The following is a 57671-nucleotide window of genomic DNA, read 5'->3' on the forward strand; positions in this document are numbered from 1 at the left end:
GGCTTCATCGGCGCTCATCAGCACCAGGGCGGCGGCGCCGTCGTTGATGCCCGAGGCGTTGGCCGCCGTCACCGTGCCGTCCTTGACGAAGGCGGGCTTCAGCTTCTGCATGGCTTCGAGGGTGGCGCCGTGGCGGATGTATTCGTCCTGATCGACCACCACGTCGCCTTTGCGAGTGGAGATGGTCACGGGCGCGATTTCATCGACGAACTTGCCCGCCTTCTGCGCGGCCTCGGCCTTGTTCTGGGAGGCGACGGCGAAATCGTCCTGAGCCGCGCGGTCGATCGACCATTTGGCGGCGATATTCTCGGCCGTCTGGCCCATGTGATAGCCGTGGAAGGCGTCGGTCAGGCCGTCCAAGATCATCGTGTCCTTCAGCGCCAGATCGCCCATCTTCTGACCGGTGCGAATCTGCTGGGCGTGAGGCGACTGGCTCATGCTTTCCTGACCGCCGGCGACGACGATCTTGGCGTCGCCCTGCACGATCTGCTGATAGGCCAGGGCCACGGCCCGCAGGCCGGAGCCGCACAGCTGGTTCAGGCTCCAGGCCGGAGTTTCATTGGCCAGGCCGGCGCCGATGGAGGCCTGACGCGCCGGGCCCTGGCCCGCGCCCGCCTGCAGCACCTGGCCCAGGATCACCTCGTCCACATCAGCGGCGGCCACGCCTGCGCGCTCCAGCGCCGCCTTGATGGCGACCTCGCCCAGCCTGGAGGCCGGCAGCGTCGACAGGGCGCCGAGGAAGGAGCCGACCGGCGTGCGGGCGGCGGAGACGATGACGACTTCGGTCATTTTTATTCACTCCCGGGAGAAATCTTGGCCGGGTTGTGCCGCATTCGGCTGCAGCCGTCACCTGTTGCGACGCAGCAATCAGCAAAACGTCATCGCCGCGCCGCAGCAAGAGGCGGGAACGATGGCCGCCGCCGTGCTTTGAGACAGGAAGGAGACGTCACTGTGCTGAAGGCCCTGTCATGCTGAAACTTCTGGCCCGCCGCATCTGCACCCCCGACGAACTCGACATGATCGAGCATTATGAAACGCGGGCCGAGCGGCTGGCCGATCTGTGGGTGCACGCGGTGGGACTGGCGCTGGCGGCGGCGGGCGGCGTGGTGCTGGCGATCTTGGCCAGCGTCTATGCAGGCGTCGGGGCGGCGGTTTCGACGGCGATCTACGCCCTGTGTCTGGTGGCCATGCTGACGGCCTCGACCGTCTACAACCTGACCCATCCGTGCGCGGCGCGGCCGGTGCTGCGCCGGCTGGACGAGGCCGCCATCTTCCTGATGATCGCGGGCAGCTACACCCCGTTCACGGCGGTGCGGTTCGAGGGCGGCTGGTCCGTCGGTTTCACCGCCGCCGTCTGGACGATGGCGTTGGTCGGCGCAGCGGTGAAGATGCTGGCGCCGCGCCTGTCCGACGCCTTCTGGAGCGTGATCTATGTCCTGTTCGGCTGGGTGGCGGTGTTCGCGCTCAAGCCGATGATCGAGACGGTGCATCCGCTGGCGCTGGGCCTGCTGGTCGCGGGCGGGCTGATCTATACCGCCGGCGTCTTCGTCTTCATCAGCCAGAAGGTGAAGTTCCGCCGCGCCATCTGGCATGGCTTCGTCGTCACCGGCGCGGGCGTCCACTGGGCCGCCATCCTGATCGGCGTGGTGCTGGTCAACGGCTGAGCCGACAAGGAAAGAGGGGACTCGCCTTCGCCGCCGCAATGCGGGATGCTTGGGCGTTGCAACATCGCGAGAATAAGCGTGGCCGACAAGAAAACCGAGGGCGGAAAAACCCGTGACGGCATGGTCGTCATCAAGAAGTATGCAAACCGGCGGCTCTATAACACCGCCACCAGCGCCTATGTGACGCTGGACGATCTGGCGCGGATGGTGCGCGAAGGCGTGGAATTCACCGTCTATGACGCCAAGACCAACGACGATCTGACGCGCCAGATCCTGACCCAGATCATCTTCGAGGAAGAGAGCCGGGGCGAGGCCCTGCTGCCGGTGCAGTTCCTGCGTCAGCTGATCGGCTTCTACGGCAACTCCATGCAAGGCGTGCTGCCGTCCTATCTGGAGATGTCGCTCGACAGCTTCACCCGTCAGCAGGAGCAGCTGCGCGGCCAGTTCACCCGGGCCTTCGCCGCCGCGCCCGGCGGCAATCTGATGGAAGAGGCCGTGCGCCAGAACATGGCCATGTTCGAACGCGCCATGCGGATGTTCCCCGGCTTCGCCCACGCTCGCCCCGAAGGCGATGCAGACGCGTCGCCCGCGGCCGCCGAGCCTAAGGCGGAACCGGCCAAGGACGACGCGGCGCTGGACGAGATGCGCCGCCAGATGGACGAGATGCGGGCTCAGATCGACCGCCTCGCCCAGTCCAAGGGCTGAACCGGCATGACGGACGAGATCCGTCCGATCGGCGCTGCGGGTCCGATGAACGACCCCGTGGTCGATGAGCGGGGTGAGAACGACCGTCGCCGTCGCGAGCGGCGTCGCGCCCGCGCCCTGGTCCCGACCGAGGCCGAGGCGTCGGGCGGGGCGGACGATCCTGCCGCCTCCCCGGCAAAGCCTGCCGTCACCCCGCCCCCGCCGCCCGCCGCCTTCGCCGCCCAGGTGCTGGGCCAGTCAGGGCAGAAGCGCGGGCTGAAGGGCGGCGTTCCGGTGCTGGATGCGGCGCGAACCACCTATCTGGGCCGGGAATATTCAGGACGGCACGACCGGCGCCCCTCGCCGGGTCGGGCGCGCAAGACCGAAATCTGACGGCGACTGGCGCCTGAATTGCGAGGACGCAGGCTCAACCGTCTTCGGATCGCGCCATGCCCGCCGTTCTCAGCCTCGCCGCCCGCCTGTTCGACGCCACCGTGGTGGCGGTGATCTTTCTGGCGTTCAGCTAGAAGTCTCAGAACTCGCTGATCGCGCCCGGTCGACGCGAGCGGGACTTCAGCCACATCACGCCCAACAGGTCCGAGAAGGACGCCCGCAGCCGGCCCCAGTTGGTGTATTTCGACCGGCCCGTCTCGCGGTGGCGGTGATCGACCTCGAGGTAGCGGTTCTCATACCCCTCCCGGATCATCAGCGCCGGCAGATAGCGGTGGATGTGATCAAAGTAGGGCAGGCGCAGGAAGACGTCGCGACGGAAGGCCTTGAGCCCGCAACCGGTGTCGTCGGCGTCGTCGCCCAGCAGTTTCCTGCGGATGCGGTTGGCCCACACAGACGCCTGACGCTTGGCGTTGCTGTCCTGACGCTTGGCGCGCACGCCGCCGACCAGGGCGACGCTGGGCGGGGCGGCGAGCAGGGCGTCAGCCAGACGCGGCGCATCGGCGGGCGGGTTCTGGCCGTCGCCGTCCAGCGTCACCACGATCGGCGCCCGCGCGGCCAGGACGCCGGTGCGCACCGCCCGGCTCTGTCCGGCGTTGGTTCCGTGCGACAGCACCCGCAGGGCGGGCAGTTCGGCCATCGCCGCCTGCAGTTCGGCCAGGGTCGAATCCCGGCTGGCGTCATTGACGAAGATCATCTCATAGGACCGCCCGGCGAAGGCCTCGGCGATTTCGCGCGCCAGAGGCACGGCGGCGCCGGATTCATCATGCACGGGCACGACGACGGAAATGTCGGGCGAGGAAGCGGAGCGGTCGGTCATCGACGCTCTTTAGCGCAGGCGACGCGCCAGCGAAACGGCGCGTCCACAACCGCTTGGCAGGCGAAGCTTCCGGGCGCCGCGTCCGGCGTGATACGAGTGCGCCATGAACCGCCCGAACCTGGATCATTACATCGCCGGCTGGCGCGGCCCTGTCCTTGCGGCCCTGCTGGCCCTGATCGCCGGCCTGCCCGGCCTGCTGCTGCTGCCGCCGCTGGACCGGGACGAGAGCCGCTTCGCCCAGGCGACGGCCCAGATGCTGGAGGGCGGCGACTATGTCGACATCCGCTTCCAGGACGACCCGCGCTGGAAGAAACCCATCGGCATCTATTGGATGCAGGCCGCCGCCGTCGCCGCGACCTCGGACGTCGAGGACCGCAACATCCAGCCCTATCGCCTGCCGTCGCTGCTGGGCGCCATGCTGGCCGCCTGGGCCGTGGCCTGGGCGGGCGCGGCGCTGTTCGGCCAGAGGGCGGGCTTCCTGGCGGGCGTGATGCTCGGCGCGACCTTCCTGTTGTCGACGGAGGCGGGCATCGCCAAGACCGACGCCATGCTGGCGGGGCTGACCACCCTGTCGATGGCGGCGCTGGCGCGCATCTATATGGCGACGCGGGCGGGCGAGAAGGCGACCCGGCTGCACAAGCTGCTGTTCTGGGCCGGGATCGGTCTGTCCATCCTGATCAAGGGACCGATCGGCCTGCTGGTCGTGGCGCTGGCCATCATCGCCCTGTCGATCTGGGATCGAAACGTCAAATGGCTGGGCCAGTTGGGCTGGGGCTGGGGCCTGCCGCTGACGGCCCTGCTGGTCGGGCCGTGGGCCATCGCCATCACGATCGCCACCGACGGCGGCTTCTGGCGCGAGGCCATCGGCGGCGATCTGGCGCCCAAGATCGCAGGCGCGCATGAAAGCCACGGCGGGTTCCCCGGCATGTATGTGCTGCTGTCGCCGCTGCTGCTGTTCCCCGTCACCCTGATGCTGCCCGCCGCCCTGTCGACCGGCTGGCATCGCCGCGCCGAGCCCGCCATCCGCTTCGCCGTCTGCTGGCTGGTCCCGGCCTGGCTGATGTTCGAACTGGCCCCGACCAAGCTGTGGCACTACACCCTGCCCACCTTCGGCGCGATCGCCCTGCTGGCCGCCGCCGCCCTGACCCAGCCGATCGGCAAGGTCTCGCGCGTGACCGGCGCCTTACTGGGTCTTTTCGCAGCGGTCGTCATCTGCCTGATCACCGTTTACGGCCTGACCGAGTTCGGCCGCTCGACGGCCCAGACCTGGGCCACCGTGACCATCGTCTTCGCCGTCATGGCCGCTGCGGTCGGAGGCTTCCTGCTGGTCAACCGCGCGGCGATCACCGGGGTGCTGATCGCCGTCGTCTTCGGCATCCTGGCCCATGCGGGCCTGGCCGGGACCATCCGCCAGCTGCGCCCGCTGTCGATCGCGCCGCGTCTGGTGCAGACGCTGGACTCGGCCGAGTTGAACCCCGCCCAGGGCCGCTATCCTGGGCCGGTCGCCATCACCACCTTCCATGAGCCCAGCTTCGTCTTCCTGACCGGCAAGGACACCCAGCTGACCGACGGCGCCGGCGCCGCCCGCGCCCTGGCAGAAGGCCGCCCCGCTATTGTCGAGGCCCGCGACGACGAAGCCTTCCGCGGCGCCCTGGCCGATCTGGGCGCCGCCGGGCGCGCCGTCGGCGTGGTCAGCGGCCACAACTACTCCTCGGGCGACGACGTGCGCCTGACCGTCTACGCGCCGGCTGGATCAGGCGACAGGAGCGCGCGCTGATGGGTCGTTTCATCCAGATCGTCGAGGTCGGCCCGCGCGACGGCCTTCAGAACGAGAAGACGGTGCTGGAACCCGCCGTGCGCGCCGACTTCGTCCAGCGGCTGGAAGCGGCCGGGGCGAAACGCATCGAGGCGGTCAGCTTCGTCCACCCTAAATACGTGCCCCAGATGGCGGGCGCCGAAGAGGTCATGGCCGCCCTGCCCCGCGTTGAGGGCCGCAGCCGCATCGGTCTGGTTCTGAACGGCAAGGGCTACGACCGCGCTCTCGGCACGGCGGTGGACGAGGTCAATGTCGCCATGTCCGCCACCGATGGCTTCGGCCTGAAGAACCAGGGCCTCAGCGTCGACCAGCAGGTGCAGATGCTGTCCGCCATCGTCGCGGGCCGCGCCAATGCGGACGGTTCGCCGGGCGCGACGCCGAAGCTGTCGGCCACCCTGTCCTGCGTCTGGGGCTGTCCGTTTGACGGCGAGGTTTCGGTCCAGCAGGTCAGCGACCTGGTCGCCCGCATCGCCGCGCTCGGCGTCGAGGAGATCGCCCTGGCCGACACCATCGGCGTCGGCGACCCCTGGAGCGTGACGAAGAAGGTCGAAGCCGCCCGCAAGGCCGCGCCGGACGCGACCCTGCGCCTGCATTTCCACGACACCCGCAACACCGGCCTGGCCAACGCCTATGCCGGCGTCGAGGCCGGCGTCGACGTGCTGGACGCCTCGGTCGGCGGCATCGGCGGCTGCCCGTTTGCACCGGGCGCGACCGGCAACATCGCCACCGAAGATCTGGTCTACATGCTGGAGCGTGGAGGCTACTCGACCGGCTACGACCTGGACGCCCTGATCGGAACGGCCCGCTGGATCGGCGCCCAGATCGGAAAACCGAACCCTAGCGCGCTGAGCAGGTCGGGCGGATGGCCAGCGGGACGCTGAGGCGGCTGGTTGCTCTGCAAAGCCCAACCCGCCTATAGGTTCTAGTATCTCGGACTCGGAGCCTCCTCGTTTGACCTCCTCCCAAGGCCGCGGCGGCCCTCTGGCCCGGTTCGCCGAGCGGGCGGACCGCTTCTTCCGACGCCTCTATCGCATGCCCGGCGACATGAAGGCGATGGAGGCCAAGATCGATCGCATCGAAGCCACGCTCGCCATTCACGCGCGCGAAACCCGTCTGCTGCTGGCGGCCCTGTCGGCGCCCGAACGCGAGCTATGGCGCGAAACCTTGAAGGCCACCGGCAAAGGCCCGGCGACTCAGGCGTTTCCGACAGGCGCCCTCTGTCGGCAGTCCGACTTCAGCCAGCCGTACTTCGGCTATTGGTCCGAACGTCTGGGGGAGTCGCTGCGGTATCACCGGAAGCTCTGGGAGTTCGTCTTCATCTGCCAGGCGCTCTGGGAGCGCGGCGTCGTCGTCGAGGGCCGACGCGGGCTCGGCTTCGGGGTCGGCGTCGAGCCGCTGGCGGCTTTTTTCGCCTCGCAGGGATGCCGCATTCTTGCGACGGACCTTCCCGCCGAAGAAGCGGTCGAGTCCGGATGGATCGAAACCAACCAGCACGCCGCCGGCAAGGCCGCACTGCGAAGGCCCGACGTCTGCCCTGACGATGTGTTCGACCACAACGTCGAGTTCCAGCCCTGCGATATGAATAACCCGCCGGCAGACTTCGTCGATTTCGACTTCTGCTGGTCGGCCTGCGCCCTGGAGCACCTGGGCTCTATCGAGCTGGGCCTGGCCTTTATCGAACGCTCGCTGGATTGCCTCAGGCCGGGCGGCTGGGCGGTGCACACCACCGAGTACAATTTGAGTTCAGACTCTGAAACGGTCGACAACGAAGCCACGGTGCTGTTTCGCCGACGCGATATCGAGGCGCTGCTTCAACGCGTCCGGGCCAAGGGCCACAACGCCTTGGTCGTCAACTACGATGCTGGCGACGGTCCGATCGACCATTTCATCGACCTGCCGCCCTACCGTCCCGAGCCGCATTTGAAGATGGCGCTGTCGGGATTCTCGGCGACGTCCGTCGGCATACTGATCCAGCGTGGATCATGAGGCGGAGGGCGACTCGCCTCGTATCAGCCCCGACACCCAACGCCGGATCGAACGCTTGACCTCTACCCGCCTCGCGCCGGCGATTTGGCGCTGATAAGACTTCAAGAGGCGGCGATATTTGCGGTCTGCGGGGTCCAATCCGATCGCCATTTGGACCGAGGCGATCGCTTCCTCGCGTTCGCTAACGCTCCACAGCACAGAGCTTTCCCAAGCCCTCAGGTGCGCCATGTGGGGCCACGCCTTCACCACCTCCCGCGCCCAGGGCAGGGCGGCGTGCGGCTGATCAGCCGCCACCAGAATATTCACGTAGTGGATCAGATAGTTCGGGTCGTTCTGGGTCATGGCGACCACCCGTTCTATCTCGGCGACGGCGGTGCGATGCTCGCCTGCCTTGGAAAGGATCAGCGCCAGGGTCGAGCCCGCCAGAGGATTGCCCGGTGCGCGTTCCACGGAAAGTCGGGCCAGCGAGACCGCGAGCGACTGCCGGTAATCGGGCTGCGCCTGAGCCAGATTGGCGATGTACAAGCCGCTGCGGCGACGCGCCTGGCGCGCCTTCCGATTGAAGGCTCCTACGTCCAACTCTCCAGACAGCGTCTGCAAAACCAAAGACTGCAAGAGTCCAACTTCACCCAGATAGGTCGTCGCCGGATGGGAAACATAGGGGAGACGAACAGGCCGGATCTCAATGTCGCGCTGGATCAGCGCCCCTTGAAGACCGTCGTGGCCCACCGGATCAAAAACAACCACCGGGCTGACGGAACACGTCAGTTGCCCGTCGATTTCCGGCAGCCACCGGATCCGTCGGCTGTCTTGGATCCAGCGCTGCTCGAAGGGGACCTTATTCGGGTCAATCGAATACTGCGGAGAGATGGCCAGCGCGGCGTTCGCGCCAGCGGCGTCGGCAAACCGAAGCGCCGCATAGCCGCCCATGCTGGAGCCATAGGTCATGACCCGTTCAGCGCCGGCCGTCGCCTGCCGCACTGCCTGCATGGCCGCCGCCATCTCGGGGTACTGATACCAGTCCTCCCGGACGCCCATCACATGGATGGCCGAGACGCCCGCGTTGCGAAGGAACTCCTCGCCGAAGCCAGGGCGATCGAAACCGTGGCCGATCCCGTAGTTGTCGAACGTGACCACCCAGCGGCTGAGGTCCGAAGCAGGAACACTGCGGACGACGACATTGTCGCTGCGGAAAAGGTCAGACATTCGAGCTCCTTGCCGACCTCATTAGACTGATTTTTGGCAAGAAGATAAAAATACGGCGCGTCGCCGAGGCGACGCGCCGACATCCTCAAAGATTGAGCAGCGCCGGGTCGCCGCCCTGGGCGGCGATGTTGATGCTGATGGCCTTTTCGGCGGCGTAGCGGATCAAGCTGTTGGGGCCGCCGGCCTTGGGGCCGGTGCCGGACAGGCCTTCGCCGCCGAAGGGCTGGACGCCGACCACCGCGCCGATGATCGAGCGGTTGACGTAGACGTTGCCCGCCGGGACCAGCTCCATCACCTCACGGGCGAAGGCGTCGATGCGGCTGTGGACGCCCAGCGTCAGGCCGAAGCCGCGCGCCGCCAGCTTGCCGGCGACCGTCTCCAGATCCTTCGGGTCATAGCGATAGACGTGCAGGATCGGGCCGAAGACTTCGCGCTCCAGGAAGTCCGGGGTCGGGATCTCGGCGATGACCGGGGCGAACAGGTCGCCCTTGTCGGCGCCGGCCGGCAGTTCGGCGCGGGCGATGATCTTGGCTTCCCTGGACAGGCGCTCGACGTGGGCTTCCAGATTGGCGCGGCTTTCGGCGTCGATCACCGGGCCGACGTCGGTCTTCGCGTCGGTCGGGTCGCCCAGCACCTGGGCCGCCAGAGCGCCCTTCAGGCCCTCGATCAGGGCGTCGGCCGAATCCTTGGGCGCATAGAGGACGCGGAGGGCCGAACAACGCTGACCGGCCGAGCCGAAGGCCGACAGGATGACGTCGTCGATGATCTGCTCCTTCAGCGCCGTGGTGTCGACGAACATGCCGTTCAGGCCACCCGTCTCGGCGATGAAGGGGATGATGGCGCCCGGACGCGCGGCCAGGCCGCGGTTGATGGCGTTGGCGGTGTCGGTGCCGCCGGTGAAGGCCACGCCGTCGATGCCCGGATGGTTGGTCAGGGCCACGCCGACCGTCTCGCCGCGACCGGGGACCAGGGCCAGCAGGTCGGGGTTCAGACCGGCCTTGTGATAGAGGCGCACGGCTTCGGCGGCGATCAGCGGCGTCTGCTCGGCGGGCTTGGCCACCACGGCGTTGCCGGCGGCCAGCGCGGCGGCGATCTGGCCGGTGAAGATGGCCAGCGGGAAGTTCCACGGGCTGATGGCGGCGAAGACGCCGCGGCCGTGCAGGACCAGTTCGTTCGTCTCGCCGGTCGGGCCCTTCAGGGTCTGGCGACCGCCGAAGTCGCGCTCGGCCAGCAGGGCGTAGTAGCGGCAGAAGTCGGCGGCCTCGCGCACCTCGGCCACGCCGTCGTTCAGCGTCTTGCCCGCTTCACGCGACAGCAGGGCGACCAGACGGTCCAGATCAGCTTCCAGGGCGTCGGCCATCGCGCGCAGCACCGGGGCCCGGCCCGCGCCGCCCAGACGGTCCCAGGCGACCTGAGCATTGGCCGCGGCGTTGACGGCCGCGTCGACGTCCTCGGTCGAGGCTTCGGAGACATGGCCCAGCACGCGGCTGCGGTCATAGGGGTTGGTGACGTCCTGCGGGTTCACGCCGGCGCGCAGCTTGCCGCCGATGATCGGACCGGCGGTCAGCTTCTCGCTGTCGACGCGCTCCAGAGCCGCCGCATGAAGCTCGCGGTCGGAAGCCTGCGAATAGTCGCGGCCGAGGGAGTTCTTGCGGTCACCGTAGATGTTCATGGGCACAGGGATCTTCGGATGGCGATCGGGCTGGGCCTCGACCGAGGTGATGGGATCGGCGGCCACATCGGCCGCAGGCACGCGCTCGTCCAGCAGGGCGTGGACGAAGGAGGAGTTGGCGCCGTTTTCCAGCAGGCGGCGCACCAGATAGGGCAGCAGTTCTTCGTGGCCGCCGACGGGGGCGTAGGCGCGCACGACGACATCGCCCCACTCGACCTTGGCGCCGTCGTAGAGGGCCTCGCCCATGCCGTGCAGGCGCTGGAACTCGATGGTCACGCCGCGATCGGCGGCCATGCGGTGCACGGCGGCCAGGGTGTGGGCGTTGTGGGTGGCGAACTGCGAGAAGATATAAGGCGAGGCCTCGATCAGCGCCTTGGCGCAGACCAGGTAGTTCAGGTCGGTCGCGGGCTTGGTCGTGAACACCGGATAGTCGGTGCGGCCGTTGACCTGGGCCAGCTTGATCTCGGTGTCCCAATAGGCGCCCTTGACCAGGCGCACCATCAGGCGGCGGCCCGAGGACTTGGCCAGTTCGGCCAGCTTGGCCACCGTCTCGGTCGTGCGCTTCTGATAGGCCTGGACGGCCAGGCCCAGGCCCTGCCAGTCGCCCAGCGCCGGTTCGCGCGCCAGCCGCTCCAGCAGCTTCAGCGACAGGGCCAGACGGTCGGCCTCTTCGGCGTCGATGGTGTAGTTGATGTCGTATTTGGCGGCGATCAGCGCCAGACGCAGGATGCGGGGATACAGTTCCTCCCATACCCGGTCTTCCTGCACCGCCTGATAGCGCGGCGAGAGGGCCGACAGCTTGACCGAGACGCCGTGGCCGCGCTCGGGGCCGTCGCCCTTGGCGGTCTTGCCCACGGCCTCGATGGCGTCGGCGTAGATCTTCTCATAGCGTTCGGCGTCGGCGGCGGTGCGGGCGCCCTCGCCCAGCATGTCGAAGCTGCACAGCCAGTTTTCGCGGTCCGAACGCTTCAGGGCCGCCTCGATGGTGCGGCCGACGACGAACTGCTCGCCCATGATCTTGACGGCCGTGGCGACGGCCTGACGGATGACCGGTTCGCCCAGCCGCCCGGCGATACGCTTCAGGAAGCCCGGCAGGTCGCTGCGCGCCTCCTCGTCGACGTCGACCAGCTTGCCGGTCAGCATCAGGCCCCAGGTCGAGGCGTTGACGAACAGGCTGTCCGACTGGCCCAGGTGCGAGGCCCAGTCGGCCGAGCCGATCTTCTCGGCGATCAGGCGGTCGCGGGTGTCGGCGTCGGGGGTGCGCAGCAGGGCCTCGGCCAGACACATCAGGGCCAGGCCCTCGCGGGTGCCCAGGCTGAATTCCTGCAGGAAGCTTTCGACCACGCCCTGGCGCTTCTGGCTCTTGCGGGCGCTTTCGACCAGTCCGACGGCGTCGGCCAGAACGGCCGCACGACCGTCAGGCGTCAAGGGCTGAGCGGCCAGCAGTGCGGCCACCACCGCGCGTTCGTCCCGGTACTTGTTCCGGTCCAGCTCATCCCAATGGCGAAGATCGGTCGGCGTCATGAAATCCATCCTGTGAATTTCTGGATATAAGTTCAGTGCGCCCGAATGTGCACCGCATGATCACCCATAACTCCGCGTAAGTTTCGGGTTTGCAGCGCCGCGTCGGGGAAAGCCGCGATCGAACAGGGTTGCCGCGCCCCGCGATCGCTTGCCGAGAGGAACTCTCTCCGCCCAGCGCATTATCATGCCGTCTCGCCTTCGTCATGCGGAGCGTCTAGAAGTTTCTCCTTCGCGAACGGCTTAAGGCCCCATCGACTTCATGCGCATTGTTCTGGTCACCGACGCCTGGGAGCCTCAGGTCAACGGCGTCGTCCGCACCTTGACCCGCACCGTGGCCGAGTGCCGCGCCATGGGTCATGAGGTGGAGGTCATCGAACCCAGCCAGTTCAAGACCATCCCCTGCCCGACCTATCCTGAGATTCGGCTCGCCCTGGGCGCCGAGGAAGAGATTCGCGAACGCCTGCGCGCCTTCGAGCCCGAAGCCGTCCACATCGCCACCGAAGGGCCGCTGGGCATCGCCACGCGCCGCATCTGCGTGGAGTGGAAGCTGCCGTTCACGACCAGCTATCACACCAAATTCCCGGAATACGTCTCCGCCCGATTCCCGATCCCGGTGCAGGTCGGCTACGCCTATATGAAGTGGTTCCACAAGCCGTCGGGACGGCTGATGGTGGCCACCCCGACCCTGCGCGACGAACTGGTCGAGCACGGCTTCAAGAACGTCTCGCCGTGGACGCGCGGCGTCGACACCGAACTGTTCCGCCCCGACCTTGAGCCGATCTACAAGGAGATGGGCGGCGAGAACTGGCCCCGCCCCTTCTTCCTGAACGTCGGCCGGGTGGCGGTCGAAAAGAACATCGAGACCTTCCTCGAACTGGATCTGCCGGGCACCAAGATCATCGTCGGCGACGGCCCGGCCCGCGCCGAGCTGGAAGAGAAATACCCCGACGCGAAATTCCTCGGCGCCCGCTTCGGCGAGGAGCTGGCCCGCTGCTTCGCCGACGCCGATGTCTTCGTCTTCCCCAGTTGGACCGACACCTTCGGCCTGGTGATCCTGGAGGCCATGGGCACGGGCACGCCGGTCGCCGCCTATCCGGCCCACGGCCCGATCGACATCATTCCCGGTTCGGGCGCAGGCTTCATCGACGACGACCTGAAGACCGCCTGCCTGAAATGCCTGGAGCTCGACCGCCAGGACGTGCGCGCCTATGCGGAGAAGTTCAGCTGGCGCGCCTCGGCCGAGCAGTTCATCGAGAACCTGCAGCCCTATCCCGAGCCCGCGCGCGGCCGCTTCTGGCGCCGCCTGCGCCGGGTGGCGCGCTTGAGACGGCGCGCGGCGGCGTAGAGGCGGGCTAGTAACGCTGGACGCGGACCGCGCGGCTGTTGCCCGTGGTCAGCATATAGCTGCCCAGCGCCGCCCGGCGCACCCTGACGGCCTGGCCGGGCCTGTTCTGAAAACGGACGGGATCGAAGTCCACCTGGCCCCATTGGGAGCCGTCGCCCAGGTGGAACCGCCACTTGCCGTCGGCCTGCTGAACGGCCCGATCGAGCGTGGTTTCGATCGACTCGACGCGATCGTCGTCTGAGGCGCCGAACAGCGCGCCCATGGCCGGCGCGGCAAAGCCGAACAGCTGACGCCTCAACTCCGTGACCTTGCCGCGATCGACCACGACGAGGTCCCCGGCTGTCTGCGCCGCCGCCAGCCGATCCGTCACGGCGTCATAGCAATCGACGCGCGCCAGCCGGTCCTCGATCCGGCGACAGTCCAGCAGGGGGGTCAGCCGGTCCGATCCAGGCTGGATCTGAGCCTCAGCGGGCCCCCACGCCCCCCAGACCAGCATTATCGCAACGGCTGAAAAAATAGCCGTTTCCTGGCGCCTTGGCCGCAGATTTCTGAAAAAGTTTGGCACGAAACCCTCCCTAACCGACCCAATCAAATCTGACATTAATGCGGCTGATCTGTGCTCAATTAGAGACACAGCAGACCTCGTTATATCCGCCATCGCCTTTGACATAGCGAAGACTGACGCAACGCGCCTAACATTTGGTCGAGATTGATCCGTTATCAATGCTCGTGACGTCGATGTCGAAGACCTGACCGATAAAGTCCTTGGAAACCCCACAGGACAGGGCAGACAAAAGGAGGCTTCCTTTGAGTACCTTCATTAATCGCAAGCATTTGCTTGCATCAACGATCATCACAGGCATGACGATCGCGGCCTTCGCGGGCCCGGTCGCCGCGCAATCGACCCAGGAAGAAGCGTCCCGTGTGGGCGACATCATCGTCACCGGTTCGCGCATTCCTCAGCCCAACCTGACCACGACCAGCCCCGTGACCCAGGTCACCGGCGAGGACATCGACGTCCAGGGCGTCACTCGGGTCGAAGACCTGGTGAATCAGCTGCCTCAAGCCTTCGCGGCGCAGAACTCGACCGTCGCGAACGGCGCCTCGGGCACCGCCAGCGTGGATCTGCGCGCCCTCGGGCCTGACCGGACGCTGGTCCTGATCGACGGGCGCCGTATGGGCTACGGCTCGCCGAACGACACGGCCGCCGACCTGAACCAGATTCCCGGCCAGTTGGTCGAGCGTGTCGAAGTCCTGACGGGCGGCGCCGCCGCCGTCTACGGTTCAGACGCCATCGCCGGCGTCGTGAACTTCATCATGCGCAAGAACTTCCAAGGTCTACAGATCGACGCGCAGTACGGCTTCAATCAGCACAACAACGACTATGACGGCCCCGGCAACCTGCGCCGCGTCATCGAGGGCCGCGCCGCCGGCAACCCGTCGCAGTTCCGACTGCCCGACGACAATGTGATGGACGGCTTCAGCCGCGAGATCACCATCGCCATGGGCGTCAACGCCCCGGATGACCGCGGCAACCTGACCGCCTACGCCGGTTGGCGGAAGAACAACAAGATTCTGGGCCGCGATCGCGACTATTCGTCCTGTTCGCTGGGCGGTGAAGCCGGCGACGACTTCACCTGCGGCGGCTCGTCGACCAACGCCACGGGCCGTTTCCTGTCGCTGGAGAACGGCGCGAACCTGACCGTGGCCGACGGCGGCGGCTTCCGCAACTATACGGGCAACGACGCCTACAACTTCGGGCCGCTGAACCACTTCCAGCGCCCCGATGAACGCTACACCCTGGGAGCCTTCGGCAACTATCAGGTCAACGACAAGATCGAGGCCTTCACCAGCCTGGCGTTCAGTGACTACAGCACGGTCGCCCAGATCGCCCCGTCGGGCATCTTCTTCGGCGGCGGCACCTCGGCCAACGGCGGCTACAACATCAGCTGCGACAACCCCCTGCTCAGCGCCGCTCAGGCGGCCGGTCTCGGGTGCGCCGCCGGCGTTGAAAGCGTCGAGGTTCTGGTGGGCCGACGCAACGTCGAAGGCGGCGGCCGTCAGGACGACATCAGCTCGCAGAACTATCGCGGGGTGGTGGGCATCCGCGGCGCCCTGGACGACGCGTGGAGCTACGACATCGCGGCGACCTATTCGAAGGTCCAGCTGAGCCGTATCTACCGCAACGAGTTCTCCAACATCCGCATCGGCCGCGCCCTGGATGTCGCCATCGACCCCGCCACGGGTCAGGCCGCCTGCGTCTCGGCCATCGATCCGGACGGCCCGACCGGCCCGCTGGCGCCGGTCGACGCCGCCTGCATCCCCTACAACCTCTATTCGCCGGGCGGCGTGACGCAGGAAGCCCTGGACTACATCCAGGTCGCCGGCCTTCAGCGCGGCAAGACCGAGCAGCAGGTTCTGACGGCCGCCATGACCGGCGACCTGACCAAGTACGGCTGGGCCAGTCCCTGGGCCGAACAGGGTCTGCAGGTGGCCTTCGGGGCCGAGTACCGTCGCGACAAGCTCGACGCCGCTTCGGACGTGGCCTTCCAGACCGGCGACCTGGCTGGTCAGGGCGGGCCGACCCCGAACGTCTCCGGCTCGGTTCAGGTCTACGACCTGTTCGGCGAGTTCCGGATGCCGCTGATCGAGGGCCAGCCCCTGGCCGAGCAGGTGTCCATCAACGGTTCTTATCGTCGGTCGACCTACGACAAGTTCAACTCGGACGCCTATGGTCTGGGCCTCGACTGGGCGCCGGTGCAGGATATCCGCTTCCGCGCCAGCTTCGCCCGCACCACCCGCGCGCCGAACGTGGTCGAACTGTTCCGACCGGAAGGCCTGAACCTGTTCGACGCCGACGGCGATCCTTGCGGCCCCAACCCGACGGCCAGCCTGGCGCAGTGCGTCGCCACCGGCGTGCCTGCGGCCCAGTACGGTCTGGCCACGGACGACGGCGGCCTGCTGGAAAGCCCGGCCGGTCAGTACAACTTCCTGCAGGCCGGCAACCCCGACCTGGCGCCGGAGACCGCCGACACCTTCACCATCGGCACGGTGTTCACGCCGTCCTTCGCCCCCGGGCTGAACATCTCGGTCGACTACTACTCGATCAAGCTGAAGGACCGGATCGACATCATCGATCCTCTGGTCACGCTGGAACGCTGCTATGAGAACGACGACGCGACCGCTTGCGCCCGCATCGTCCGCAGCGACATCGGCACCTTGTGGACCACCGGCGGCTATGTCGAAGCGTTCAACACCAACATCGGCGGGCTGGAAACCTCCGGCGTCGATGTGAACATCAACTACGGCTTGGAGCTGGAGCGGTTCAACCTCAGCGAATACGGCAAGCTGGCCTTCAACTTCGTCGGTTCGTGGTTGGAGAAGCTGGAGACCGATCCGGGCGAAGGCGTCACCCCGTATGACTGCGTCGGCTTCTTCGGCAATGAATGCGGCACGCCCAAGAACGAATGGCGTCACCGCGCTCGCGTCACCTGGCAGACGCCTTGGAGCAGCGACCTCTCGCTGACCTGGCGCTACTACGGCGAAGTCGACAATCTGGGCGGGACCGATCGTCTGGACGGCTCGTTCGACGCCCAGAACTACCTCGACCTGGCCGGCACCTGGCAGGTTCGCGAGAACCTGCGCCTGCGCGCCGGCGTCAATAACATCCTCGATCGCGATCCGCCGCTGTCCTACAGCGTCGGCACGACGGGCAACAACAACACCTATCCGCAAACCTACGACGCGATGGGTCGTTACATCTTCGTGGGCCTGACCGCCGACTTCTAAGCGGTCGCCTGCAAATGAAAGGCCCGGCGAGTCTCCTCGCCGGGCCTATTTTTTGGATGGAGCGCTCTTTAGTTCGGGCGGGACATCGAGGTCATCGCCGTGGCCTTGGCGCGCTCGGCCGTCAGCTGGTCGGCGGGCAGCGGCACCAGACCGCGGTCCTGCAGATAGCCGCCGCGGCCGGCAGACCCTTCGGACATGAACTCCTGGACGAACTGCTCCAGACCCGGCGTCACGCCGATGTGGGCCTTCTTGACGTAGATGTAGAGGCTGCGGGCCAGCGGATAGGAGCCGTCGGCGATAGTGGCGACCGAGGGGGCCACGCCGTCGATGGTTTCGGCCTTCACCGTATCCATGTTCTGCTCCAGGAAGGAGAAGCCGAACACGCCCAGCGAACCCGGAGTGCGGGTCAGGGTCTGGACGATGGCGTTGTCGTTCTCGCCCGAGTCGATCCAGGAACCGTCTTCACGCAGGGTGTGGGCGATAGTCTCGAAGCGGGTCTTGTCCTGCTTCTCGATGGCGGCGACGGCCGGGATCAGCTTGGCGCCCGGGGCCATGCCCAGCTCCAGGAAGGCGTCGCGCGTGCCCGAGGTCGGCGGCGGGCCGTAGACCTGGATGCGGGTGGCCGGCAGGGCCTTGTTGACGTCGTTCCAGGTCTTGGCGGCGTTGGCGCCCAGCTGACCGTCGGCGCCCGGCGTTTCCTTGGCCAGGGCTTCATAGAGGTCGTTCAGCTCCAGGTTGAAGCTCTGGCCGGTACGGGCGGTGGCGACGACGATGCCGTCATAGCCGATCTTGAGCTCGACGATGTCGGTGACGCCGTTCTCGACGCAGCGGTCGAACTCGCTGGCCTTCATCGGACGAGAGGCGTTCGCGATGTCAGGGGTCGACGGGCCGATGCCGGCGCAGAACGCCTGAATGCCGCCGCCGGTGCCCAGCGATTCCACGCGGGGCGCGGAGCCGCCGCCGCCGCTGCGGGCGAAGTTTTCCGCCACGCGGGTCGAGAAGGGGAAGACGGTCGAGGAGCCAGCGGCCCAGATGCCCGTGCGGGCTTTCTGCGAGCCAGGGGCGGCGCCCTCATTGTTTCCGCAGGCCGCCAGGGCCAGCAGGGCGGCCGCGCAGGCCGTGAACTTCAGTGTGCGGATCATGGCCGGACCTTCTCCAAGTCGTCAGTACACAACGCTTAAAGCAGGGAAGTGTGACGGTCCGGCCAGACCTTTTGTGACAGTTCAGAGCAAACGGCGACGCATGGCCTGCGACAGGACGTCGATCAGGGTCACGGCGATGATGACCACGATGACCACGGCCGAAACGTCGCGGAAGGCGAAGCCGTTCATGCGGTCGAACAGCACCTGACCGATGCCGCCGGCGCCGATCAGGCCCAGGACGGTGGCCGAACGGCTGTTCGATTCAAAGCGGTAAAGGGCGAAGGAGGTCCACAGCGGCGCCACCTGGGGGATGACGCCCCAGACGATCTCATGCAGCTTGGACGCGCCGGTGGCGCGCACGCCCTCGACCGGGCCCTTGTCGATCGACTCGACCGCTTCCGAGAACAGCTTGGCCAGGACGCCCGCCGTGTTCAGAGCGATCGCCAGGACGCCGGCCAGCGGCCCCAGGCCCACGGCGACGACGAACAGCAGGCCCATCACCAGGTCGGGGACGGAGCGCAGCATGTTCATGATCCAGCGCACCGGCTGGACCACCCACACCGGAGCGATGTTGCGCGCAGCCGCCAGGCCCATCGGCACGCCCAGGAAGATGGCCAGGAAGGTGCCCCACAGGGCGATCTGGATCGTCTCCCACATCTTGCCGACGAACAGGCGCCAGTCGGCGAAGTTCGGACGCAGCAGGTCCGCGCCGAAGCTCTGGATGTTGGCTGAGTTGGTGATCAGGCGCGACAGATTGCCCAGATCAACAGCTTCCATGCTGATCAGCAGCAGGACGGCCAGACCGCCCCAGATCAACAGGTCGAGCGCCCAGGCGCCGGCCGATTTGGCGGGCGCCTTGGGGATGCCGGCGGCGGCGCCGGTCAGCGGAGCGTGGGTCAAGGCTGAACCTCGCGCAGGCGACGCAGGCGTTGCAGTTCGGCCTCGGCGGCCGAAGCGGCGGCCGTGTCGCCCTTGGCCTTGGCGTCGGTCAGCGCCTGGTCCGCGATCATCTCGCGCACCGGGTTCAGATAGGATTCGTCGGCCGGATTGAAGCCCGAGTAGTTCAGGTCCTTCAGAATCTTGCGCTGGCGCTCGGCCTCGGTGCCCTCGCCCCGACCATAGGTCAGGAAGAAGCCGCGGATCTTTTCCTTGATCGCCGGATCCAGGTCCTCGCGGATGACGATGCCCGCCTCGGGGATCGGCGGCGAGCGCCAGATTTCCTCAATCTGAGCGGCGATCTGCGGGTTGGAGCGACCGATGAAAACCGTGTTGATGGTGTTCGACGTCGCTACCTGCACCAGGCCGTTGGCCACGGCGAAGGAGTTGGCCTGATGGTTGGCCGTGCGCACGGTCTTGAAGCACTCGTTCGGGACGACGTTGTGCGGATTGAACAGGAAGGTCATGGGCGCCAGGGTGCCCGAGGTCGACAGGGCGTCGCCGATGCCGAAGTCGTATTTCTTGCCGCAGGCCAGGACGTCGTCCAGCGTGATGCCCGAGCCCTTCTTCACGATCAGGGTCGACTGGTAGGAATCGCGACCTTCCGGGTCCACGATGCGGGCCACGACCTCGCCGTTCGACCGCTCGATAGCCTCGATGGCGGTCTTGGCCGGGAACCAGGCGGCCTGGATCTGATTGCCGCGCATCGCCTCGACCAGCACGGTGTAGTTGGAGGCGAAGTAGGGCTTCACCGGCACGCCGACGGCCTTGGTCATGTCGTCCAGCAGCGGCTGCCACAGCGGACCGGAGGACGCCTGGCCCTCGGCCGGAAGGATGGCGAAGCTGATCTCGGACGGCGCGCCCTTGGCGGCGCCGGCCTTGTCGCCCTGGCCGCAGGCGGCGAGGCTGACGGCCAGGGCCGCGCCGGCGGCCAGGCCCAGCATCCGGCGGGTCAATTTGGAATGGGTCATGCCTTGGCTTCCCAGAACGCGTCCTCGTACTCGGGACCGTAGATTTCAATCAGGCGCTTGGTGTCCAGGCCGGTCGACGGCCCGTCATAGACCACCTTGCCCTTCTGCAGGGCGACGACGCGGTCGCAGTAGCGGATGGCGTAGTCGACCTGGTGCAGGGTGACGATGACGCCCAGGCCGTCGCGCTTGTTCAGCTCGACCAGCAGCTCCATCACCTTGCGGGCCGACACCGGGTCCAGCGAGGCCACGGGTTCGTCGGCCAGAATGGCCTTGGCGCCCTGAACCAGGGCGCGGGCGATGGCGCCGCGCTGCTGCTGACCGCCGGACAGGGTGTTGGCGCGCTGGGCGGCGTATTCGGAGACGCCGACGCGGTGCAGGGCCGCCATGGCCTTGTCCTTGTCCGCGCCCGGCCAGACGCCGAACAGGCCGCGCCACGACGGCAGACGGCCCAGGGCGCCCAGCATGACGTTGGAGAACAGGCTCAGCCGACCCACCAGGTTGAACTGCTGGAAGATCATGCCCAGCCGTCCGCGTGCGCGGCGCACGGCGCCCGTGACGCGGCCGTTCTGCTGAACGACCTCGCCGAAGACGGTGATGGTCCCGCCGGAATCGATCGGGTGCAGACCCGTGATCGACCGCAGCAGGGTGGACTTGCCCGAGCCCGAAGGACCGATCAGGGCGACCATTTCACCGGCGCCGACCTCGACGGACACGCCGTCGAGCGCCTTTCTGGCCCCGTAGGTCTTCGAGACGTCGCGGACGGAGGCGACGGCGGCTGTTGAAGAACTCATGAACCCATGGATGAGGTTGCGACAAAGGGGGCGCCGCATGACGCGAGATGGGCGCAAGGGCAAGTCTTAATGGCATGTCTGCGTCGATTACGTCCAGTGGGTGAGCCTTTTCAGCACGGCGCCTCCGCCCCGAAAGCCGCCCTTTCGACCGGATCGTCCAGCCGTCGCAGCGCCGCCTCGCGGCCCCAGAGGGCCGCCTGCGCGGCCGCCTGGCCCAGGGCGCCGTCGCGGCTCGCCAGAACCATCAACAAGCTGGACGCCAGACCGCTCTGCTCCGTCACGACCGAAGCGGCGCCCGGCGGGCCGCAGCCGAACGTGCGACTCCGCGCTGCCCCGGATCGAGGCCCCGCCGCAATTTTTCCGCTTTACATGACAGGCCAATGCCCCCATATCGCGCGTTCCGGCGGACCCCGTAGGTCCTACTTGCGCCGCTAACGCCGGGTCTGGGTTTAACAATCATCAGGGGGTTACGTGAATTGCACACGTACCAGCTTCCCCTGGACCTGGTCCGTCAGCGGTCCCCGGAGCGTCCGGTCGCACTTGTGCGTCCGCGCTCCGTCGCCGTAGCGGCGCAGTGGTTCCAGGATAATCTGAAAGCCGACGTCTTCTATGCGGTGAAGGCGAACCCTTCGCGCTGGGTCATCGAGACCCTGGTCGAACAGGGCGTCAACGCCTTCGACGTCGCGTCCCTGGCCGAGATCGAACTGGTTCGGTCGGTCAGCCCGGACGCGCGTCTGGCCTTCATGCACCCGGTCAAGAGCCGCGGCGCCATCCGTGCGGCCTATGCCGACCACGGCGTGCGCACCTTCGTGCTCGACAGCCATGACGAACTGAACAAGATCCTCGAGGCCACCGGCCACGCCGAGGACCTGAACCTGGTCGTGCGCATGGGCGTGTCGGCCGACGGCGCCGCCTATTCGCTGTCGGGCAAGTTCGGCGTCACCCCGGATCAGGCCCCCGCACTGCTGCTGGCCACGCGCCAGGCGGTTCAGGACGGCCTGATGGGCGTGTCGTTCCACGTCGGTTCGCAGTGCATGCGCCCCTCGGCCTATGAGGCGGCGATGACCCAGGTTGGTCGCGCCATCAAGAAGGCGGGCGTCTTCGTCGACATCGTCGACGTCGGCGGCGGTTTCCCGTCGGTCTATCCGGGCATGGTCCCGCCGGACCTGAGCGAATACGCCGACGCCATCCATCGCGGCTTCAACGAGATGCCGGTGTCGGAAACGACCGAGCTGTGGTGCGAACCCGGCCGGGCGCTGGTGGCGGAATCGTCGTCGGTGCTGTGCCGCGTGGACCTGCGCAAGGGCGACGCCCTCTATCTGAACGACGGGTCGTACGGCTCGCTGTTCGACGCGACCCACTCGCGCTGGCCCTTCCCGACCAAGCTGGTCCGGGACGGGGGCTCGTCGTCGGAGCTGAAGCCGTTCCGCTTCTATGGCCCGACCTGCGACAGCATCGACCACATGCCCGGCCCGTTCTGGCTGCCGGCCGATGTGCAGGAAGGCGACTTCATCGAGATCGGCATGCTGGGCGCCTATGGCGTGGCCATGACCACGGGCTTCAACGGCTATGGCGAGCATGACATCGCCGTGGTCGAGGACGCCCCCATGGGCTCGATGTACGGCCTGGCGCCGCGCTCCATCCCGACCGTGCGCACCACGGCCGAGGAGAACGCCCGCAAGGTCGTCCGCCTGTCGCGCCCCAAGGGCAAGGCGGGCCAGCGCAAGCGCAAGCGCTGATCCATCGCATCACGCCTTGAACTGAAAAATGTCTCAAGGCTTTGGTACAAGCAGCGGCCCGTCGCTCCGTCCGGGCCGCTGTTCCTTATTGACGACGGGCGCTCAAATCCGAGGGAAACCGCTGAAATGAACGCTCCCGTTCAGTCGAACAAAAAAGCCGAACTGCTGGCCACCACCGTCGAGCACGTCGACATCACCAGCTTCGACGCCCGCCCGATCATCGATTCCATGCGCAAGATGTCGTTCAGCTCGCGCGACACCGCCCGCGCGGCCGACATCTTCAACATGGCCCTGGAAGACGAGACCTGCTCGCCGTGGCTGATCCTGGCCGGCTCGACCTCGGCCGGCGGCTGCATGCACGTCTATCGCGACATGGTGCAGTTCAACATGATCGACGCCGTGGTCGCCACCGGCGCCTCCATCGTCGACATGGATTTCTTTGAAGCCCTTGGCTACAAGCATTATCAGGCGGCGGGCCCGGTCGACGACAACATCCTGCGCGACAACTACATCGACCGCATCTACGACACCTACATCGACGAAGAAGAGTTGCAGGACTGCGACAACGCGATCTATGAGATCGCCAATCGCCTGGAGCCGCGCGGCTATTCCTCGCGCGAGTTCATCTGGGAAATGGGCAAGTGGCTGTCGGAAGGCAACGCCAAGAAGCCCGGCTCGCTGATCCAGACCGCCTATGAGAAGGGCGTGCCGATCTTCTGCCCGGCCTTCGTCGACTCTTCGGCCGGTTTCGGCCTGGTCAAGCACCAGAAGGAACGCGCCAAGGCCGGCAAGCCGTACATGATGATCGACGCCGTCGCGGACTTCCGCGAACTGACCGACATCAAGATCGCGGCCGGCACCACGGCCCTGTTCATGGTCGGCGGCGGCGTGCCCAAGAACTTCGCCCAGGACACCGTCGTCTGCGCCGAAATCCTCGGTGAAGACGCCGAGATGCACAAATACGCCGTGCAGATCACCGTCGCCGACGTGCGCGACGGCGCCTGCTCGTCCTCGACGCTTCAGGAGGCCGCTTCGTGGGGCAAGGTTTCGACCACCTACGAACAGATGGTCTACGCCGAAGCCACGACCGTCGTGCCGCTGATCGGTTCGGACGCCTATCACCGCGACTCGTGGAAGAAGCGCGAGCCGCGCCAGTGGGCCAAGCTGTTCGGCAAGTAAGAAGACGCCTCCGGTTCGCCGGATACATCAAGGGCCGGAAGCGCACGCTTCCGGCCCTTTTTTCTTGGCGCCGCCTCGTGGGGCATCCGGCCGAACGGAACCCTGCGGCCCTTCCGTCGCTTGTCTTGGCTCAAGCCAAGGGAGAGATCCATGACCGACCCCAAGACCGAGAATGAGGAAGCCCGCGAAGCCGCCGCCATGGGTGAGAAGACCGATCTGGGCCACGTCCGCGACGCCCTGAGCAAGGCGCTGGAAGGCACCGATTCGGGGTCCGACACACGCGCCGGATCCCTGCGCGGCGGCTCTGCGTCCGGTTCGGAGATCGATCCGGACCAGGACGTGATCAATGAGGCGCTGGCGCGCGAAGGCCAGGCGACGCGCGACGCCGCCACACGCCCGGCCGGCGGCCCTGAACAGGCTCGCAAATCCACCGGCCAGCCCGGCGACGACGTCGACGCCCCTACGGGTTGAACCGCCTTGCTGCCGCCGCACGGATGGGCCACGGTGCAGACGAGTAGCGACATTAAGGATGTAGTGGGAATGAGGCGTTGCGTGGCGATCGGAGCCTTGGCGTTCAGCATTGGGCTGGCGGCGTGCGACAGTCCCGCCGCCTCCCAGGGCGAGGCGGCTGGGGTCGAGACGAGCACCACAACGCTGTCCGAAGCCGACGCGGTGACGGCCGCAACGGGCGCGTCCAGCGTCCCAGCAAGCGCCGCCCCTGCGATCGAAGGCGCCCCGACCTTCGCCGCCCTCTATCCCGGAGCCGAGGCTGACGGCGCCCCCATCGCCGCCAATGGCCCAAGCGGGCCGGGCGGGCTCATCACCTTCAGCACCGACGCCGATCCCGAATCCGTGGTCGCCTTCTATCGTCAGCGGGCGGAGAAGGCCGGCCTGGCGTCGATCATGGCCATGAACCAGGGCGAGGCCCGCGCCTATGGCGCCGCGGCGCCCGGCGATCGCGGCGCCAGTCTTCAGGTGGTCGCCTCGCCCGCTGAAGACGGCCAGACTTCGGTCCAGTTGTCCTGGAGCGCCGGGGCCTGATGCGATCGGCCGTCTGCGCGCGCTCCCTGGCGACGGCGGCGGCCCTGACTGTCCTATTGAGCGCCTGCGCCGGCACCCCCGCCGCCCTGCGTCCCGAGGCGGCGCGCACGACGGGCATGGATGGCTATTTGAACGAAGCGGCCGTGGCCGCCCTGGCCGACGCCGTGCCCCCGCCGCCGGTTCTCGGATCGGCCGATGATCTGGACGACAAGGCCCGATCCGCCCGCTTCGTCGCGTTGGAGGACACCGACCGCTGGCTTCTGGCCACGGCCCACGCCGAGTTGCGCCCTCCCCTGGCGCTACAGCATTTCGACTGCGCCCTGGACGCACGGCTGGATCCGGTCGCCACCCCGCAACTGACCCGGCTGATGCAGCGGCTGTTTCATGACGCCGACAGCGCCGCCGAACGGGTCAAGGCGCGCGCCCATCGCTCGCGTCCGGTCGGGGACGACCCTCAGCGCAACGCCTGCCAGCGGCTGACCGAAGCGAGCCGAGCCAGCGCCTCCTATCCGTCCGGCAGTTCAACCGTCGGCGCCGTCTATGGCGAAACCTTCGCCGCGCTGGATCCCGCCCGCGCCGATGCCGCCCGCCGCATCGGCGACGAACTGGGGCGCAGTCGCCTGGTCTGCGCCATGCATTATCCGCGCGACGTGGCCGCCGGCGACGCTCTGGGCCGCGCCGTGTTTCAGGCGGCCGCCGCCCAGCCTGACTTCCAGGCCGATCTGATCGCCGCCCGCGCGGAACTGGCCGCCGTCCAGGCGACGGGCGCCCGCAACCCAGGCTGCGCGGCCGAGGCGCGGGCTCTGGCGACGCCCCTGCCCTGATGATCCCGCTTTGAGGACATCGATGCGATGAGCGTTCTGGGGATCCTTTTGCTGCTTGCCAGCGAGACCTGGTCCCTGCCCGCCGCGCGTCCTTGCTCCCCGCAGGAAGTCGCCGCCCTTACCGCCGAGACGGAAACGCCCTATGCGCTGACCTGTCGCGCGACCCTCGCTGCGGACCAGACGGTTGTCCGACCGCTCCGTCTTATCGGCGCGGAAGCCTCGGGCGCGGGGCTGGATTGCGGCGGCGGGACGGTCGGCCGCCCCGGCGTCTCGGTGGCGGCCTCGGCGCCGACGATCGCCGTCTGGTCGCGCCGCATCGACGCGGACATCTGGAGCCGCCCGACCGACATCCGCATCCGCAACTGCCGGATCAACGGCGCCGTGCGGGTCTGGGGCATGGGCGCGGACGGCAGCTATGACGACCTGCGCGCCTCGTCGCGGACGGCCGATCATACGGCTCGCCTTCAGGCGACAGCGCCGAGCCATATCGTCCTTGAAGACGTGACCATCCGCGCGGCCGGGACCATTCCCCTCTATATCGGACCGGGCGTCACCCACCTGAGCCTGCTTGGGTCCACCCTGGACGGCGACAGCGTCTCGACCGCCATCTATCTTGATGCCGAAAGCGCCGACAACACGATCCAGGGCAATCAGATCTTCACCCGGACCCGGCGCGAGATGATCGCGATCGACGGCTCGGCGCGAAACCGAATCATCGGCAACCAATTCCGGCTGAACGGCCGGCCAGGCGTCTTCCTCTACCGCAACTGCGGCGAGCGTGGGGTGATCCGCCATCAGACGCCTTCCGGCAACCTAATCGTGCAGAACGAGTTCAGCGGCGCCGCCCGGCTTCGCCCGCGCCTGGTCGTTGAGAACGCCCGCCAGGGACGTCGGTCCTATTGCGACGACGACCAAGGCTACCCCTGGGGCAGCAGCGCAGATGATCGAGATGGCGGAGCCGACAACCGCATAGAACGCTGAGGCCGGACAGCCCGCGCGGAGTGCGGCAATTATGGCAACACGGTCAAGTTTAAGGCGGTTATGTGATGATTGGCTGATTTGCGGCGCAATTCTGACTTGCTCCGCTTCATCCCCTTACTATGGTCAAGTTATCGCGGTGCGCTTTGCGCGCCGCTGATAAATCCGAATGCAACAGGGGAGCAGCCAGACCGCTGGCTGCGGTCTGTTGCATGTCCACATCAGGAGGGGTCTCTTGAAGAAGAGCTTCATGCGCGAGTCTTTGCTCGCATCAACCATCATTGGGGGCGCGGCCCTCACTGTTCTGGCCGCTTCGCCGGTCATGGCCCAGAGCGCCGATCAAGAGGTGTCAGAAGTCGCCTCGATCGTCGTGACCGGCTCACGTATCCGCCAGCCGGGCTACGAGGCGGCCAGCCCGATCTCGTCGGTCGGCGCCGAGGAAATCGCCCTTGAGCAACCGGTCGCTGTCGAAGAGCTGGTCAAGGACCTGCCGGCTGCAGTTCCGGCCGTCGGTTCGGCCACGAACAACGGCTCGGGCGGCGGCGCGACCATCAACCTGCGCGGCCTGGGGACCAACCGGACCCTCGTGCTGATCAACGGGCGCCGCGTCGTCCCGTTCAACCTGGCCGGCGTCGTCGACACCAACACCATCCCGGTGGCCCTGGTCGAGCGCATCGACGTCGTCTCGGGCGGCGCCTCGGCGGTCTACGGCGCTGACGCCGTCGCCGGCGTCGTCAACTTCATCCTGAAGGACAACTTCGAAGGCGTGGAATTCGCCTCGTCCTACGGCATGTCGGAAGAGAACGACGCCATCCGCCGCAAGGTCGACCTGACGATCGGCGGCAACTTCGCCGACGATCGCGGCAACGCCGTCGTCAGCTTCGGCTACACCAAGACCGATCCGCTGTACCAGGACCAGCGTCCGTGGGGTCTGGTCGCGCGTTCTTCGAACACCGGCGCTCCGCTGGGTTCGGGCACCTCGGTCCCCGGCCGCTTCGGCGTGACGCCGGTCGCGGGCGGCACGCCGCTGCCCTCCGCCGCCGAGATCAACCCGGCGACCGGCGCCCTGATCGGCCCGGGCGATCCGGCCTACAACGCCGCCGGTTACAACTATAACCCGTTCAATCTCTATCAGACGCCGCTGAGCCGGTATCAGATCAACGCCCTGGGATCCTACAAGATCAGCCCGGCGGCCGAGGTTTACAGCCATCTGACGTACGTCAAGAGCGACGTGTCGCTGGATAACGCCCCGACCGGGACGTTCGGCAACACCTACAGCGTGCCGATCGGCAACCCGTTCATTCCCGAGCCCATGCGTCAACAGCTGTGCGCGGCCCGCGGCATCGACGCCGCCAGCTGCGTGCCCGGCGCGGCCGGCTCGACCATCGTCCCGCTGACCATCAACCGCCGCTTCACCGAGATGGGCAGCCGTCCGGTCGACTACGAGAACAAGACCGTTCAGCTGCTGGCCGGCATCCGCGGCGACATCGGCGCCAACTGGAACTACGACGTCTACGCCTCGCACGGCGAGACCGAGCAGCTGGTGACCCGTCGCGACTGGGGCTCGCTGTCCAAGCTGCGCAACGCGCTGAACACGACCTCGGCCACCCAGTGTATCGCTCCGGGCACCACCACCCCGGTCAGCGGCTGCGTGCCGATCAACGTCTTCGGCGCTGAAGGCTCGATCACCCAGGCGATGATCGACTACATCAACCTGGCCTCGATCAATAAGACCTCGATCGAGCAGGACGTGGTCTCGGGCTCGATCTCGGGCATTCTGCCGGAACAGCTGAGCAGCCCCTGGGCCGAGCGTCCGATCGCGACCGCCTTCGGCCTGGAATGGCGTCGCTCCGGCGCGGCCACCCGCGCCGACGCCCCGTCGCAGATCAACGGCGAAGTCCTGGGCACCGGCGCTCCGGTTCCGGATCGTGAAGGCGAGTTCGAAATGCGCGAGGCTTTCGCCGAGCTGTCGATCCCGCTGGTCGAAAACCTGCCGTTCGTCCGCAGCCTGAACCTGGAAGCGGGCTACCGCTACACCGAGTTCGAAGCCTCGGGCGCCAAGACCGACTACGGCAGCTACAAGATCGGCGGCGACTGGTCGCCGATCGAGGACATCCGCGTCCGCGCCATGTTCCAACGCGCCACCCGCGCCCCGAACATCGGTGAGCTGTTCAACCCGCAGGTCACCGGCCTGAACAACCTGGCCGTCGATCCGTGCCAAGGCACGAACATCAACGCGGCTCAGGCCAGCACGGCCGGCACGCTCAGCAACCTGTGCCGTCAGACCGGCGTTCCCGCCGGCGCCGTCGGCTTCGTCGCTGCGCCGAACTCGGGCCAGGTCAACGTCCTGACCGGCGGCAACCCGAACCTGGGTCCGGAAGAAGCCGACACCTGGACCATCGGCGCCGTCTGGCAACCCGCCTTCGTGCCGAGCCTGCGTCTGAGCCTCGACTACTACGACATCAAGATCGACAAGACCGTCAGCAGCAACAGCGTCAACGACGTGATCCAAGGCTGCTACAGCACGGCTCTGAACCCCAGCCTGACGTTCAACGAGTTCTGCCAGCTGATCGGCCGCAACACGGCCAACGGCACGCTGAACGGCGTGGAATCTCCGGGCGTGGCCCTGCTGCTGTCCAACCTGGGCAATGAGCGGGTGTCGGGCTTCGATCTGGCGGCCAACTACCGCGTCGAACTGTCGGACTACGGCTTCGGCGACGTGGGTCGTATCGACCTGAGCGTCAATGGCAACATCGTCACCAAGAACGAGAGCCAGGCCACCCCGTCGTCGATCCTGCGCGACTGCGTGGGCTTCTACTCGACCTCGTGCGGCGAGCCGCGCCTGAAGCAGCGTTGGACCAGCCGTGCGACCTGGTCGCTGGGCGACTACGCCGCCTCGCTGCAGTGGCGTCACCTGGACGGCACCGTGGTCGAGCCGGGCACGGGCAACTGGTACGCCCCGTACGCTAAGATCGACGCCTACAACTACTTCGATCTGACCGCGCGTTGGGACATCACCGAGTCGGTCCGCTTCACCGCCACGGTGAACAACCTGCTCGACGAGTCGCCGCCGGAAGTCGGCTCCAACATCGGCACCACGGCGTCGAACAACGGGAACACCTTCCCGCAGACCTACGATGCGATCGGCCGCTACTACACCTTCGGCCTGCGTCTGAAGTTCTGATAGCGTTCAACGCATAAAATGAGAGAGGCGGAAGACCCCGGTCTTCCGCCTCTTTTCTTGTGAGCTCAGATTTAAAGACTGCCGGATCAGGCCGGGCGACCTGTCGCCAAGGCGCCATACAGGTCGGTTCGACGGTCGCGGAAGAAGCCCCAGGCCGCACGGTGGCGGTCCAGGAAGTCCAGGTCGAAGGTGTGGACCAGCACGCCCTCTTCGCGCTCCAGGCTCTCGACCAGATCGCCGCGATGGTCGGCGATGAAGGAGTGGCCGTAGTAGGTCTGGCCCGCCTCGGTCACCTGCTCGTGGCCGATGCGGTTGGCGCCCACGACCGGCACGACGTTGGACACGGCGTGGCCCTGCATGGCGCGCTGCCACGGGGCGGCGGTGTCCAGGCTGTCATCGTGCGGCTCGGTGCCGATGGCGGTCGGGTACAGCAGCACCTCGGCGCCCTGCAGCATCATGGCGCGCGCCGTCTCCGGGTACCACTGGTCCCAGCAGACGCCGACGCCGATGCGGCCGAAGCGCGTGTCCCAGACCTTGAAGCCGGTGTCGCCGGGGCGGAAATAGTACTTCTCCTGATAGCCCGGGCCGTCGGGAATGTGGCTCTTGCGATAGACGCCCATAAGCTCGCCGTCGGCGTCGATCATCACCAGGCTGTTGAAGTAGTGCGGCCCCTCGCGCTCGAAGATCGAGACGGGCAGGACCACGCCCAGTTCCTTGGCCACCGGCTGGAGCTGCGTCACGGCAGGATGCTCGCGCCACGGATAGGCGGCGCCGAACCACTTTTCTTCCTGCGAGACGCAGAAATACGGCCCCTGGAACAGCTCCGGCGCCAGGATGACCTGGGCGCCCTTGGCCGCCGCCTCACGGATGAAGCCGATGGTCTTGTCGATGTTCGCCTGCATGTCCTCGCCGTACGAGGTCTGGATGGCGGCGACAGTGATTTGACGGGTCATCACGCGGGCTCCTGCTGGCTGATGCAGTGGAAGGAACCGCCGCCCGACAGGGTGGCGATCGACGGCAGGGGGATGATCTCGCGATCGGTGAAGACGGTCGCCAAAGCCTCGCAGGCCAGGCGAGCGGCGGTCTCGTTGCCGTAGGTCGGCACGATCACGGCGCCGTCGGCGATCAGGAAGTTCATGTGGCTGGCCGGGACCGGGCGTTCGTCCTCGTCCAGGATCAGGCCCGGAGAGGGGATGCGCAGCACCTGGATCGGGCGGCCGGAGGCGTCGGGCATGGCGGCCAGGGCCTGTGCCGTCTCATCATAGACGTCGGCGTTGGGATCCTTAGGACCGAAGGCGATCGGGCAGGCGACCACGCCGGGCGCGACGAAGCGGGCCAGGTTGTCGACGTGGCCGTCGGTGTGATCGTTCAGCAGGCCGTCGCCTAGCCACAGGACCTTCCTCGCGCCCAAGGCCTGCGCGAAGGCGGCTTCGGCGGTTTCCTCGGTCCAGCCGGTGTTGCGGTTGCGGTTCAGCACGCACTGGCGCGTGGTCAGCACCGTGCCCTCGCCGTCGTGGTCCACGGCGCCGCCTTCCAGGATGAAGTCGTGGCGGGTCAGGGCGACACCCGTCTGTTCGCCGATCTGGTCAGCGACCTCGTCGTCGTGCGGCAGGTCGTATTTGCCGCCCCAGCCGTTGAAGACGAAGGCCTGGGCCGAGGTCGATCCGGCGCCGAAGATCGGCCCGGTGTCGCGCAGCCAGATGTCGCCGAAGCGCCCGGCCACCACGGTCACGCCCGCCACATCGGCGAAGCGCGCCTTCGCGTCGGCCAGGGCCTCGTCATTGCCGACCATCAGCTTGACCTGCTCGCGGCCCGGGCCGGCCAGGGCGCGCACAAGAGCCTCGACCTCGGCCTGGGCCGGTTCGAGGTTGTCCTCCCACAGCTCGGCGTGGCTGGGCCAGCCGACCCACATCGCGCGATGCGGCGTCCACTCAGCGGGGATAGGCAGGGTCATGGGCGAAGTCATGGGCCGAAAACGTCCACATAAAAGGGATGAAGCACGAAGGGGGCGAGATAGGCCCTGAAGGCCTCAGGTTCAATGGCGACGGGCCTCGGCGGCCCATAACCGCCTCAACGCAGCAGGCCCGTCCACCTGACCTCAAGCAGCGCGAACGCGCGGTAGGTCCAGAGGGATGACCTCAAGCAGCGCGAACGCGCGGTAGGTCCACTTGGATGACCTCAAGCAGCGCGAACGCGCGGCAGGTCGTCAAAACAAGAAAGGGCGGCCCGTCGCCGGACCGCCCTTCCCTTGTTGTTATCAGCGTCGCTTAGAAGCGGTAGCGGACGCCGACCTTCACCTGCCACACCGACTCGGTGCCGAAGGTGCTCGGGCTGCGGTTGCTGAAGCCCGTGTAGTTGTACTTGCCGTCCACGATCGAGGCGGCGACGTTGTTCGACGTGTAGGGGAAGCCGATCTGTTGGATCGTGCCCCACTCGTCGTTGATCAGGTTGCCGAGGTTCTTGACGTCGACATAGCCTTCCAGCTTGGCGCCGCCCGGGAAGAAGGCCGGCAGTTCCTGCGACACGTGCAGGTCGACCGTCGTCACGTAGGGCGACTTGAAGGCGTTACGCGGCGAGATTTCGCCAGCGTATTTGATCAGGCCCGTCGAGTGCAGGAAGTCGTTGAAAGCGCCAACGTTGAAGTTGGGGCCGTAGGTGACGCGCGGATCGCTGGTCGCCGTGACGTTCCCTGCCGAGTCGGCGGTCGGCACGTACAGCAGCTGACGCTGGGTCGTGATGTGCTCGCCGTACAGGTTCGCCGGGCTGGTGCCGAAGGTGTAGCTGTAGGGCAGGCCCGAACGACGCTGGGCGTACAGGTTGAAGCGCGTGCGGTAGTCGCCGAAGAAGGCGCGCGAGTAGGTCAGGTTCAGCTTCAGCGCGTGCTCGATCTCGTAGTTCGAGTCCGCCAGAGTCGGGTTGTTCGGATCCGACAGGGCGATGTTGCCGAAGTTCGAGCTGGCCGTCGACGAGGTGGCCGGCGAGCGGTCCGTGCTGTCCAGATAGGTGTAGGACAGGTTGAAGCCCGCGCCGTCCAGCCAGCCGTCGTACCAGGCCTTGTCCAGGCCGATGGCGAACTGGTCGGTCTTGCCCCCGCTCAGGTTGGTCAGCATCAGGACCTGTTGACCGCGACGGACCGGGTTCGGACCGAACACCGGGCGACCGTCCGGAGCCGTGCCGTTCTGGGTCTGGGCCATGCTGAGGTCGACCCAGCCAATGGCGTTTTCCAGCTCCGAGTGGACGTACTCGGCCGTCACGCTCCAGCCTGCGCCCATGTTGAAGCGGCTCAGGTCGAAGATCTTGTTGACGCCCAGCGAGGTCTTCCAGATCGACGGCGTCTTAAAGGCCGGGTTGATCAGGTTGATGTTGCCGGTGCCCAGTTCGGCGCTCTCGGTGACCTTGTCCTTGAGTTGCTCGTTCACATTCAGACCATCGACGTTGGTCAGGAACGAAGCATCCGGGCAGACGCCGAAGCCGCCGGCGAACTGCGACTGGTAGTCGGCCGCCGTCTTGCACTGGAACGAGCCCGTCAGGTTGCCCGGGTTCGAGTAGGAGTTCGAGATCCAGACGTTGGGCGAACCGCCCTGGAAGCGACCGAAGCCGCCGTAGACGGTCAGGCTGGGGTCCGGACGCCAGTTGAAGCCGAAGCGCGGCTGCAGGATGCTGATGCCATCCAGGTTGGTGTCGTTGCCGAAGCCGAAGCGGTCATAAAACGCCTGGTTGTACTTGGGCTTGTCGTCCGAGGTGTACCAGTCGTAGCGCAGGCCGGCCGTCAGCGTCAGGTTGGGGCTGACCGACCATTCGTCCTGCAGGAACAGGGTGTTCAGGGCGTAGCTGAAGCTGGCGGCGCCGTCGTTCTTGTTGTTGCTGGCGGCGTTGGTGTAGCCCACGGAGGAGGCCCGGCGCGCTTCGAAATCAGCGACCGAAGCGAACTCGTATTCACCGTTCGCCACCTGGACGAACAGGTTGAAGATGTCCTGCTCTTCACGCTCATAGCCGCCGGTCAGGCGGTGACCGAAGCCGGCGTCCCAGTTACCGACCAGGCGGTACTGCATGGTGTCGACCGTCAGCATGTTGGCGTGACGCGAACGCTCGGGACCGAAGCGGACCGAACGACGGACGCCCGTGTTCTGGCCGAACGGCGAGTCCAGATAGACCTGCATGGCGGCGAAGTCGTTGCCGCCCAGGCCGTTCGACAGGTTCTCGGTTTCCTTGCGGCTGACCGCGAACTCGGTCGAGAAGGTGTCGGTCCAGTCAGAGAACAGTTGGGCCTTGTAGGCCTTCAGGTTCTGGTCGATCTGATAGGCCGAGGACAGGAGGCCGACGCTGACGTAGTTGCCGCTGGTGACCGTGTTGTTCAGGCGAAGGTCGCTGCCTTCGGTCTGCTGGTACGAGAAGACGGCGCGGTGCTGGTCGTTGATGTTCCAGTCCAGCTTGGCGAAATACTTCTCGTCCTGAACGGTCAGGGCGTCAGCCGACCAGTCGAGCGGGTCATAGCCGTAGACGCGCTTGGCGATGTCGCGGACCTGGTCGACCTGAGCCTGGGTGATGCCCGGCACCTGGTTGACGGCGCCCGAGCCTTCGGGGCCCGACAGGACCGGCTGGGTCGATTCGTACTTTTCGTAGTTCACCAGGAAGAACAGACGGTCCTTGATGATCGGGCCGCTGAGGGTCGCGCCCCAGGTCGTCTCTTCGAACTCGCCGGTCAGCGAGCGGTTCTGACGCTCGCCGGTGACGAAGTCCTTGTAGCTGAAGCTGTCGCCGCGCAGGCTGTCGTTGGTGACTTCCCAGAAGGCTTCGCCGCTGAACTCATTGCCGCCCGACTTGGTGACCGAGTTGATCACGCCGCCGGTGAAGCTGCCGTATTGCACGCCGTAGGGGGCGACATCGACGCTGACCGCTTGCAGCACCGAACGCGAGATCGGCGAGCGCAGGGTCGGGTAGCCGTTGCCGTTCAGGCCGAAGTCGTCGCCCTGACGGATGCCGTCGATCAGCATGGCGTTATAGCGGGTGTTCTGACCGCCGATCGACAGGGCGTCGTTGTTCGTCGGGTCCACCGTGGCGAACGGGGTCGTGCGCACGATGTCCTTGATGTCGCGGCTGATGGACGGCAGCGTCTCGATGTCTTCCAGGTTCAGGCGAGCCGTGGGCGAGGTGCGGACGGCGCGCACGCCGCGCACGACCACTTCAGCCACTTCGGTCGCGCCGGCGTCGGCGGCCATGGCCGACACGGTCACGTCGAAAACGGTCGGAGCGCCGATGCCGACGCTGCCCAGTTGAGCCGTCTCGGTCTGGCCGTCGACCATAACCGTCACCGAGTACGGGCCGCCGACGCGCAGGTTGCGGGCGGTGTACAGGCCGTCGTTGTTGGTGACAGTCGTGGTGCTGGTGCCCGACGGGATGTGGGTGACGACGACGGCCGTATTGGCCACCGGCGCGCCGGCCGCATCCGTGATCACGCCGCGGATGCCGCCCGTGGTTTCCTGGGCGAAGGCGGCGCTGGAGGTCGCCAACAGGATAGCTGCGGCGGAAACCCCATAGGCGAGGTTGCGGTTCAACATGAGTGTTGTGATCCTTTTCGACGCATTTGCCAGAACGGCAATCAGCGCGGTCATTGATGAGGCGGCTTTAGGCCCCCCATCCGACGCTCGGACGACAACTAGATGACAGAACGATGACAGCGCGCGAGGGTGACCTGAGAGCCACACCGTTCAGACGGCTGTTCGACGACCTAGGCTAGGCGTGACGCCAGCGCTTCGGCGACGCGCTCGGCGGTCGCGTCCAGCGCGCGGGGCTCATGGTAGTTGCCGTTGATCTGCGTGCGGCTGATCACATAGGCGCGGAAGGCGGTGAACAGGCTACGATCCGCAGGCGCAGGGGCGCCCCAGAAATCATCGAGCGGCTTCTGATCCGTCAGCCCCTCAAAATCAAAAAAGGCCTGGCCCAGCACTTTGACGGGCGTGCCGAACCCCAGGGCCGAAAGGGCGGCGCTGGAGTTGTTGACCACCATGCCTCGGGAGGCGCGACACAGCTGCGCCAGATTTCCGCCGTCAATGAAGTCGACCCGCCCGGTCAGGCCATGTTTGGCCGCCAGACGTCGCGTCTCGCGGCCCAGATTGATCACGCCCGGATCCAAGGGGTGGTTTTTGACAAGCAGGCGCACGCCTTCCGGCGCCGAGCCGGCGAAGCTGGCCATCACCCTATCCAGGAAGGACAGATTGTCGTGGATTTCAGAGTAGCGCAGCAGCTGGGCGTCGCCGTCGCGCTGCAGGCAGGCGATGAAGAAGGCGCCCTTGGCCTGTATCCGCTCCACATCCCGGCTCTTCGCCCCCGACACGGCAAGAGCGAGGTAGCGCCGCACATGGCCCACGCACTGTCGCCAAGGCGAAGCGGTATAATAGTGTCGGTAGTGCGGGAAGGCGAGACGGCCGAAGGGCTGGACCGCGTGGTAGAGACTGATGTTGAGCACATGGTGCGGCAGGATTTTGCCGACCGGTCTTGAGATCGGCAGCTCGGGCGAAGGCGGCGGGTAGCCCGCGCCCGAACGCGGCAGGCTGCTCGAGGCGTTGACGCCATTGCGCTCCAACGTGATCCAGTCAGGACGAAAATAGCCGTTCTCCAGCACCCACACGCGGGCGGGAAGCTGCTGGGCCTGGGTCAGAACCCCCTGATTATAAGGGCCGCCCTCTCCAAAAAGGATGATGTCGGTGAATTGCTCAGCCAACCGCGCCACGTCTTGCGGCCAGTGCGCGGCGGGGTTGCGGTACACAAGGCCGTCGGCGCGCCCCCAGTTGGCGACGTCGCCCGCGTTGAACAGCATGCGACGCACTTCGCCGCCCCGACTCTGAATCGCGTCGGCGAGCCTACGCCCGAATCGCCCGAAGGGCGCGGACACGACAAGGAACCGCCGCCCAGTCAGGTCGGCGGTAGCCTGGAGGCCGGCGACCGGCTGATCTGGATCGAAGGGCGCGAGCAAACGCTGATATCTCTCTACCGACAGAGCCTTATTAAACTTCCGACCGAGCCGAACAAGCCAAATGGGGCTGTGCTCCGCCTGAAGTTCAAACGCAACCGCCGAACTCAGAAACCTGAGCTCGGCGGAAGGTTCTTATCGACGCTTCTTTGGTCGCGGGGGCTGGGATGATCCAGCCCCCTTGAGCCTTAGAAGTTGATGTCGACGGTGGCGCGGCGGTTCAGCGGCTCACGCACGCCGTCGCCGGTGGCCTTGGCCGGGGCGGTCTCGCCCTTGCCGTCCAGCGAGATCACGCCGCCGTTGACGCCTTGAGCGACCAGGGCGTCAGCCACGGTGCGCGCACGGCGGTTGGACAGGCCCATGTTGTAGGCCGCGTTGCCCGAGGTGTCGGTGTGGCCGACCACCAGCACGCGCGTCGGGGCGCCCGACTTGGCGTAGTTGGCGGCTTGCGTCACCACCGAGCGGGCTTCCGCCGTCAGGTCCGAACGGTCGAAGTCGAAGTAGACCACGAACTGACGCGCAGCCGGCTTGGCCGGAGGCGGCGGCGGCGGCGGCGGGGGCGGCGGGGGAGGCGGCGGGGGCGGCGGCGGCGGCGGCGGCGGCGGCGGGGCTGCCGGCTCGGCGCCGAACGCATAGCGCAGGCCCAGCGTCACGGTGTGCGACTGGTCATAGTCGCCCGCCAGGGTGCCGAACGGAATGGCGCCCGTGCCAGCGGTGCTGGTGTCGAACTCCATGTCGCCCGTCAGGTAACGGTACGTCAGGTCGATGTTGGCGCGATCCGTGACGGCCCAGGCCAGACCGGCGATCGCCTGAGCGGCGAACTTGGTCGAGCTGTCGTCCGCGGCGAAGGCCACGCCCGGGGTCTGACGCAGGCGGCCGATGGTGTCGGTGTTGACGCGGTTGGCGCCCACGCCCAGGCCGACGAACGGACGCAGGGTCCAGTCCGGCGAACCGAAGTCATAGATGACGTTGGCCATCAGGGTGGTCGACGTGATGTCGCCGTCCGGCGAGTGGCACGCACCGGTGGCCGGCGTCAGGTTGCACAGGCCTTGCGGGCCCGAGACGGCGCGAACGGTGCCGATGTCGCCCGAGCGGTAGCCGCCTTCGAGCTCAACACGCCAGTTCGGGTTGAAACGGTAGCCCAGGCGCGCAAAAGCCGCCCAGCCGTCGTTCACTTCCCAGTTCCAGTTGTGACCGGTCGCCGAAGCTTCCGTGTTGATGTCGTCGATGATGTGGTAGCCGGCGTCGATCGCGCCGTACCAGCCATCGGGCTCAGCCGATGCTGCGCCGGCTGCGAAAAGCCCCGCCGCAGCGACACTGGCCAGAAGTTTCAGCTTCATGGTGTCCTCACACTCCTTAGTTAATCCGAAAGCCGACACGTCATTCCGCGAAGGCGCTCGGAAGCCGAACGACGTTGCAGTGCGGCAGTTCCCTCTTCTAGCGTCGAATGTGGCGACTGTGGCGCCGTTTCAACATAAAATCAGGTAAACGCCACGCGCCCTCGAACGCAGGCTTCACTCAATGTTCCTGGATGAACGGTGGATGAGACCGTCGACCCATAACCCAAATAGAGGTGGTCAGTCGTTCAAAGAGCGTAGGGGGAGGACAAATGCCTCAGGCGTCATCCAGTTCGATACTGATACGAGGCATCCGATAACGCGACGCATTCCACCGCCTTTGAGCTTCAGCGCTATTCCCGAACGAGCTATATAAATTCAAAGTCTTTACCGGCAGGGGTGCGGCGCTTGCCGCAAATGCACGCGCATGCGTTAGAGCTGCGGGATAATCCGGCCCCCGCCCCAGAACATCTCGGTACGCCCTTTCGACGGCTTTCAAGGCAATCATATTGTCATGCGGCGCAGCAAAGGACGGACCAGACTCTTTTATCGCACCAAGCAAACTTCCAACAACACTCGCCGCCCGCGCACTTTCCTGTCCGGAAAGCTTTGGCAACAGTTTTAGCGGAGCCCACGCCACTACCGGCTGTACATGAACCTGCCCACCATTGAGCGCCGCGAAAAGTCCGTCAACATCAAGTACATCATCTGCAGGAAGACGAAATCCAGCATGCTCAATGACGCCGAAATCCGACGAAGAACGATCAAAGAAAGACGCCTTCAGATCACAATCTGAAGTATAAAGATCTCTATCCAAAAACATGAAGGTACGCTGTTTTAATACAGCAGCTTCAAGCGTCATGGAGGAAAAATCGCCATAAATGCTATGAGCTTCAGCAATAAGCTTAGCTGCAGAATCCGGCGCTGAAACAACAACCCGAGCTCGCTCTAGCCTAGACCGTTCCGCGGCAGCTCGCATCGAGGGGTGTACAAGATAAACGATCCCCGCCCGATCAGGCAGAGCCGTCAGCGCGTCCAGATTGGCGCCCCATGAAAAAATGACGAGGTCTCTCGCCAGAGCTGGCGCACCGGACCAGGCACCATGAGGATCTCCGCTCACCTGGTCAATGCGCGCCTTTAGATCATCAAGCCGAGGGTACGCTGATGTCAAAAACTTATCTGCGTCTCCCGGATAAAGCAGGCGGAGACGTTCAGCCCACATCTCAGTTGGAGATACGTAGCAATCGTAGTTCAGAAAATGAGGATCATATGTGTACCCCTTGAATGGCGCAGCCCCATGCTCCATACCCAAAGCCACGAATCTGCGATCACCTCTTATAAATTTCGCAGCATAAAACGCTGACAACGAAGAAAATACAGCCAGAGGAAAGCAATCAGTCGCAAATTGCTCCATTCCACTGCACATCCGGTCAATAGAGACCGAACCAACTCGACCAAATTTTGCAAGCGCGCTCTCAAGCGGGCTCAAACAGTACCTATCTTTACTTTCAGAAGAAAATAGATAGATATTAGCAATATCCGGCATAACTACTCAAGCAGCCCGAAGAAAATCACCAGCCCCAACAACTTTTTTGATCATGCTGGACGACACGCCATCTGTCCGTGACAGATAGACCACCTCGCAGTGTTCTCTAAGCTCATCAAATTTGCCTTCCCAGTCCCCGCCCATGACGAAGACAGAGGCCTGAAAATTCAGAATGTCGGAGACTTTCTGGTCCCAGTTCTCTTCCGCGATAACCAAATCTACACAACTCAAGCCCGCGACGATCTCGGCTCGGGATGCAAAGGGAATCACCGAGCGCTTGCCCTTGAGCAGGTTGAACTCATCGGTAGAAATCGCGACCACCAAACGGTCTCCGAGAGCACGGGCGCGCTCTAGAATTCGCAGGTGGCCAACGTGGAAGAGATCAAAGGTCCCGTAAGTGATCACTGTTCTCATCGGATTGCCGGTTTGCTGTTGAGAGTTTGGAGAAGCGCTCGAATCCCTATGGGTAGCGAAATGCGACAAATGTCAACTTTTTATGTCAATCAAGCCGACCTCCCATCAGTTGTCACACACACAACCAAATGCAGCTTGAGCTTTGGCGACTTCCTCCTTTTTAGGCTCGGATCAGATTGATCCGCCTGACGTCAATGACTGCTTGAAATCATGGTCTCTACGAATTGGTCACGCCAGTGGGACACGTCGGTGTCGCGCACGACCTGCATCAAGGCCTTCCACTTCCGCCTGCGCTCTTGCAGAGGCATGGTCAGAGCCGTGCGGATAGCGTCGGACAGTTCCTCGCGGCTGAAGGGGTTGACCAGCAGGGCCTCGCCCATCTGCTCGGCGGCGCCCGCGAACCGGGACAGGATCAGCACGCCGGGGTCGTCCGGATTCTGGGCGGCGACGTACTCCTTGGCCACCAGGTTCATTCCATCGCGCAAAGGCGTGACCAAACCGACCCTGGCGGCGCGGTAGATGCCCGCCAGCTGATCGCGTCGGAACGTCCGGTTCAGGTAGCGGATCGGCTGCCAGTCCATGTCGGCATAGGCCCCGTTGATGCGCCCGGCGAGGGCGTCCAGCCGCCCCCGTATATCTTGATAGGTATCCACGTCATCGCGCGAGATCGGCGTGACCTGCAGCAGGAAGACGCCGCCGCGCATCGACGGATTGTCCTCAAGGAACTGCTCATAGCCCAAGAGGCGCTGTTCCAGCCCCTTGGAATAGTCGAGCCGATCCACGCCGACGATCATCGAGCGGAAGGCGGCGCTGGCCGCTATGCGGTCGTAGGTCTTCTGGCCCAACAGGGAATCGCGCGCCGCCAAGAAGCTCTCCACGTCGATGCCGATCGGGAAGACGCCGACCTGGACGCTGCGGCCGAAGGCGTCGACACGCCCGCCCTCCCCGACCACGCCCTTGGCCTCGACCTCCACATAGCGCTGGAACAGCTCCATCCACTCCCGGGTCTGGAAGCCCAGCAGGTCGAAGTGGAACATGGATTCCACCAGCCGACGGTGATGCGGCAGCGTCACCAGGAGCTGACGCGCCGGCCAGGGCGTGTGCAGGAAGAAGCCGATGCGGTTCTTCACCCCCAGACGGCGCAGGTCCCGCGCCATCGGAATCATATGGTAGTCGTGGACCCAGATCACGTCGTCGGGCTGGAGCAGCGGCCGGAGCACTTCGGCGAAACGGCGGTTGGTGCGCTCATAGCCCTCGCCATAGGAACGCTCATAGGCGGTCAGGTCGACGCGGTGATGAAACAGCGGCCACAAGGTCTTGTTGGCGTAGCCGTTGTAGTATTCGTCGACGTCCTGGGGCTCCAGATCGACGGTGGCGACCGTGACGCCAGCGCGATCTTCGATGTTCAGCTCGCCGGTGAAGTGCTCGACGGTCTCGCCGGACCAGCCGAACCACAGACCGTCATATTTGCGCAGCGCCGCCGACAGGGCCATGGCCAGCCCTCCGGCCGAACCCGCCGCCGGATCCTTGGGCGCCGAGACGCGGTTGGAAACGACGATCAGGCGGCTCATCGCGCGTCCTGCCACGAGCGACTGAGCAGGACCGCGCAGTTAATGATTCCGACGAGGGAATAGGTCTGGGGGTAGTTGCCCCACAGTTCGCCGTCCTGAATAGAGATGTCCTCGCTGAGCAGGCCGGCATGGGTGCGACGGCTCAGCATCTCCTCGAAGATGACGCGCGCCTCCTCGACCCGGCCGTTCAGGGCCAGGGCCTCGATGTACCAGAAGGTGCAGAAGTTGAAGGCGGTCTCCGGCTCGCCGAAGTCGTCCGGGTGGATGTAGCGGAATAGATAGGGGCCGCGCTTGAGGTCGCGCTCGATCGCCTCAAAGGTCTTCACCTGCCGCGGGTCGCGGGCGTCGAGGAACCCCAGGTCGGTCATCTGCAGTAGGGCGGCGTCCAGCTCGGTCCCGCCGAAGCTGGCGGCGAAGCGGCCCTCTTCGGGCAGATAAGCCTCGGCCTCGATGCGCTCGCGGATGATGCGCGCCCGCTCGCGCCAGACCTCGCTGCGGTCCTCGAGGCCGAGGTGACGCGCCGCGCGGGCCAGACGGTCGCAGGCGGCCCAGCACATGACCGAGGAATAGGTGTGAACCCGGGCGATGGTGCGGAACTCCCACAGGCCGGCGTCGACCTGATCGTGCATGGCGAAGGCGCGGTCGCCGACCTTCTCCAGGGCGGTGAAGTCCTCGACCGTGCCGGGGCGCAGCAGGCGCTGGTCGAAGAAGGCCTGAACCAGCGGCAGGACGATCTGGCCGTAGACGTCGTGCTGGAGATGCTCGTGCGCCTGATTGCCCACACGCACCGGCTTCATGCCGCGATAGCCTTCGACGCTGTCGACGATGCGCTCGACGATGGCGGGCTCCAGCCCCACGCCGTAGACCGGCTGCACATGGCCGCCCGCCGAGGCGTCGACCAGGTTTCGCAGGTAGCCGAGGTAGTTCTCGAGGATATCGACCGCGCCCAGCCGGTTCAGCGCCCGCACCGTGTAGTAGGCGTCGCGGATCCAGCAGTAGCGATAGTCCCAGTTGCGCCCGCTCTCTGGGAACTCGGGCACCGACGTCGTCATGGCGGCGACGATGGCGCCGGTCTCTTCATAGACGCAGAGCTTCAGGGTGATGGCGGCGCGGATCACCGCCTCCTGCCAGTCCAGCGGCAGATAGAGGGTGCGGGTCCAGCGTTTCCAGTGCGTGATGGTCAGGTCCAGCGCGGCGTTGACGCCCGACAACACGGCCTGATCGTAGCCTTCGTCCGGGCCGAGGAAGAAGGCCATCTCCTCCTCGAGGCGGAAGGTTCGCTCGTTCAGAACATGGCTGACCGGGCAGTTGGTGGTCAGGCGCAGGATCACGTCGCTGCACAGATAGCGGATGTGATTGGAGCCCGAGGTCCGCTCGGCCGCTCGCGCGCCCCAGTCCGCCGAGGGGCGCAGTCGCACGGTCACGCGCGGCGAGCCCGACAGGGGCCGCACCACCCGCGCAAAGGCGGTCGGCCGATAGATGCGCGAGTGTTTCAGGTGGCGAGGGCAGAAGTCGATGATCTCGACGGCGGCGCCGTCCTCGGCCGTCATCACGGTGCGCAGAACGGCGGTGTTGCGCACATAGGCCTGTTCAACCGAGGCGAGGCCTTCCAGGTCGATGGCCCAGAAGCCGTGCTCGGGGCTCTCGCCGTCCATCAGGGCCGAGAAGACCGGATCATCGTCGATGCGCGGGGCGCAGGCCCAAACGAAGCGGCCGCGCCGGTCGATCAGGGCGCTGACAGAGCAGTTGCCGATGGGGGCGAGGTCGAGGTCAGGCTTCATCAGGAGCCTCCTTGTGAGCGTCGGCGGCGAGGGCTTCCAACCAGTCCAGGACGGCGGCGACGTCCGGCAGTTGATAGCGGGCGGCGGTAGGGCGAGACGGGCCGACCAAGACGCCGAACCCGCCCAGGCCTTGCACCGCCTCGAACCCGGCCTCGTCGGTCAGATCGTCGCCGACCATGACGGGAATGGCGCCGAGGAAAGGCGGCTCCTTCATGAAGGCGCGCACCGCCGTGCCCTTGTCCGCCCCAGGGGTCTTCAGCTCCAGCACCATGGAGCCGGGCTGCAGCGTCAGGCCCGTCGTCGCCGCCAGATCGGTCGCCAGGCGCGTCGCGGCCACACCCTCGGCCGGGGCCTGACGGAAATGAAGGCCAGCGGACAAGCCCTTGTCCTCGACTAGAACGCCGGGTCGATCAGCGGCGAAGGCGTGAAAAGCCTGCAAGGCCTGCGAGATGGCGGGCGAGGGCGTGGTCCGCAGCAAGGCTCCATCGTCCCGCCGACGCTCCAGACCATGTACGCCCGAAGCGGCGCGCGCGGCGCCGTCGCTGATCCGGTCGATCTCGGCCAAGGTGCGTCCGCTGACGACGGCCGCGCGCCCCTGCAAGACCTGCGTCAGCCGCGCCAAAACCGCCGTGCGGCGCGCGTCAGGACCCACAGCGTCCGGCGTCGGCGCAAGCGGCGCAAGCACGCCGTCGAGGTCAAGAAACAGGGCGAGGCCCGGCAAGAAAACGGGCGGGTGAGGCAGGCGCGGGGGCACGGCCCCCTGAGCATCGGACATCAGGCTGAGGTTTCGACTTTCCCATTAGTGAGATCGTCACAACGCCCGAACACCGCGAAGGTTGTAAAAGATTCTCAAACGGGCGGATCGGAAAGTTTTGAGCGGCGCTTTCCGAACGCGCCATTGTGCGAAGCAGCTTATTGGGGCAATTCCCGCTGCTGTACGAAGAGCCGCAGAAGCGGCCCCGGCGCCTGGAACCGTGATGACCGCCATTTCCGCCCCTTCTACTCCTGAACAGCTCGCCGCCATGTCCGACCGCGCTCGCGAGGTCGTGCGGCTGAATATCGAGGCGCTAGAGGCGCTGGAACGGTCGCTGGATTCCTCGATCGCGCGGGCGGCCGACGTCATCCTGTCGCGGCCGGGCTATGTCGTGGTGACCGGCATGGGCAAGTCGGGACACATCGGCGGCAAGATCGCCGCCACCCTGGCCTCGACCGGCACCAACTCCTTCTTCGTCCATCCGGCCGAGATGAGCCACGGCGACCTGGGCATGCTGCGCCCCGACACCACGCTTCTGGCCCTGTCCAACTCGGGCGAGAGCCGCGAACTGCGCGATCCGCTGATCTTCTGCGCCCGCAACGACATTCCGGTGATCGGCCTCACCCAGAGGCCGCAGAGCTTCCTGGGCCGCCACTCAGACGTCTGCCTGACCATGCCCAAGGTGGCCGAGGCTTGCCCCAACGGCCTGGCGCCGACGACTTCGACCCTGATGTCCCTGGCCATGGGCGACGCCCTGGCCATGGTGCTGATGGACCGGCGCGGCTTCACGCGGGAAGATTTCGGTCTCCATCACCCCGGCGGCTCGCTGGGCATGAGCCTTCAGACCGTACGCGAGTGGATGGGCGACAACGCCGCCTCTCCCGCCAGCGTGCCGCTGGATGCCGACTTCCGAACCGTAGTGTCGGCCATCACCGAAGGGCGCAAGGGCGCGGTCGCGGTGCTGGCGCCCGACGGCTCCCTGGCCGGCATGATCACCGACGGCGACGTGCGCCGCGCCTTCGCCAACGACATCGCCGCCCTGCTCGCCGCCGACATCATGAGCCGCAGCCCGATCACGGTTGAGCCCGAAGCCCGGATGAGCGACGTGGTCGATCTGTTGAGCGCCAACAAGATCAGCAACCTGTTCGTCGTCGATGAGCGGCGCCCGGTCGCCATCATCCACATCGCCGAACTGATGCAGGCGGGGTACGTTTCCTGATGGTTCAGGACGTCCTCTTCGACGCCAGTCGATTGCTCAGCCGGACTGAACGCAGCGCGCCGACCGGCGTGGATCGGGTGTGTCTGGCCTATGCCGAATGGCTGATCGAACATCCGGTCTACCGCATGACGCCCGTGCGGGCGCGCAAGGATCAGCTGGCGCGCGTCGACAACGACTGGTTCCGCCAGCGCCTGACCGAGCTTCGGACGCGCTGGACCGGTCCCGGGGCGGTGTCGGAACTGAACAGCGAAGCCCGCAGCCTGTTCGACGCCCTGAACTCACCCGCCAGCAACACCTCCGTCATCGGCCACGCCCCCGAGGAAAGCCCGCAGGCGGGCAAGAAGCCAAAGCGGGTGTGGAAGCAGTATTTCCGCTCGCGCAGGATCGCCGCCCCGCCCCCGGCGCGCGCCTATATCAACGTCGGCCATACCAGCCTGAATACGCCGGACATCCTGACCTCTTTGGCGCATGGCGGCATCGAACGGATCATCATGGTCCATGACCTGATCCCGGTGACCCACCCCGAGTTCTGCCGCCCCGGCGACGGGGCCAAGCATAAGCGGCGCATGGAGAATGTCCTGCGCCACGCCTCGAGGGTCATCGTCAACTCCCACTATACGGCCGGCGAGTTGAGGCGGTTCGCCGCCCATTCAAACCTGACCGCCCCGCCGATCGACGTCGCCCACCTGGGGCTGGAACGCACCTTCGACAGCCGCACCGCCATCAGGCCCGCCCATCCCTATTTCCTGCACGTTGGCACGATCGAGGCTCGCAAGAACCTGGCCTTCCTGCTGACCGTCTGGCGCCGGCTGCAGGAGACGATGGGCGCCGAGACCCCGCGCCTGGTCCTGGTCGGGCGTTACGGCTGGGAGAACGAGGCGGTGCTGGACCATCTGCAACGCTCGCCCAATCTGCGCGGCCTGGTGCATCAGGCGGAAAACCTGCCCGACTGCGCCCTGTCGGCGCTGATGCGCGGCGCCCGGGCCATGGTGGCGCCCTCGTCGGTCGAAGGCTTTGATCTGCCGGCCGTCGAGGCCAGCGCCATGGGCGTGCCGCTGATCGCCTCGGACATCGCCGCCCACCGCGAGCTCGTGCCCCACGCCCGCTTGATCGACCCGCTGGACGGCTTGGGCTGGCTGAGCGCGCTGGAGGATTGGACCCGCAACCCACCGGTCGCCCCGCCCTATTCGGCGCCGGATTGGGAGCGCCATTTCAACGTCGTTCAGGACCGGGTGCTGTCTTCCTCTGGCGGCGCGCCCGCCTGAAGGGTAAGCATCTGATGAAATCGAACAGAGGCCCCATGACCAGAACCGCCGCCAGCCTGCTCATCGTCGCCCTTCTGGCCGGGTGCTCCACCCTGCCGCGCGACGGGCCGTCCGGGCGTAGCGTCGTGCGCGCCGCCTCCTCGCCCGAGAGGGCTGGAGATTACGCCCTGGTTGAGCTCAATTTCGAGCTGAGCGAACGCCTTAAGGCGGTGCCGTCGCCGTCATTCTCCACCCTGGCTCTGGCCTCTTCGGACAAGCCAATCGACATCATCGGCGTCGGGGACACCTTGGCGGTAAGCGTGTTCGAACCCGGCGGCGGCCTGTTCAGCGGCATGGGAACGACAACCGCCACGTCGGGCGCCCAGATGCTTCCTCCGTTGGTTGTGAACCGCTCGGGCGGCGTGCCGATTCCGTTTGCGGGCGAGGTCAACGTTCAGGGGATGACGCCGTCAGAGGCTTCCGCCGCCGTACGAAGGGCCCTGATCGGCAAGGTCGCCAATCCCCAGGTCATCGTCACCATAGCCTCAAACGCATCCAACTCGGTCACGATCCTGGGTGAGGTCCGCAACCCTGGTCGCCAGCCCTTGTCCGTCAATAACAACCGGATATTGGACGTGATCGCCGCTGCGGGGGGCCCGTCACGGTCGCTTTACGATATCGAAGTGCGCGTTCAGCGCGAAGGCCAAACCTACGCCGCGCCGATGTCGATCGTGACGACTGAGTTCAACGAAAACGTGCGTTTGCAGCGCGGGGACCAGATCAATCTGATCTACAAGCCTCGCCGCTTCAGCTCTTTCGGCGCCTTCAACGCCGTGGCTCGCAGCGAACTGCCTTCTGGTCCCTTGACCCTGGCTGAAGCGCTTAGCGGCGTCGGCGGGCTCGACTCCAACCTGGCCAATGCCCAGTCGGTGCTGCTGTTTCGTTTCGAGCGGCCTGAAGTGGCGGAGGCCCTGGGCATCCAACAGCCCGCGACGTCGCGCGGGGTTCCTGTGGTCTACCGCTTGAACCTCAACGAGGGTCAGGGCTTTTTCGTCGCCAGCAACTTCCAGATGCAACCCGATGACGTCATCTACGCGCCGCGCGCTGGTGCGGCCGAGATGCGCAAGTTCTTCGAGTTCGTCCAGAGCGTCACCCGCGTTGTCTACGACGTGTCTGTGACCAGCACGCTGAACCTCGACTGAGCCCAACGTGTTCAGCCGCTTCGGACGATCGCGAGAGCCTTCTCCCCAGCGGCTGGACGACGGGCGCTCGCGTGACGCCGACGGCCGCGCCGCCCTGGACGCCGAGATCGACGCCATTGAGGCGGCGGCGCTCGGAACTTACGTCCTTCACGGCCTGCCCGGAGCCATGGGCCACTATCAGCGCGCCGATAGTCATTCACCGTGGGAAAGGCTCGATGACGCCCTCACCCCGGAACAACGCTGGGCACTGGTGGCGGAATCGCCCGCCGGCCAAGGACGCCGCTTCGCCTCCAGCGTAGACCTGGGCGTCGAATCGCCCGTGCCCGAGGTGCGCAGGGCGGCCGCTGTGCTGGCGGCCTGCCGCGGTCTCAGGCAGCGGCTGGCCGAGTCGGCCGGCTTCACCGCCCAGGATTTGGCCGACGCCATCCAGCTCGGCGCCGCGGCGCGCCGGCTCGACGGTCAAGACGAGCCGACGTCGCAGGAACCTGCTGACTAGGCCGCCAACCCCGCCGCCTCGGCCATCAGCTCCAGCGAACGCACTCGCGCGGCGGGGTCCCAGATCTGGCTGGTGATCATCAGTTCGTCCGCCTCGGTCTTGGTGATGAAGGCGTCGAGGGCGGCCCTGGCGGTCGCCGGGGCGCCGACGGCCGAGCAGGCCAGCGCCGCGTCGATCATGCCGCGCGCGGCCCCATCCAGACGCTCGTAATAGCCCTCGACCGGGGGCGGCAGCTTGCCGGGACGCCCCGTCCTCAGGTTGACGAAGGCCTGCTGGACTGAGGTGAACAAGAGACGCGCCGCCTCGTCCGTCTCGGCCACGAAGGCGTTGTAGCCCAGCATGACGTAGGGCTTGTCGAGGTGCTGCGAGGGGCGGAAGGTCCGGCGGTAGATGTCGATGGCCCGCATCATCTCGCCGGGCGCGAAATGGCTGGCGAAGGCGTAAGGCAGGCCCAGGTGCGCCGCCAGCTGAGCGCCATAGGTCGAGGAGCCCAGAATCCAGATCGGCACGTCCTGCCCCTCGCCCGGATTGGCGATGATGCGCTGGTCCGCCGGGGCGGGCGCAAACCACTGCATCAGCTCCATCACGTCCTGGGGGAAGGCGTCGACGTCGCCCTGAAGCGTGCGGCGCAAGGCCCGCGCCGTCGCCTGGTCCGAGCCCGGCGCGCGGCCCAGCCCGAGGTCGATGCGGCCGGGGTGCAGGGCGTTCAGGGTGCCGAACTGCTCGGCGATGACCAGCGGGGCGTGGTTGGGCAGCATGACGCCGCCAGCCCCGACGCGAATGGTCTGCGTCGCCGCCGCCACCGCGCCGATGACGACCGAGGTCGCGGCGCTGGCGATGCCGGGCATATTGTGATGCTCCGCCAGCCAGAAACGATTGTAGCCGAGACGCTCGGCGTGGCGGGCCAGATCAATGGTGTTGGCGAGCGCCTGGCCCACATCGGAGCCTTCGGGGACGGGGGCGAGGTCGAGAACGGACAAAGGGATCATCCGACCGATATGGGGCCGCTTCGCAGCGACGCCATACCGGCCGTGACGATCGGTCGTCTATTGGACCCGCTTACTGCCCGGCGGGGCAGTCGCCGATGCGCTCGGCCGTCATGGTGACCTTGGTCTGGGCCATCTGCGGCGTCGGCGCCGGGTCCATCCTGGTGGTGACCTCGGTCACGTAGCGGCTGTTGAAGTCGCCGGTCACGCGGATGGTGGAGTCGGCCTTCATATTGCCCGGCAGGGTGCAGGAAGACGTAGCGACCATGGCGTCGCCCTGACGCGCGAACGGCTGGGTCGTACAGTCGGCGCCCGGCTGCTGGGCGCTGGCCGGCGCTTCCAGCTCGGCGTCCTTGATGCAGACGTCCTGCGCCGGGACCGAGGCGCCGCCCGGCATGCCTTCCATGGCGGTGGACACGCGCCACAGGCCCGGCTTGGGCGCGTCGAGCGTCGCCGGAGCGGCGGCCGTCGAGGCGGTCTCAGCCCCGTCAGCAGCCGGGGCTTCGGCCTTGTTGTTGTTTCCGCAGGCCGACAGACCCATCAGGCAGACGACGGCGACGCCGCCGATGATCGCTGAACGCATGGCGCGCTCCCCTCTCGTTGAGAACCGAGGGGATAACGCCGGTCTAGCTTAACGGTTCATACCGCCGCGAGCGGTTCAGTCCAGGACGACGCCGGTGGTGCGCATGATCTCGGCGCGTAGCTCCGGCAGACCCAGGCCCTTCTCGGACGAGGTGACGGCCACGTGGGGGTAGGCGGCCGGGCGTTTGGCGATGGCCTTCAGCGTCGCCGCCTGCACCTTCGCGGCCTCGCCCGCCTTCAGCTTGTCGGCCTTGGTCAGGACGATCTGATAGGAGACGGCGGACAGGTCGAGCGCGTCCAACGCCTCGTCATCGACCTTCTTCAGGCCATGTCGGCTGTCGATCAGCAGATAGACGCGCTTCAGCGTCACCCGGCCGCGCAGATAGTCGCGGCCCAGGTCCTGAAACTTCTTCACCGTGGTCTTGGAAGCCTTGGCCCAGCCGTAGCCGGGCAGGTCGACCAGACGCATCCGGCCGTCCAGGTCGAAGAAGTTGACCTCGCGCGTGCGGCCCGGCTCGTTCGAGGCGCGCGCCAGCTTGTGCATACCGACCAGGCCGTTGATCAGGCTGGACTTGCCGACGTTGGAGCGACCGGCGAAGGCGATCTCGGGCAGGTCCGGGGTCGGCAGCTGCTCGATCTTGGCGCAACCCATGATGAAGGTCGCGGGGCGCGCGAACAGGACGCGCGCCGCCTCGATCTCGGCGTCGGAATATTCTCCGACCTTGGGCTCGTCAGAAGCGTCCAAACGATCAGGCCTTTTTGAAACGGGCGATGAAGCTGTCGATCGGGTTCTCGGCGCCGAAGCGATGCATGATCACATACTGCTGGAGGATCGACAGGACGTTGTTCCAGGCCCAGTAGATCAACAGGCCAGCCGCGAACGGGGCCATGATGAAGGTGAAGACGATCGGCATCAGGGCGAAGATCTGACGCTGCATCGGGTCTTGCGCCGGCGGGTTCATCGCCATCTGCAGCCACATGGTGAAGCCGTAGACCAGCGGCAGCACGCCCAGGTGCAGCGGGCCGTTCAGGATGCCGCCCAGCACCGGCAGCGTGGCCGGATCCCAGGGAATGGCGCCGAACAGGTTCCAGACCGTCGACGGGTCGCGCGCCGACAGGTCGCGGATCCAGCCGAAGAACGGCGCGTGACGCATCTCGATGGTCACGAACAGCACCTTGTACAGGGCGTAGAAGACCGGGATCTGCACCACCATCGGCAGACAGCCCGCCAGCGGATTGATCTTCTCCCGCTGATAAAGGGCCATCATCTCCTGCTGCTGCTTCTGCGGATCGGAGCCGTGCTTCTTCTTGATCTCCTCCATCTTGGGCTGGAGGGTCCGCATCTTGGACAGGCTCTCGTAGGACTTGTTGGCCAGCGGGAAGAGGACCAGCTTGACCACGACCGTCAGGGCCAGGATGGCCAGGCCGAAGTTGCCCAGAACGCCGTAGAAGAACTCCACCACGGCGAAGATCGGGCGCGTCAGGAACCAGAACATGCCCCAGTCGATGGCGTAGACGAAACGCGGCAGGCCGAGCGATTCCTCATAGCCCTTCAGCACCTCGGCGCGCTTGGCGCCGGCGAACAGCCGCTGAGTCTCTTCGATCTGCCGGCCCGGCTGGATGGTGTGGGTGGCGCCCAGCATGGCGGCTTCGTGGATGTTCATCCCGTCGGCGTCGCGCACCGAGAAGCGGCCTTCGATGGCCTCGTTCTGGCTCGGGATCAGAGCCGCCAGCCAGTATTTGTCGGTGATGCCCATCCAGCCGCCGACCGAATCCTTCTGGATGCGCGGCTTCTTGGCCCAGTCCTTGTACTTGACCTGTTCGGTGGTGAATTTGCCGTCCGAACCGAAGGCGCCGATGGCCCCCTCGTGCAGGATCATCTGCTTGCCCAGGTCGACCGGGACGCCCTGGCGCTCCACGCGGCCATAGGGGGCGATGGCGATGGCCTGGGTTCCCAGGTTGGCGACCGTGTCTTTGACCGTGAACATATACTGCTCGTCGATCGAGACGAGGCGGGTGAAGCGCAGGCCCGAACCATTGTCCCAGGTCAGCTCAACCGGGGTGGCCGGCGTCAGGGTCTCGCCCTTGGTCAGACGCCAGACGGTATTGGGGCCCGGCACGCCGCCGGCGACGTTCGGACCGCTCCAGCCGAACTGGGCGAAATAGGCGTGCTCCATCCCCTGCGGGCGGAACAGCTCGACCGGCGGCGAGCTCTTGTCGAGCGTTTCCTTGTAGTTGGTCAGATACAGGTCATCGATGCGCGCGCCCTGCAGCGACAGCGAGCCCTTCAGCGTCGGCGTCTGGATCGGCACCCGGGCGACGGCGCCCAGGGCTTGAGCCCGGTCCTTGATGAAGACGCCCGGCGCGGGGCCCGTCGGCGTCAGGCCGGCGTCGGCCGAAGCTTCGCGCGCCTTCTGCTGCTCGGCGGCGACAATCTGCGCCTGACGACGGCTCTCGGCCTGCGGGCGCATCACCATGAAGTAGTAGACGCCCATGATCAGGGCCGCGCACACGAAGAAGATGATGGTGTTGCGCGAATTCTGGGTCTGCATCGGGATCAGCGGTCCTGGTCGGCGGGGCGCGGGTCGGCGGGGCGCGGGTTGGAGGCGGCGCGGGTCGGTGTCGAGGCGGTCGAAACGGCCCGGTCTCCCATATCGGAGGCCGCGCGCGGGGTTGCGAGCCTTGTAAGGGCCGATTTCACGTCGTCAAGCAAGCGGTCCCAGTCGCGGTCCGCGGTGCCCATGCGGGCGATGAACACATAGTCGCATCCCGCCCGCCCGTGTAGCGGCGTCAGCAGACGCGCGGCTTCGCGCAGACGGCGCTTGGCGCGGTTGCGCACGACGGCGCCGCCGATCTTGCGGGTGGCGGTGAATCCAAGGCGCACCAGGGGATCGCCGTCGGCGCGATCCAACTGCTGGACCACCACGGCGCCGCGGGCCTGGGAAACGCCTTTGGCGGCCGCCAGAAACTGGGGCCGCCTCAACAGGCGATCGATTTTCATCAGATCGGTCATGCGCCCCGCCCTGAAAGCAAGTGGGCGCGTGACGTCAGGCCGTCAGGCGCTTACGGCCCTTGGCGCGGCGACGCGCAACAATCTTTTGACCGTTCGTGGTGGCCATCCGCGAACGGAAGCCGTGACGGCGCTTGCGCACGAGTCGCGACGGCTGATAGGTCCGCTTCACGGTCGGCTCCGGGTTACTGGGGTTGGCGACAGACACAAGCGTCAGCCGCGAGAGAGGCGGGCGTATAAGCGGCGACAGCACGGGAGTCAACGCCACAGCCGCTTTTCCGTGCGCTCGACAGACGCGCACGGCGGCTGGAAATCCGCTAGGGATGCAGAAGGAAGAGGACGGAGCGCGGTTTGAACCGGGTCAAAAGATTTCTGCCCCTGGCCGTGCTGCTGGCCGCCGCCGCCCTGATCTTCGGCATGGGCTGGAATCGCTATCTGTCGCTGGACACGCTGCGTGAACACGGGACGGTGTTGGAGACCCTGGTCGCCCAGCGCTACCTGCTGACGCTGGGCGCCCTGATGCTGATCTTCGCCCTGCTGACGGCCAGCGTGGTGCCGGGCGTCGTCTTCATCACCGTGACGGCGGGCTATCTGTTCGGGCCGTGGGTCGGGGGCGTGGCCACCGCCTTCGCCGCAACCGTGGGAGCCTTGGCTGTGTATTACGTTGGACGCACAGCCCTGGGCGATTCCTTACGCCGCCGCGCCGCGGCTGACACCGGCCTGTTGAACAAGGTCTGCGCTGGGGTGGACAAGAACACCTTCTGGTATGTGCTGGTCGCGCGCCTAGTGGTCACCGTGCCCTTTCACATGATCAATGTGGCGGCGGGCGTCATGGCGGCGCCCTTGCGCCCCTATGTCGTCGCCACCTTCGTCGGCCTGCTGCCCGCCCATGTCATCTATTGCTGGATCGGCCACAGCCTGCACGAAGTGCTGATCACCAACCCAAGCCCGGACATCCGCAGCCTGTTCGCGGAGTTCTTCTGGCCGCTGATGGGCGTGGCCTTCCTGTCGATGCTGCTGCCCCTGCTGCTCAAGCTGGCCCAGAAGCTGCGCGCTTCCCCCCGGGAGGCGTCATGACCGCCAGCGAGCTGCAGTCCCCCATGCCCGAGATCACAACCGTGATGGAACGGCCCGAGCCGCGCCGCCGGTTCGCCCTGCCGTCGCCGGACGGCCTGTCGGTGCGGCTGCTGGTGCTGACGGTCGTTTTCACCCTGTCGGTCGTCGGCCTGATCATCGTGCCCAGCGCCGCCTCCTTCCAGGAGCGGTGGTTGATGGACCGGTTGCAGGCGGCCGAGCTGGCTTCGGTCGGGGTCGAGGCCCTGCCCTATTCGGCGGTGGAGGATACGACGGCGGAGCAGTTGCTCAGCATCGGCGGAGTGCAGTCGGTCGTGGTCGGCGAACAGGGCGTGCGCCGCCTGCTGCTGCAGGCCCCCAACCTGCCGCGCGCGCCCGAACTGATCGACCTGCGCCAACCCAATATCGGCGCGCGGCTGACGGCCCCGTGGAAGACCCTGTTCGGCCACCCGGACCGCTCGCTGCGGGTGCAGGCGGCGCCGCGCTACCGCTCGGGCGACCTGATCGAGATCCTGGCGCCCGCCGAGCCCTTGAAGAAGGAGCTGGCGACCTATCTGCGGAATAATCTGGCGGTCGCCCTGCTGATCGCGGCGGTGGCGGGCGGCCTGCTGTACGCCGCCCTGTCCTATCTGGTGCTGCAGCCGCTGGGCCGGGTGACGCGCTCGATCGAGCGCTTCGCCGCCAATCCGGAAAGCCCGCCTGAACCGCCGTCCAACCGCCGCGACGAGATCGGCCGGGTCGAGCGCGAGCTGGCCCGGATGCAGGAAGAGGTGCGCCAATCCCTGCGCTCGCGCGCCCGTCTGGCGGCGCTGGGCGAGGCGGTGGCCAAGATCAACCACGACCTGCGCAACATGCTGACCTCGGCCCAGATGGCGTCCGAGCGGCTGTCGACCTCGTCCGACCCGCTGGTGGCGACCGCCCTGCCCCGGCTGGAGCGCGCCCTGGGCCGGGCCTCGACCCTGGCGCGCAACGTCCTGGCCTATGGCAAGACCGAGGAGCCGGCGCCCCAGCGTCAGAAGATGCTGTTGGCCCGCGCCGTCGCCGCCGCCGCCGAGGACGCCGGGCTGGAGCCGGACGGGGTGAAGCTGGTGCGCGACCTGCCCGCCCGCTTCACCGTCAACGCCGACCCCGACCAGTTGCACCGCATCCTCGTCAATCTGATGCGCAACGCCCGACAGGCCATCGAGGCCAACCCCGAGAACGGGGGCAAGGGCGCCATCACCGTGAGCGCGGCGACCGAGGAGAGCGAGGCCGTCATCGCCATTGCCGACAACGGCCCGGGCATTCCGCCGCGCCTGGCCGCGCGCCTGTTCGAGCCCTTCGTCAGCGGCAGCAAGACGGACGGCACGGGCCTGGGCCTGACCATTTCGCGCGAGCTGGCGGCGAACCACGGGGGGTCGCTGATGCTGGTCGACACCGGAGCGCGGGGCGCACGGTTCGAACTGCGCCTGCCGACCTAGGACGCAGCCAAAGCGACTCATAAAGCGTTGTTCCCCTGAAGTCTTGGAAACGCCAAGCTTGCGGCGTTCCGTCGCCGCGTCAGAAGGAGATTTTCGATGATTCGCTTTCCCGTCCCGCGAAGCGCCGCCCTGGTCCTGCCCCTGGCCCTGGCCGTCCTGACCGCACCGGCGGTCGCCCAGACGACGACGCCGGGCGCCGCCCAGGCTCAGACCCCCAGCCAGGCCGAGACCCAGTCGCGCGATCACGTCGCAGACATGCTGGCCAAAGGCGAGCGCTACCGACGCGCGCCCGATTCGGCGCAAACGCCCGAAGAGCTGCGTCAGACCCGCGCCCTGAACGCCGAGATCGTCGCCCAGAACGACCTGGCCGAGAACGAGGACCGCGCCAATCAGGCCGCCCATGCCGAGGCCCAGCAGCGTTGGCAGGAGAGCGAGGCCGAGGCTCAAGCCGCGCGCGAACGGCATGAGGCCGACCTGCGCGCGTCTGCGGAAGCCCAGGCCCGCTATGATCGCCAGATGGCCGACTGGCGCGCCACCGTAGCGGCCTGCGAGCGCGGCGACCGCGCCCGGTGCAACGCCGGTCGCCAGACGCCGAACTAGGCCGTGTAAATAAAGAAAAGGGCGCCGCCGACCCTACGTCGGCGGCGCCCTTTTTACTGAGCCTCAGCGGGCCGGATCAGGCCTCGACGCTGTCCGAGCGGCGCTTCATCATATTGTCGAAGCTGTCCCAGACGCCATCGGCGCCATGCCAGGCCCCTTGCGTCGCCGCCTTGGAGTATTCGGTGGCGCGGGCCTCGAAGAAGTTGGCGTGCTCCACGCCGCTGAGCAGCGACTGCAGCCACGGCAGCGGGTTCTCCGTCACCCCATAGACTTCCGGCAGTTGCAGCTGGCGCAGGCGCCAGTCGGCGATGAAGCGGATGTAGGCCTTGATGTCATCCGGCGTCATGCCGTTCACCGGACCCATCTCGAAGGCCAGGTCGATGAACTTGTCCTCCATCTCGATCACCGTCTTGCAGCAGTCGACGATGTCGTCGGCCACGGCCTTGGTGACGGCGCCCGTCTCCTTGTTGAAGGCGTGGTACAGCTTGATGATGCCCTCGCAGTGCAGGCTCTCGTCGCGCACCGACCAGGACACGATCTGACCCATGCCCTTCATCTTGGACTGGCGCGGGAAGTTCATCAGCATGGCGAAGCTGGCGAACAGCTGCAGCCCCTCCGAGAAGCCCCCGAACATAGCCAGCGTCCGGCATACGTCGGCGTCGGTCTCGACGCCGAACTGGCCCATGAAGTCATGCTTGTCGCGCATGGCCTCGTATTCCATGAAGGCGCCGAACTCGCTCTCGGGCATGCCGATGGTCTCGAGCAGCAGGGCGTAGGCCGCGATATGGATCGTCTCCATATTGGCGAACGCCGCCAGCATCATCTTCACTTCGGTCGGTTTGAACACCCGGCCGTAGCGCTCCATGTAGTTGTCCTGAACCTCGATGTCCGCCTGGGTGAAGAAGCGGAAGATCTGGGTCAGCAGGTTGCGCTCGCCGTCGTTCAGATTGGCCGCCCAGTCCTTGACGTCCTCGCCCATCGGGACTTCCTCGGGCATCCAGTGGACCTGCTGCTGCTTCTTCCACATATCGAAGGCCCACGGGTAGCGGAACGGCTTGTAGGCGGCCGAGGGGGTCAGCAGGCCGGGCGTGCCGGGACGAATGATAGCGGGAGCGTTCATCGAAAGGACCTGAGGCGAATCCGGAGAAGGTGCGTTTCACCATGCGTCCCCCTGCGCGCGGGGACAAGGGAGGATGCGCACATCTAGCGATCACTTTTCGATCGACCGCTAGATGTGGTGTTTCGATGACAGGAAACTGGGGAGGAAGATGGGGATGGATTTCACGCTCTACGGCGCCGCCGGATCCGGGTCGGTCCCGGTCGAGGCCGCGCTCCGGCTGATCGGGCTGGACTATCAAGTGGTCGAGGCCCCTACCTGGGAAGGCGAGGCCGAACGCGCCAAGGTGGCGGCCGTCAACCCGATGCGGCAGGTGCCCGCCCTGATCACGCCGGCTGGGGAAGTCATCACCGAAAGCGCGGCCATCCTGATCTGGCTGGCCGATTCCCACCCGCAGGCGCGGCTGGCGCCGACGCTGGACGATCGGCGTCGGGCGCAGTTCCTGCGCTGGATGAGCTTCATCCCCGCCGCCGTCTATTCGATGTTCTGGGTGCGCGACGAGCCGTCCCGCCTCGTGGGCGCCGATCCAAAGGCTCAGGCCGAAATCCAGCAGCGCACCGCCGACCG

At 66.5% G+C, this 57671-nt stretch carries 50 protein-coding genes (2 of these 50 only partly in view); 23 read left to right on the forward strand and 27 right to left on the reverse strand.

Annotated features, from left to right (window positions below; genetic code table 11):
- On the reverse strand, positions 1-789 hold the 5' portion of the coding sequence (locus tag H9656_RS08150; RefSeq protein ID WP_191743646.1) for an acetyl-CoA C-acetyltransferase. It extends 384 nt beyond the left edge of the window; 789 of the gene's 1173 nt are visible here — the first part of the coding sequence; it begins with the start codon at positions 787-789; the stop codon falls past the left edge of the window.
- A gap of 179 nt (positions 790-968) precedes the next feature.
- Here H9656_RS08150 and trhA point away from each other — a divergent pair, with 179 nt between their 5' ends.
- The 3 genes from trhA to H9656_RS08165 all read left to right on the forward strand — a co-directional run bounded on the left by trhA (position 969) and on the right by H9656_RS08165 (position 2741).
- Entirely contained in the window at positions 969-1664 is a 696-nt protein-coding gene (gene trhA / locus H9656_RS08155; protein ID WP_191743647.1) for a PAQR family membrane homeostasis protein TrhA, read from the forward strand.
- A gap of 78 nt (positions 1665-1742) precedes the next feature.
- Positions 1743-2369, forward strand: a complete 627-nt coding sequence (gene phaR, locus H9656_RS08160; protein WP_404821548.1) for a polyhydroxyalkanoate synthesis repressor PhaR — start codon at positions 1743-1745, stop codon at positions 2367-2369.
- Between the two features lie 6 nt (positions 2370-2375).
- Positions 2376-2741 (forward strand): hypothetical protein, encoded by a 366-nt coding sequence (locus tag H9656_RS08165; RefSeq protein ID WP_191743648.1) that lies wholly within the window; start codon positions 2376-2378, stop codon positions 2739-2741.
- A 139-nt stretch (positions 2742-2880) separates the two neighbouring features.
- Here the strand turns inward: H9656_RS08165 and H9656_RS08170 are convergent, their stop codons facing one another.
- Positions 2881-3618, reverse strand: coding sequence for a glycosyltransferase family 2 protein (locus H9656_RS08170; protein ID WP_191743649.1), 738 nt, complete (start codon positions 3616-3618; stop codon positions 2881-2883).
- A 103-nt stretch (positions 3619-3721) separates the two neighbouring features.
- Between H9656_RS08170 and H9656_RS08175 the strand changes: the two genes are divergently transcribed.
- The 3 genes from H9656_RS08175 to H9656_RS08185 all read left to right on the forward strand — a co-directional run bounded on the left by H9656_RS08175 (position 3722) and on the right by H9656_RS08185 (position 7420).
- Entirely contained in the window at positions 3722-5395 is a 1674-nt protein-coding gene (locus tag H9656_RS08175; RefSeq protein ID WP_191743650.1) for an ArnT family glycosyltransferase, read from the forward strand.
- The gene (locus H9656_RS08180; RefSeq protein WP_191743651.1) at positions 5395-6315 is read left to right on the forward strand and encodes a hydroxymethylglutaryl-CoA lyase; all 921 of its coding nucleotides are present in this window, start codon (positions 5395-5397) and stop codon (positions 6313-6315) included. The genes H9656_RS08175 and H9656_RS08180 overlap by 1 nt, the downstream gene beginning before the upstream one ends.
- Before the next feature lie 151 nt (positions 6316-6466).
- Positions 6467-7420: a class I SAM-dependent methyltransferase gene (locus H9656_RS08185; protein ID WP_191743652.1), complete on the forward strand. Its 954-nt coding sequence runs from the start codon at positions 6467-6469 to the stop codon at positions 7418-7420.
- Here H9656_RS08185 and H9656_RS08190 read toward each other — a convergent pair.
- Positions 7415-8626: a tetratricopeptide repeat protein gene (locus tag H9656_RS08190; RefSeq protein WP_191743653.1), complete on the reverse strand. Its 1212-nt coding sequence runs from the start codon at positions 8624-8626 to the stop codon at positions 7415-7417. The two genes, H9656_RS08185 and H9656_RS08190, sit on opposite strands and share 6 nt — an antisense overlap.
- Positions 8627-8711: 85 nt before the next feature.
- Positions 8712-11822, reverse strand: coding sequence for a bifunctional proline dehydrogenase/L-glutamate gamma-semialdehyde dehydrogenase PutA (gene putA, locus H9656_RS08195; RefSeq protein ID WP_225212272.1), 3111 nt, complete (start codon positions 11820-11822; stop codon positions 8712-8714).
- Positions 11823-12081: 259 nt separating this feature from the next.
- Between putA and H9656_RS08200 the strand changes: the two genes are divergently transcribed.
- Positions 12082-13167, forward strand: coding sequence for a glycosyltransferase family 4 protein (locus H9656_RS08200; RefSeq protein WP_191743655.1), 1086 nt, complete (start codon positions 12082-12084; stop codon positions 13165-13167).
- Positions 13168-13174: 7 nt separating this feature from the next.
- On the opposite strand, the gene H9656_RS08205 is transcribed toward H9656_RS08200, so the two are convergent.
- The gene (locus H9656_RS08205; RefSeq protein ID WP_191743656.1) at positions 13175-13663 is read right to left on the reverse strand and encodes a hypothetical protein; all 489 of its coding nucleotides are present in this window, start codon (positions 13661-13663) and stop codon (positions 13175-13177) included.
- Between the two features lie 365 nt (positions 13664-14028).
- Between H9656_RS08205 and H9656_RS08210 the strand changes: the two genes are divergently transcribed.
- A complete protein-coding gene (locus H9656_RS08210; protein ID WP_191743657.1) occupies positions 14029-16956 on the forward strand; it encodes a TonB-dependent receptor domain-containing protein in 2928 nt (975 codons plus the stop codon).
- Between the two features lie 68 nt (positions 16957-17024).
- Here H9656_RS08210 and H9656_RS08215 read toward each other — a convergent pair whose 3' ends face one another.
- The 5 genes from H9656_RS08215 to H9656_RS08235 form a co-directional block, all read right to left on the reverse strand.
- Positions 17025-18098 (reverse strand): substrate-binding domain-containing protein, encoded by a 1074-nt coding sequence (locus tag H9656_RS08215; protein ID WP_191743658.1) that lies wholly within the window; start codon positions 18096-18098, stop codon positions 17025-17027.
- 81 nt (positions 18099-18179) lie between these two features.
- Positions 18180-18998, reverse strand: a complete 819-nt coding sequence (phnE, locus tag H9656_RS08220; RefSeq protein ID WP_225212273.1) for a phosphonate ABC transporter, permease protein PhnE — start codon at positions 18996-18998, stop codon at positions 18180-18182.
- Entirely contained in the window at positions 18995-20005 is a 1011-nt protein-coding gene (gene phnD, locus H9656_RS08225) for a phosphate/phosphite/phosphonate ABC transporter substrate-binding protein (RefSeq protein WP_191743659.1), read from the reverse strand. The genes phnE and phnD overlap by 4 nt, the downstream gene beginning before the upstream one ends.
- A complete protein-coding gene (phnC, locus tag H9656_RS08230) occupies positions 20002-20796 on the reverse strand; it encodes a phosphonate ABC transporter ATP-binding protein (protein ID WP_191743660.1) in 795 nt (264 codons plus the stop codon). Before phnC ends, phnD begins: the two co-directional genes overlap by 4 nt.
- A 110-nt stretch (positions 20797-20906) precedes the next feature.
- Entirely contained in the window at positions 20907-21077 is a 171-nt protein-coding gene (locus H9656_RS08235) for a hypothetical protein (RefSeq protein WP_191743661.1), read from the reverse strand.
- A 195-nt stretch (positions 21078-21272) separates the two neighbouring features.
- Between H9656_RS08235 and H9656_RS08240 the strand changes: the two genes are divergently transcribed.
- The 7 genes from H9656_RS08240 (at position 21273) to H9656_RS08270 (ending at position 29741) form a co-directional block, all read left to right on the forward strand.
- On the forward strand, positions 21273-22535 hold the full coding sequence (locus H9656_RS08240; protein WP_191743662.1) for a type III PLP-dependent enzyme: 1263 nt from the start codon (positions 21273-21275) through the stop codon (positions 22533-22535).
- A gap of 126 nt (positions 22536-22661) precedes the next feature.
- A complete protein-coding gene (locus tag H9656_RS08245) occupies positions 22662-23714 on the forward strand; it encodes a 1,9-bis(guanidino)-5-aza-nonane synthase (RefSeq protein WP_024355263.1) in 1053 nt (350 codons plus the stop codon).
- Positions 23715-23864: 150 nt separating this feature from the next.
- Positions 23865-24185 (forward strand): ribonuclease, encoded by a 321-nt coding sequence (locus H9656_RS08250; protein ID WP_191743663.1) that lies wholly within the window; start codon positions 23865-23867, stop codon positions 24183-24185.
- Between the two features lie 81 nt (positions 24186-24266).
- Positions 24267-24755 (forward strand): hypothetical protein, encoded by a 489-nt coding sequence (locus H9656_RS08255; protein ID WP_318240610.1) that lies wholly within the window; start codon positions 24267-24269, stop codon positions 24753-24755.
- A complete protein-coding gene (locus H9656_RS08260) occupies positions 24755-25579 on the forward strand; it encodes a phosphatase PAP2 family protein (protein WP_191743665.1) in 825 nt (274 codons plus the stop codon). Before H9656_RS08255 ends, H9656_RS08260 begins: the two co-directional genes overlap by 1 nt.
- A 27-nt stretch (positions 25580-25606) precedes the next feature.
- Positions 25607-26560, forward strand: a complete 954-nt coding sequence (locus H9656_RS08265; RefSeq protein WP_191743666.1) for a right-handed parallel beta-helix repeat-containing protein — start codon at positions 25607-25609, stop codon at positions 26558-26560.
- A gap of 247 nt (positions 26561-26807) precedes the next feature.
- Positions 26808-29741 (forward strand): TonB-dependent receptor plug domain-containing protein, encoded by a 2934-nt coding sequence (locus tag H9656_RS08270; RefSeq protein WP_225212274.1) that lies wholly within the window; start codon positions 26808-26810, stop codon positions 29739-29741.
- Between the two features lie 86 nt (positions 29742-29827).
- On the opposite strand, the gene aguB is transcribed toward H9656_RS08270, so the two are convergent.
- The 10 genes from aguB to otsB all read right to left on the reverse strand — a co-directional run bounded on the left by aguB (position 29828) and on the right by otsB (position 44135).
- Positions 29828-30694, reverse strand: coding sequence for an N-carbamoylputrescine amidase (gene aguB / locus H9656_RS08275; protein WP_191743667.1), 867 nt, complete (start codon positions 30692-30694; stop codon positions 29828-29830).
- Positions 30694-31695: an agmatine deiminase family protein gene (locus H9656_RS08280; protein WP_191743668.1), complete on the reverse strand. Its 1002-nt coding sequence runs from the start codon at positions 31693-31695 to the stop codon at positions 30694-30696. Before H9656_RS08280 ends, aguB begins: the two co-directional genes overlap by 1 nt.
- Positions 31696-32008: 313 nt before the next feature.
- Entirely contained in the window at positions 32009-35299 is a 3291-nt protein-coding gene (locus tag H9656_RS08285; protein ID WP_191743669.1) for a TonB-dependent receptor, read from the reverse strand.
- A gap of 170 nt (positions 35300-35469) precedes the next feature.
- Positions 35470-36558: a capsular biosynthesis protein gene (locus tag H9656_RS08290; protein WP_225212402.1), complete on the reverse strand. Its 1089-nt coding sequence runs from the start codon at positions 36556-36558 to the stop codon at positions 35470-35472.
- A 341-nt stretch (positions 36559-36899) separates the two neighbouring features.
- On the reverse strand, positions 36900-38051 hold the full coding sequence (locus H9656_RS08295; RefSeq protein WP_191743671.1) for an OmpA family protein: 1152 nt from the start codon (positions 38049-38051) through the stop codon (positions 36900-36902).
- Between the two features lie 274 nt (positions 38052-38325).
- On the reverse strand, positions 38326-39594 hold the full coding sequence (locus tag H9656_RS08300) for a hypothetical protein (protein ID WP_191743672.1): 1269 nt from the start codon (positions 39592-39594) through the stop codon (positions 38326-38328).
- A gap of 6 nt (positions 39595-39600) precedes the next feature.
- A complete protein-coding gene (locus tag H9656_RS08305) occupies positions 39601-40077 on the reverse strand; it encodes an adenylyltransferase/cytidyltransferase family protein (protein WP_318240611.1) in 477 nt (158 codons plus the stop codon).
- Positions 40078-40199: 122 nt separating this feature from the next.
- Complete coding sequence (locus H9656_RS08310; RefSeq protein ID WP_191743673.1) at positions 40200-41579, reverse strand: alpha,alpha-trehalose-phosphate synthase (UDP-forming); 1380 nt, start codon at positions 41577-41579, stop codon at positions 40200-40202.
- Entirely contained in the window at positions 41576-43360 is a 1785-nt protein-coding gene (locus H9656_RS08315) for a glycoside hydrolase family 15 protein (protein WP_191743674.1), read from the reverse strand. Before H9656_RS08315 ends, H9656_RS08310 begins: the two co-directional genes overlap by 4 nt.
- Positions 43350-44135 carry a trehalose-phosphatase gene (gene otsB / locus H9656_RS08320; RefSeq protein WP_191743675.1) on the reverse strand — a complete coding sequence of 262 codons (786 nt, stop codon included), beginning with the start codon at positions 44133-44135 and terminating at the stop codon, positions 43350-43352. The genes H9656_RS08315 and otsB overlap by 11 nt, the downstream gene beginning before the upstream one ends.
- 202 nt (positions 44136-44337) lie before the next feature.
- Here otsB and H9656_RS08325 point away from each other — a divergent pair, with 202 nt between their 5' ends.
- The 4 genes from H9656_RS08325 to H9656_RS08340 are packed head-to-tail and all read left to right on the forward strand — an operon-like array spanning position 44338 to position 48275.
- Positions 44338-45333 (forward strand): KpsF/GutQ family sugar-phosphate isomerase, encoded by a 996-nt coding sequence (locus H9656_RS08325; protein ID WP_191743676.1) that lies wholly within the window; start codon positions 44338-44340, stop codon positions 45331-45333.
- Complete coding sequence (locus H9656_RS08330) at positions 45333-46598, forward strand: glycosyltransferase family 4 protein (RefSeq protein WP_191743677.1); 1266 nt, start codon at positions 45333-45335, stop codon at positions 46596-46598. The genes H9656_RS08325 and H9656_RS08330 overlap by 1 nt, the downstream gene beginning before the upstream one ends.
- A 35-nt stretch (positions 46599-46633) precedes the next feature.
- On the forward strand, positions 46634-47779 hold the full coding sequence (locus H9656_RS08335; protein ID WP_191743678.1) for a polysaccharide biosynthesis/export family protein: 1146 nt from the start codon (positions 46634-46636) through the stop codon (positions 47777-47779).
- Positions 47780-47786: 7 nt separating this feature from the next.
- Positions 47787-48275 (forward strand): hypothetical protein, encoded by a 489-nt coding sequence (locus H9656_RS08340; protein WP_191743679.1) that lies wholly within the window; start codon positions 47787-47789, stop codon positions 48273-48275.
- Here the strand turns inward: H9656_RS08340 and H9656_RS08345 are convergent.
- The 6 genes from H9656_RS08345 to rpmH form a co-directional block, all read right to left on the reverse strand.
- A complete protein-coding gene (locus H9656_RS08345; protein ID WP_191743680.1) occupies positions 48272-49264 on the reverse strand; it encodes an LLM class flavin-dependent oxidoreductase in 993 nt (330 codons plus the stop codon). The two genes, H9656_RS08340 and H9656_RS08345, sit on opposite strands and share 4 nt — an antisense overlap.
- Positions 49265-49334: 70 nt before the next feature.
- Positions 49335-49844 carry a DUF3617 domain-containing protein gene (locus H9656_RS08350; RefSeq protein ID WP_191743681.1) on the reverse strand — a complete coding sequence of 170 codons (510 nt, stop codon included), beginning with the start codon at positions 49842-49844 and terminating at the stop codon, positions 49335-49337.
- A gap of 75 nt (positions 49845-49919) precedes the next feature.
- Entirely contained in the window at positions 49920-50588 is a 669-nt protein-coding gene (yihA, locus tag H9656_RS08355) for a ribosome biogenesis GTP-binding protein YihA/YsxC (RefSeq protein ID WP_191743682.1), read from the reverse strand.
- A gap of 4 nt (positions 50589-50592) precedes the next feature.
- Positions 50593-52395, reverse strand: a complete 1803-nt coding sequence (yidC, locus tag H9656_RS08360) for a membrane protein insertase YidC (protein ID WP_191743683.1) — start codon at positions 52393-52395, stop codon at positions 50593-50595.
- Between the two features lie 5 nt (positions 52396-52400).
- Positions 52401-52856, reverse strand: a complete 456-nt coding sequence (gene rnpA / locus H9656_RS08365) for a ribonuclease P protein component (protein WP_191743684.1) — start codon at positions 52854-52856, stop codon at positions 52401-52403.
- A gap of 34 nt (positions 52857-52890) precedes the next feature.
- A complete protein-coding gene (gene rpmH, locus H9656_RS08370) occupies positions 52891-53025 on the reverse strand; it encodes a 50S ribosomal protein L34 (protein ID WP_056452807.1) in 135 nt (44 codons plus the stop codon).
- 179 nt (positions 53026-53204) lie between these two features.
- On the opposite strand from rpmH, the gene H9656_RS08375 reads away from it, so the two are divergent.
- From H9656_RS08375 to H9656_RS08385, 3 genes are all read left to right on the forward strand, one after another.
- A complete protein-coding gene (locus H9656_RS08375; protein ID WP_191743685.1) occupies positions 53205-53930 on the forward strand; it encodes a TVP38/TMEM64 family protein in 726 nt (241 codons plus the stop codon).
- Positions 53927-55387 (forward strand): sensor histidine kinase, encoded by a 1461-nt coding sequence (locus H9656_RS08380; protein ID WP_191743686.1) that lies wholly within the window; start codon positions 53927-53929, stop codon positions 55385-55387. Before H9656_RS08375 ends, H9656_RS08380 begins: the two co-directional genes overlap by 4 nt.
- 96 nt (positions 55388-55483) lie before the next feature.
- The gene (locus tag H9656_RS08385; RefSeq protein ID WP_225212275.1) at positions 55484-55987 is read left to right on the forward strand and encodes a cell wall hydrolase; all 504 of its coding nucleotides are present in this window, start codon (positions 55484-55486) and stop codon (positions 55985-55987) included.
- 76 nt (positions 55988-56063) lie between these two features.
- Here H9656_RS08385 and H9656_RS08390 read toward each other — a convergent pair whose 3' ends face one another.
- A complete protein-coding gene (locus H9656_RS08390; RefSeq protein WP_191743687.1) occupies positions 56064-57107 on the reverse strand; it encodes a ribonucleotide-diphosphate reductase subunit beta in 1044 nt (347 codons plus the stop codon).
- Positions 57108-57255: 148 nt separating this feature from the next.
- Between H9656_RS08390 and H9656_RS08395 the strand changes: the two genes are divergently transcribed.
- A protein-coding gene (locus tag H9656_RS08395; RefSeq protein ID WP_191743688.1) for a glutathione S-transferase family protein crosses the window boundary here: on the forward strand, positions 57256-57671 show its 5' portion. It continues 241 nt past the right edge of the window; 416 of the gene's 657 nt are visible here — the first part of the coding sequence; the start codon lies at positions 57256-57258; its stop codon lies beyond the right edge, outside the window.

The organism is Brevundimonas guildfordensis (assembly GCF_014836405.1).
Taxonomy (GTDB): Bacteria; Pseudomonadota; Alphaproteobacteria; order Caulobacterales; family Caulobacteraceae; genus Brevundimonas; species Brevundimonas guildfordensis.

What these genes read in the sequence shown, in the direction of transcription:
- H9656_RS08280 (WP_191743668.1), bottom strand. Translation starts at nt 31,695, where the DNA reads ATGACCCTGCCTATCCCCGCTGAGTGGACGCCGCATCGCGCGATGTGG.
- H9656_RS08245 (WP_024355263.1), top strand. Translation starts at nt 22,662, where the DNA reads ATGAACGCTCCCGTTCAGTCGAACAAAAAAGCCGAACTGCTGGCCACC.
- H9656_RS08350 (WP_191743681.1), bottom strand. Translation starts at nt 49,844, where the DNA reads ATGCGTTCAGCGATCATCGGCGGCGTCGCCGTCGTCTGCCTGATGGGT.
- H9656_RS08315 (WP_191743674.1), bottom strand. Translation starts at nt 43,360, where the DNA reads ATGAAGCCTGACCTCGACCTCGCCCCCATCGGCAACTGCTCTGTCAGC.
- aguB (WP_191743667.1), bottom strand. Translation starts at nt 30,694, where the DNA reads ATGACCCGTCAAATCACTGTCGCCGCCATCCAGACCTCGTACGGCGAG.
- H9656_RS08380 (WP_191743686.1), top strand. Translation starts at nt 53,927, where the DNA reads ATGACCGCCAGCGAGCTGCAGTCCCCCATGCCCGAGATCACAACCGTG.
- H9656_RS08260 (WP_191743665.1), top strand. Translation starts at nt 24,755, where the DNA reads ATGCGATCGGCCGTCTGCGCGCGCTCCCTGGCGACGGCGGCGGCCCTG.
- H9656_RS08250 (WP_191743663.1), top strand. Translation starts at nt 23,865, where the DNA reads ATGACCGACCCCAAGACCGAGAATGAGGAAGCCCGCGAAGCCGCCGCC.
- H9656_RS08185 (WP_191743652.1), top strand. Translation starts at nt 6,467, where the DNA reads ATGCCCGGCGACATGAAGGCGATGGAGGCCAAGATCGATCGCATCGAA.
- H9656_RS08190 (WP_191743653.1), bottom strand. Translation starts at nt 8,626, where the DNA reads ATGTCTGACCTTTTCCGCAGCGACAATGTCGTCGTCCGCAGTGTTCCT.
- H9656_RS08295 (WP_191743671.1), bottom strand. Translation starts at nt 38,051, where the DNA reads ATGAAGCTGAAACTTCTGGCCAGTGTCGCTGCGGCGGGGCTTTTCGCA.
- yidC (WP_191743683.1), bottom strand. Translation starts at nt 52,395, where the DNA reads ATGCAGACCCAGAATTCGCGCAACACCATCATCTTCTTCGTGTGCGCG.
- phnD (WP_191743659.1), bottom strand. Translation starts at nt 20,005, where the DNA reads ATGACCCATTCCAAATTGACCCGCCGGATGCTGGGCCTGGCCGCCGGC.
- H9656_RS08265 (WP_191743666.1), top strand. Translation starts at nt 25,607, where the DNA reads ATGAGCGTTCTGGGGATCCTTTTGCTGCTTGCCAGCGAGACCTGGTCC.
- H9656_RS08270 (WP_225212274.1), top strand. Translation starts at nt 26,808, where the DNA reads ATGCGCGAGTCTTTGCTCGCATCAACCATCATTGGGGGCGCGGCCCTC.
- H9656_RS08285 (WP_191743669.1), bottom strand. Translation starts at nt 35,299, where the DNA reads ATGTTGAACCGCAACCTCGCCTATGGGGTTTCCGCCGCAGCTATCCTG.
- H9656_RS08200 (WP_191743655.1), top strand. Translation starts at nt 12,082, where the DNA reads ATGCGCATTGTTCTGGTCACCGACGCCTGGGAGCCTCAGGTCAACGGC.
- rnpA (WP_191743684.1), bottom strand. Translation starts at nt 52,856, where the DNA reads ATGACCGATCTGATGAAAATCGATCGCCTGTTGAGGCGGCCCCAGTTT.
- H9656_RS08325 (WP_191743676.1), top strand. Translation starts at nt 44,338, where the DNA reads ATGACCGCCATTTCCGCCCCTTCTACTCCTGAACAGCTCGCCGCCATG.
- H9656_RS08205 (WP_191743656.1), bottom strand. Translation starts at nt 13,663, where the DNA reads ATGCTGGTCTGGGGGGCGTGGGGGCCCGCTGAGGCTCAGATCCAGCCT.
- H9656_RS08215 (WP_191743658.1), bottom strand. Translation starts at nt 18,098, where the DNA reads ATGATCCGCACACTGAAGTTCACGGCCTGCGCGGCCGCCCTGCTGGCC.
- H9656_RS08175 (WP_191743650.1), top strand. Translation starts at nt 3,722, where the DNA reads ATGAACCGCCCGAACCTGGATCATTACATCGCCGGCTGGCGCGGCCCT.
- H9656_RS08390 (WP_191743687.1), bottom strand. Translation starts at nt 57,107, where the DNA reads ATGAACGCTCCCGCTATCATTCGTCCCGGCACGCCCGGCCTGCTGACC.
- H9656_RS08335 (WP_191743678.1), top strand. Translation starts at nt 46,634, where the DNA reads ATGACCAGAACCGCCGCCAGCCTGCTCATCGTCGCCCTTCTGGCCGGG.
- otsB (WP_191743675.1), bottom strand. Translation starts at nt 44,135, where the DNA reads ATGTCCGATGCTCAGGGGGCCGTGCCCCCGCGCCTGCCTCACCCGCCC.
- H9656_RS08310 (WP_191743673.1), bottom strand. Translation starts at nt 41,579, where the DNA reads ATGAGCCGCCTGATCGTCGTTTCCAACCGCGTCTCGGCGCCCAAGGAT.
- putA (WP_225212272.1), bottom strand. Translation starts at nt 11,822, where the DNA reads ATGACGCCGACCGATCTTCGCCATTGGGATGAGCTGGACCGGAACAAG.
- H9656_RS08300 (WP_191743672.1), bottom strand. Translation starts at nt 39,594, where the DNA reads ATGCCGGATATTGCTAATATCTATCTATTTTCTTCTGAAAGTAAAGAT.
- H9656_RS08385 (WP_225212275.1), top strand. Translation starts at nt 55,484, where the DNA reads ATGATTCGCTTTCCCGTCCCGCGAAGCGCCGCCCTGGTCCTGCCCCTG.
- H9656_RS08345 (WP_191743680.1), bottom strand. Translation starts at nt 49,264, where the DNA reads ATGATCCCTTTGTCCGTTCTCGACCTCGCCCCCGTCCCCGAAGGCTCC.
- H9656_RS08210 (WP_191743657.1), top strand. Translation starts at nt 14,029, where the DNA reads ATGACGATCGCGGCCTTCGCGGGCCCGGTCGCCGCGCAATCGACCCAG.
- phnC (WP_191743660.1), bottom strand. Translation starts at nt 20,796, where the DNA reads ATGAGTTCTTCAACAGCCGCCGTCGCCTCCGTCCGCGACGTCTCGAAG.
- H9656_RS08180 (WP_191743651.1), top strand. Translation starts at nt 5,395, where the DNA reads ATGGGTCGTTTCATCCAGATCGTCGAGGTCGGCCCGCGCGACGGCCTT.
- H9656_RS08165 (WP_191743648.1), top strand. Translation starts at nt 2,376, where the DNA reads ATGACGGACGAGATCCGTCCGATCGGCGCTGCGGGTCCGATGAACGAC.
- H9656_RS08170 (WP_191743649.1), bottom strand. Translation starts at nt 3,618, where the DNA reads ATGACCGACCGCTCCGCTTCCTCGCCCGACATTTCCGTCGTCGTGCCC.
- trhA (WP_191743647.1), top strand. Translation starts at nt 969, where the DNA reads ATGCTGAAACTTCTGGCCCGCCGCATCTGCACCCCCGACGAACTCGAC.
- H9656_RS08330 (WP_191743677.1), top strand. Translation starts at nt 45,333, where the DNA reads ATGGTTCAGGACGTCCTCTTCGACGCCAGTCGATTGCTCAGCCGGACT.
- H9656_RS08290 (WP_225212402.1), bottom strand. Translation starts at nt 36,558, where the DNA reads ATGCTGTTCAACGCGGGCGACGTCGCCAACTGGGGGCGCGCCGACGGC.